Genomic DNA, 43,326 nt, shown 5'->3' on the forward strand with positions numbered 1-43,326 from the left:
TTTTTTCATTTAACTATTGACATTTATTAGCTGGACTTCATACATGCCTGTTTAAGACATTACCGTATTCCTTCCTTTCATTCTATGTCTATACTATAATGGTTTTGGGTGAGATATGGTAGTGTCATCCGTCACTGCATATACATGACAAATGTCATAAAATATATGGAAACACCTAAATACTCAACGAGGTATTTCACGAGTTTAGCATTTATGGTATATTGCTCGCACTTAGCGTGGTTTTTTCACGCTTAGTAAGACATACACCTAAATACTTAACGAGGTATTTCACGAGTTTAGTATTTATGGTAAAATAGATGTAGATTATTTTTTTCTGAAACTTTAAATCACCTAAAAGGGAGCCTGCGATGAAATACATGAAAGATTCCGTGCTAATCCTGTTTTACTGCTTTTTTACACTATTTCACACCCGCCCGGACTTTTACTATGTCCTGGCTTTATTAGCAGCCCTGATCATATGCTGCATGGACTGTTTTATGGATTTAAATTTATACATCATCCCCATTTCCCTTGTATTTCTTTTGATAACATGGTTCTGCCCTGCCTTTCTCTATTTTTTCCCGGCCGTGGCCTATGTTCTTTTCCGCCGCAGGTGCTATATACCTCTTATCGCAGGGGCGGTGTTTTATGTATGGACTTTCCTCATTCATACAACGGATTATTTCCTATTCCTTCTCGGTGCATTCGGCATCCTCCTTGCTTTTCTGTTGGAGCGGCAGACTACAGGTTACAATCAGCTGGAAGACTTATACAAACATACTCGTGATGACAGCCGTGAATTAAACCTGCTCCTGACGGAGAAAAACCATACACTGCTGGAAAAACAGGATTATGAGATTTACACGGCAACCTTGAAGGAGCGCAACCGGATTGCCCGGGAAATCCACGACAATGTCGGTCATCTGCTCTCCCGCTCCATTCTGATGGTCGGTGCCATGAAGGCAGTGAATACGTCCCCGGGACTGGCAGAGGCTCTAAATACACTGGATTCTACTTTGAATTCTGCAATGGACAGTATCCGCAGCAGTGTGCATGACCTCCATGATGAGGCCATAAACTTAGAAGAGGCCACGCAAAGTCTCATAAATGATTTTACGTTTTGTCCCGTCAGCTTTGAATTTGATATGGGCAGAGATATTCCAAGAGAGATTAAGTTTAGTTTTATCAGCATAACAAAAGAAGCCCTCTCCAATGTCATGAAGCACAGCAGTGCCACGCAGGTCCATGTAACCATGCGGGAGCATCCGGCCCTCTACCAGCTCTGTATAGAAGATAACGGGACAGCCGGACCCATTTCGGATGAGGGGATCGGCCTGATCAATATGAAAGAACGGATTCATACCCTGAAAGGCAATATACAGATTAGAAATGACAAAGGGTTTAAAATATTTATTACTATACCAAAGGAGATTTCATAATGAATATATTAATAATAGATGATGACTGCCTTGTTGCAGGCGCCTTAAAGACGATTCTGGAAGCAGAAAAGGATTTTCACGTCCCTGCATGCGGGCATGACGGGACAGACGCCGTGTCCCTGTACCGGGAGCACAGGCCGGATGTCCTGCTTATGGATATCCGTATGAAAGAAATGAGCGGGCTGGATGCCTCGGCAGAGATACTGAAAGAATTCCCGGATGCGCGTATTCTACTGCTTACCACCTTTTCTGATGACGAATATATTATCAAGTCATTAAAACTGGGAGCAAAGGGCTACCTTCTGAAACAGGATTATCAGAATATCGTCCCTGCAATCCGCGCTGTTTTCTCAGGCCAGACGGTATTCGGCAATGAAATTGTCTCCAAAATCCCATCCCTGCTCCAGCAGACGCCATCCTTTCACTACGAAGATTTTGACATCCATGACAGGGAACTGGAGATCATTGAGCTGATCGCAGAAGGACTGAGTAACAAAGAAATCGCTTCCCGCCTGTATTTAAGTGAAGGAACAGTCAGAAACTATTTGAGTTCCATACTTGATAAACTGGAACTGCGTGACAGAACCCAGGTTGCCGTATTCTATTACCAGCACAAAGCATAACCCGTCAACACCGCTCAAACGAAAAGGAGAGAATCTATTATGGCTGTACATACATCCGATATCACCCTCGTCCCTAATGACCAGCTCAAGCCTCTGGATACGATAGACGGCTTTCAGGTCCGCCCCGGCTTCTTCCACTCCTTCGGGGCCACTATCATTCCCGGCGGAGTCAGTTTCACTATCCAGTCCCACGGCGCTTCTTCCTGCGAACTGCTCCTCTTCCACCGCATGGCAGAGGAACCTTTTGCGGCCCTCAGGTTTCCTGATAACTACAGGATCGGATTCGTTTATTCTATGATCGTGTTTGGTCTGGATATCGAAGAATTTGAGTACGCCTTCCGTCTGGACGGCCCATATAACGAAAAAAAAGGACTGCGTTTTGACAAGACAAAGATTCTTCTTGACCCTTATGCAAGGGCCGTCACAGGGCAGAGCCGCTGGGGTGTCACGAACTGCTGTGAGCATGGCTACCGTGCCCGCGTCGTGAGAAATAATTTTGACTGGGGGCTGGAAAAACAGCCTCAGATTCCGATGGAGGACCTCGTCATCTATGAAGCCCATGTGCGTGGTTTTACACGGGATTCCTCCTCCGATGTCTGCTGTCCGGGAACCTTTCAGGGACTACGCGATAAGATTCCGTATCTGAAGGATCTGGGGATCAATGCGGTCGAACTGATGCCCGTCTTCGAATTCGATGAAATGAGAGATGCCCGTCTGATCGACAACAACCAGCTTCTGGACTACTGGGGGTATAACTCCGTCTGTTTCTTTGCCCCCAATACCAGTTATGCCTCTTCTATTGAGTACAATCAGGAAGGCCGTGAGTTAAAGCAGCTGATCAAGGCCCTCCATGACAACGGCATTGACGTCATACTGGACGTTGTATTCAATCACACTGCCGAGGGAAATGAATACGGCCCCAGTTTTTGCTTCAAAGGATTTGACAATAATATTTACTATATGCTCACCCCCGACGGATATTATTACAATTTCAGTGGCTGCGGCAACACACTGAACTGCAACCACCCGGTTGTCCAGCAGCTCATTCTGGACTGCCTGCGCTACTGGGTTACCGATTACCGCGTGGACGGGTTTCGTTTTGACCTCGCCTCCATACTCGGAAGAAACGAGGACGGTTCCCCGATGAACCAGCCGCCGCTTTTAAGAAGTCTGGCGTTTGACCCGATCCTCGGCACGGTAAAACTGATTGCGGAAGCATGGGATGCGGGGGGCCTCTATCAGGTCGGTTCTTTCCCCTCCTGGCGCCGCTGGGCAGAATGGAACGGAAAATACCGGGACGACATGAGAAGGTTCTTAAAAGGTGACGCCGGCCTTGCCGAAACCGCAGCCCAGCGTATCTTAGGTTCCCCTGACCTGTATGATCCGGCATCAAGGGGGTTAAGCGCCTCCGTCAATTTCCTGACATGTCACGACGGTTTTACTCTCAATGATTTGTATTCTTATAATGAAAAACATAATGAAGCCAATGGCTGGAACAACACGGACGGCTCCAATGACAACAACAGCTGGAACTGTGGTGTAGAAGGAGAAACTGACAACCCCGAGGTCCTGAAACTAAGAAAGCGTATGATGATGAACGCCTGTGCCGTCCTCATGACAAGCCGTGGAACCCCCATGTTCCTCTCTGGCGATGAATTCGGGGATACACGCTTCGGCAATAACAATCCTTACTGCCAGGACAACGAAATCTCCTGGCTGGACTGGACCCTGTTAGAAACAAACCGGGACCTCTTTGATTTCTTCCGGTACATGATTGCCTTCCGTCAAAAACACACCGTGATCCGCAAAGACCTTAAGCCGGCCCCGGGCGGGTTCCCATGCACCAGCATTCACGGCCTGACCCCGTGGCTCCCCGACTACACACCAGAGTCACGGACCATCTGCATCATGTATGCCGGATATGATCCGGAAAAACAAACAGAAGACATCGTTTACCTTGCCGTCAATCCTTACTGGAGGACACTCGAACTCACACTCCCCAGCCTCCCGGCCGGAAAATCCTGGCACATCGCAGTAAACACCGGCGACCCTGCCCACTTAACCTTTCCGGACAAAAACATGCCCGAAATAAAAAACACCGTACTGCTCGGCGGCCGCTCCGTCATCATCTTTACGGTACAGTAAAAAGAATCCTTTTAACGGGCGAATAGAAGTTCTTATTGAAAAAGAGATGCTCAGAAGGGATGAAAATTGATTCTCCAAAATCAATTTTCAAGCCGGCCTAAGGCGGAAAAATATCTAGTTTTCCGCTGCATGCCTGCTGTGTCCTTCTGAGCATCTCTTTTTCTATTAGAACTTCTTCGTTGAGTGGACTGGATTCACTTCCTACTCATCGAATGCTTCTTTCATTTTATCCATAAACCCTTTTTTCTTCCCTTTTCCGGATTTCCCGCTGCTCTCGCCTGTGTCAAGATTCAGTGAATTTCCTGACAGCCTGTCGAATTCACGCAGCGCCTCTTTTGCTTCCGGGCTTAACTTCTCCGGTGTCTGGATGACCAGTGTTACATAATGGTCTCCACGTACCTGGGCGTTTCTCAGGGAAGGCACACCTTTTCCTTTCAGGCGCACTTTTGTATCTGTTTTTGTTCCTGCCTTTACGGTATAGATCACATCTCCGTCCACAGTCGGGATCTTTACATCCCCGCCCAGTGCCGCCTGTGCAAAGCTGATCGGCACGGTTGAGAAGATATGCATATCCTGTCTCTGGAAGATCGGGTGTCTCGATACGTTTACTTCCACGAGCAGGTCGCCCCTCGGGCCGCCGTTTGTTCCCGGCTCGCCTTTTTCACGGATTCTGACACTCTGTCCGTTGTCGATGCCTGCCGGAATGGAAACCTGGATTCTTTTCTTGCTGGATGTATATCCGGTACCTGAACAGGAAGAACATTTCTCTTTAATCACTTTTCCTGAACCACCGCAGTTCGGACAAGTCTGAACATTCTGTACAGTTCCGAAGAAGGACTGTGATGTATAAACTACCTGTCCCTTACCTCCGCACTTCGGACAGGTCTCCGGGGATGTGCCCGGCTTTGCGCCTGTTCCGTTACATGCTGTACATGGGTCTTTTAAAATGACCTCTAATTCTTTTTCACATCCGAAAACTGCTTCCTCAAATGTGATTCTTATACTTTTGCGTATATTCGCACCCTTCATCGGGCCATTATTTCCACGGCCGCCTCTTCTTCCGCCTCCGCCGAATAAATCCCCGAAGATATCTCCAAATATATCGCTGAAATCAGCACCGCTGAAGTCAAAACCACCGAAGCCTCCAGCTCCGCCGGCCCCGCCTTCAAATGCTGCGTGTCCAAACTGGTCATACTGGCGGCGTTTTTCAGGGTCGCTGAGCACTGCATACGCTTCAGATGCCTCTTTGAACTTCTTCTCGGCTTCGGCATCTCCCGGATTCATGTCCGGATGGTACTTTTTTGCTAAAACACGGTATGCTTTTTTGATGGCTGCATCATCAGCATCCCTGCCTATGCCAAGCACCTCGTAATAATCTCTTTTTGACTCTGCCATAACACTCTACCCTTTCATCTGTGTGATTATGATTTTGTACAAAGAAATTCTACGAAGCCGCTTCTTGCAGCTTCGTAGAACCCTTTTTCAAGAATAAACCTGTCTGTTACAGGCCTATTCCAGCGGACATTTAGACTTCTTTGTAATCTCCGTCTACTACGTCATCTCCTGTGAAACCTTCCGGTGCCGGACCTGCTTCCGGTGCCGGTCCCGGCTGTGGGCCTGCTCCTGCCGCACCAGCCTGCTCATACATCTTTGTGAACAGCTTCTGGGCGCTTTCCATCAGTTTCTCTTTCGCTGCCTTAATCTCTGCAACCTGAGCCTCTGTAGCATCTTCCGGACTGGATTTTGCAAGGATATCTTTCAATGCCTGGCAGTCTGCCTCCACTGCAGCTTTATCTGTTGCATCCAGCTTGTCACCAACCTCTTTGATTGCCTTCTCTGTCTGGAATACCATAGCATCTGCTTCGTTTCTTGTATCAATTGCTTCTTTACGCTTCTTATCCTGAGCTTCGAATTCAGCCGCTTCTTTTACAGCCTTGTCGATATCGCTGTCAGACATGTTGGAACCTGCTGTAATCGTGATGTGCTGCTCTTTGCCTGTTCCAAGGTCTTTTGCAGAAACATTAACAATACCGTTTGCATCAATATCGAATGTAACTTCGATCTGCGGGATTCCGCGTGGAGCCGGAGGAATTCCATCCAGTCTGAACTGGCCGAGTGATTTGTTGTCCCTTGCAAACTGTCTCTCACCCTGTACAACATTGATGTCTACAGCTGTCTGGTTGTCTGCTGCTGTAGAGAAGATCTGGCTCTTCTTTGTCGGGATGGTTGTATTTCTCTCAATCAGTCTTGTCGCAACTCCGCCCATTGTCTCAATAGACAGTGACAGTGGGGTAACGTCCAGAAGAAGGATATCGCCTGCGCCGGCATCTCCTGCTAACTTACCGCCCTGAACGGAAGCACCGAGTGCAACACATTCGTCCGGGTTAAGGGATTTACTTGGTTCTTTTCCTGTCAGGCGTTTTACTTCTTCCTGAACTGCCGGAATACGTGTGGATCCACCTACCAACAATACCTGGCCGAGTTCTGATGCTGCGATTCCTGCATCAGAAAGCGCACGTCTTACAGGTTCTGCTGTCTTCTCAACAAGATCATGAGTTAACTCATCAAATTTTGCTCTTGTCAGGTTCATATCGAAATGCTTCGGTCCCTCAGCTGTTGCTGTAATGAACGGAAGGTTGATGTTTGTTGTTGTTGCAGATGAAAGCTCTTTCTTTGCTTTCTCAGCTGCTTCTTTCAGTCTCTGGAGAGCCATCTTGTCACCTGACAGGTCAACACCCTCTTTTGCCTTGAAATCTGCAAGCATGTAGTCTGTAATCTTCTGGTCAAAGTCATCTCCACCGAGTCTGTTGTTTCCGGCTGTGGATAATACTTCGATGACTCCGTCACCGATCTCGATAATAGATACGTCGAATGTACCGCCTCCGAGGTCATATACCATGATCTTCTGCTCTTTTTCGTTGTCCAGACCATATGCCAGAGCTGCTGCTGTAGGCTCGTTGATGATTCGTTTTACATCCAGACCTGCAATCTTACCTGCATCTTTTGTAGCCTGACGCTGTGCATCGTTGAAATATGCAGGAACAGTGATTACTGCCTCTGTTACTTTCTCTCCCAGATATCCTTCTGCATCTGCTTTTAATTTCTGAAGGATCATAGCGGAAATCTCCTGCGGAGAATACTTCTTGTCATCAATCGTTACTTTATAATCTGTACCCATCTCTCTTTTAATAGAAGAGATTGTCTTGTCTGCATTTGTAACTGCCTGACGTTTTGCAGGCTCACCTACCAGACGTTCTCCCGTCTTTGTAAATGCCACTACTGACGGTGTTGTCCTTGCTCCTTCTGTATTAGCGATAACGGTTGGCTGTCCACCTTCCATAACAGCTACACAGCTGTTTGTTGTACCTAAGTCAATACCAATTATTTTGCCCATAATCAAATCCTCCTGAATTATTCTTTAAATTAATTTGCAACTTTTACCATACTATGTCTCACTACACTTTCACGGTATGTGTAGCCCTTCTGGAATTCTTCGGCCACCGTGTTCTCTCCGAATTCTTCATCCTCAACATGCATCACAGCGTTGTGGTAATCCGGGTTGAACTCATTTCCGACCGCCTCGATCGGCTTTACACCAATCTCTTCCAGTGTAGTCATCAGCTGTTTATAAATCTTCTCCATTCCTTCCGCAAAAGGATTGGCCTTGTCTTCCTCTGGCACAGCTGCCAGGCCGCGTTCAAAATTATCAACGACCGGAAGAATCTTTTCTATGATATCTTTCGCACCTATCTCATACATCTGGGATTTCTCCTTTTCTGTACGTTTGCGGAAGTTATCAAACTCAGCCATCTGACGAGTGAGCCGGTCAGTCAGCTCTTCAATCTTCTCGTCTTTTTTATCTTTCTTATTCTTTCTGCCAAACAGTTTCTTTTCTTTGCCGGATTTTTCTTTATCATCATCCGCTGCTTCTTCCTCAGCCGCAGGTTCTTCTGCGTCCTCTGATGCATCTGCTTCGTCATCCTCTGAAGCGTCTTCCATTTCTTCGGCCTCTTCTGTCTGTTCTTCGGCCTCAGACTGTTCGTCCGTCCGGGCTGCCTGTTCCTCAGCCTCTTTCGCGGCCTTTGCTTTCGCCTCTTCCACCGCTTCTTTTATCATATCTTCTTTGCTCATATTTTCTTCCACCAGCTATTCACCTTCCTATTCTTTTGGATCTTTGTAATAAATTGCATCCAACTCGTTCTGCAGAGTCTTCAGCGTCTTCATGACATGTTCATAATCCATACGTTTTGGACCGATGATACCGATCGTACCCTTCATGCCCTCGCCCAATTCGTAGGTCGCTGTCACAACACTGCAGTCCTTCATGGTCTTCACCGGTGCTTCATCTCCGATGTATACCTGAATTCCATGACTGTCTTCACTGGCAAGGGTCTCTGTAACAAGTTCCGCCAGCTGCTGCTTTTCTTCAAATGCACTGATAATCTCCTGTGCACTCTCTTTATCACTCAGTTCCGGATACTTAAAAATGTTGGTAGCCCCGCTCGTGTAGATCTCCATATCTTCGTCCACATGTATGACTTCCGCTACCGCATCCAGAACATCGCTGATGACCTGGCTGTGAATACCTGCCTGCTCTTTCAGCTTTGCGATCAGCCCCAGGTTGATCTCTTCTATAGACATTCCATTCAATGTCGTGTTCAGCAGCATATTCAGCTTAAACAAATGTTCATTACTTAAGGTTTCACCGACTTCGATGATCTTATTCTTGATGACATTCCCGTTCATCACGATCACAGCTACAATCTGTTCCTCATCCACCTGTGAAAGCTGGATGAACTTCAGCTTATTCCGGCTGTTAACCGGTGCGGATACCATCGTTGCATAGTTCGTATTCGCCGCCAGAACCTTCGCCGCCTGCTTCAGAACTTTATCTACCTTATCCGTCTTCTCCAGCATCACATTGCGAAGTTCCAGAATCTCCTGCTCCTTCTCTTCCATCAGCATATCCACATAAAAGCGGTATCCTTTATCGGAAGGAATACGTCCTGCGGACGTGTGGGGCTGGAAAATATATCCCAGATCCTCCAGGTCTGCCATCTCGTTACGAATCGTAGCTGAACTTAAATTCAAGTCCGTGTATTTGGAAAGAGTTCTTGAACCAACCGGCTCTCCTGTCTCCAGATAGTTCTGAATGATCGCTTTTAAAATAACCATCTTTCTCTCACTCAGTTCTGTGATTCCTGCCATAGGCCCTCCTTTCCGCCGCAGAGTACTGTTTTCTCTGCTTATTAGCACTCTTTAGTTTTGAGTGCTAACACCTTACGTATATTAAGATAGCACCCTGATTTCTTTTTGTCAACACTCTTTATATATTTTTCATACTTTTTATATTTTATATAAAATGATAGGCATTTCTGTAGAGTTTCGCTTGCGAAACTCGCGCCTGCGGCGCTCGCTCTGCGACATCCACCTTATACGCCGCAGGGCGCATCCCCCGGAGGGCTTTTTATTTCATAGGACGTACGTCCTATGAAATAAAAAGAGCATCCGGCCGGCACTTCTGCCGGCAGAACACTCTCTAATCTGTGACTGGATCAAGAAATTCCACAAAGACAGTGTTGCTAACGTCAATCCCCCGTTCTGTCAGCCTTACTGCATCGGCTGTAACTTCCAGTAATCCCTCGCTTTTCAGTTTTTCCAGTTCTTTTCCATATATGTCGAATATACTTTTTCCGAACGTTTCCAGAAACCCCTGTACGGAAATACCTTCCGTCTTACGCAGGCCGAGAAACATATGTTCTTCAATCTCATCTGAAAGAGATAACTCCTCTATATCTTCTCTTATCTCTTCTTTTTTCTGTACCTTATATATATATGTTTCCAGATCCGCTGTATTGTGATACCTCTGATGCCCGATCAGGGAGGAAGCCCCCAGACCGATTCCGAGATACTGCTTTCTTTCCCAGTACCCCAGATTATGGCGGCATACAAAACCTTCTTTTGCATAATTAGAGATTTCATATCTCTTGTATCCATATCCGGCTAACAGATCTGCTGTCATTTCATATATCTTTCTTTCTGTATCCTCATCCGGGAGGCCCGGCATATCCGCGGATGCACAATCCCGGGCCGTCCCGGAACCGTCTTTACGGCATTCGCCGTAATAATCATAGAAAGGGGTGCCCTCTTCTATGATCAGGCTGTAAGCGGATATATGCTCCGGCCCCAGCCCGGCGATGCTGGTCAGTGTATGGCTCCAGCTTCCCACTGTCTGTCCCGGAACCGACGAGATCAGGTCGATATTAATATTCTCGAATCCCTGAGCCCTTGCGGTCCTGTATGTCTCCAGAAATTCCTCATATGTGTGGATTCTTCCCAGCAGTTTCAACTCCGCATCATTTACGGACTGGAGTCCGATACTGAGACGGTTAATCCCCACAGACTTCCAGGCCGCAAGCTTTTCTTCCGTTACAGTTCCCGGATTCGCCTCGATTGTAATCTCTGCGTCCTGCTCAATCTGAAACGTCTGCTGCAGGGCATGAAAGAGGTCCGCGATCTGGTTTTCCTCCAGTAAGGAAGGGGTCCCCCCGCCGATGAAGATCGTCGTTACCCGGTAATCATCATGATATTTTTTTCGATATCCGCCGATTTCCTTTACCAGTGCATCCATGTACCTTATGCGCTGCGCTTCATCCGACGGTGCGGAAAGGAAATCGCAGTATGCACATTTCTGTACGCAGAACGGAATATGAAGATAAAGCTCCAGTTCTTTTTTCATCATTATTTATCGTCCAGCTTCAGTACGCTCATGAAGGCTTTCTGCGGAATCTCCACGTTGCCCACCTGACGCATACGTTTCTTTCCTTCCTTCTGCTTTTCCAGAAGCTTTTTCTTACGCGAAATATCACCGCCGTAGCACTTCGCGAGTACATCCTTACGCATCGCTTTCACCGTTTCGCGTGCAATGATCTTACTGCCGACAGCTGCCTGAATCGGAATCTCAAACAGCTGGCGCGGGATCTCCTCTTTCAGTTTCTCACACATCTTCCTTCCCCGCTCATATGCGGTACCGCTGTGTACGATGAAGGAAAGTGCATCCACTTCTTCTTTATTAATAAGGATATCCAGCTTCACAAGTTCTGACTGTACATATCCAAGCATCTCATAATCAAAGGATGCATATCCCCGTGACCTTGATTTCAGTGCATCGAAGAAATCGTAAATGATCTCGTTGAGCGGCAGATGGTAATTCAGTACGGCACGGTTCTCCTCGATATATTCCATACCCTGATACTCCCCGCGGCGCTCCTGGCACAGGTCCATGATAGCCCCGATAAATTCGGATGTCACCATGATCTCCGCCTTCACGATCGGCTCCTCCATAAACTCGATCTCTGCCGGGTCCGGAAGATTCGTCGGGTTTGTCAGTTCAATGATATCCCCGTTTGTCTTGTGCACCTTATAGATAACACTCGGCGCCGTCGTGACAAGGTCCAGATTGTACTCCCGCTCCAAACGCTCCTGAATGATCTCGAGGTGGAGCAGTCCTAAGAATCCGCAGCGGAAACCGAATCCGAGTGCTACAGATGTCTCTGCTTCGAACTGAAGCGCTGCATCATTGAGCTGGAGTTTTTCCAGAGCATCACGCAGGTCCGGATATTTTGCCCCATCAGCAGGGTACATGCCGCAGTATACCATCGGATTTACCTTCTTATATCCGGGCAGAGGTTCCGCACACGGGCGCTGTGCGTTTGTCACTGTATCACCCACACGGGTATCTTTTACGTTTTTCAGACTGGCCGTAATATAGCCAACCATTCCGGCACTCAGCTCCTCGCATGGGATAAACTGGCCGGCGCCGAAATATCCGACTTCCACGACATCCGCCGTAGCTCCTGTCGCCATCATGAGAAGCGGTGTGCCCTTCTTAACGCTCCCCTCTTTGATTCTGCAGAAGACAATGACACCTTTATAGGAATCATACAGCGAATCAAAAATCAGCGCCTGCAGAGGTGCAGAAGGGTCCCCTCCCGGGGCGGGAATCTTTTCTACAATCTGTTCCAGTACGTCATCCACATTCAATCCCGTTTTTGCAGAAATTAAGGGGGCATCATCGGCCTCAATGCCGATCACATCCTCGATCTCTTCCTTTACCCTGTCCGCATCCGCGCTCGGCAGGTCGATTTTATTGATAACCGGCATCACGTCCAGATCATGGTCGAGCGCAAGATATACATTCGCTAATGTCTGCGCCTCCACTCCCTGTGCCGCGTCCACAACAAGGATCGCACCGTCACATGCGGCAAGGCTTCGGGACACCTCATAGTTAAAATCCACATGCCCGGGGGTGTCAATCAGGTTGAAGATATACTCCTCCCCGTCCTTTGCCTTATACACGGTCCTTACGGCCTGTGCCTTGATTGTAATTCCGCGTTCTCTCTCCAGATCCATATTATCCAGCACCTGTGACTGCATCTCCCTGCTCGTCAAAAGCCCGGTCTTCTCGATGATCCTGTCTGCGAGAGTTGATTTTCCGTGGTCTATATGGGCAATAATACAAAAATTCCGTATTTTACTTTGATCTATTCCTGACACTTTTACATTTCCTCCAATCCTATTACTTAGATACGGATGAATACTTCACAATGAATAATTCAACCGCCATGACATCCGTCAGTCTTCCTGTCTTCACCCGTTCCTCGATGTCCGCACTGTCCTCCATGATCGCCCTTAGTTCACTGGAGCCAAAGTGCTTCGCCTGATCCATGTACTTTCCGGCGGCAAACGGGTGCAGTCCTGCTTTGGAAGCGATTTCTTTCCTTCCGTACCCCTTTTTCAGAAGGTCCCTGACCTGATGGAGAATCCGGTACTGCCTTGTCATCAGATAAAGAATCCGCATCGGCGGCTCCTTCAGGGCCAGAAGTTCATAGTACAGCTCCAACGCATGTTCCTGCTTCTTCTCCGCAACTGCATTGACCATGTCAAAGATGTGGTTGGATATCTGTGTGACACATACTGCATCCACATCCTCCGCCGCAATACTGTCTTTCTCCAGTGTATAACAGAACAGTTTCTCCAGTTCCTTCTGTATGTTCTCCATATCCGTGCCGATCTTATTCAGAAGGTACGTGACTGTAGATTCGGATATCTGCTTGTTTTCCTTGCGTACCTGGCCGAGTATCCACTTTTTCAGCGTCACCTCATCCTGAAACGGCAGTTCCACAATATGCCCTTTCGCCTTCACAGCCTTAAAAAGCTTACTCCGCTTGTCCACTTCATTTTCGATAAAAATGAAATACGTTGTATCCGGCATTTCCTTGATATAATCCGCCAGGTCCGCCCCCGCATTCTTAAAGAAACCAGTGTTCTCGAATACAATCAAACGGCGCTCGGCAAAAAAGGGCAGAGTCTCCGCCAGATCAATGACCTCCCGGACATCTACGCCCTTCCCTTCATAATAAGCGTAATTCATCGTATCCCCGTCCGGAAGCATCGCCTTCGTAAACCGGTCTTTGTACTGCTTCTTCAGATAATTCTCTTCCCCGTAGAGAAGATATACCTGCTTAAATTGTCCCGTTTTTAAATCTTCATTCAAACTCTTCATAACGTATCTATTATATAGGAAAGTTCTCTATTTTGCAAAATATTTCACTACAGATAATGAAATTCATCTTGTCCTGCATAAAAAAGAATGATTTAGCAGTCTATACCTTTATATCCGTATCAACTCCCCCTCCCACGAAATCATTTTTTCATCCCTCATCCACACCATCTCATCCCGGATGGTGTCCGCAAAGGGGCGTACCCTGTACCCCAGCTCCTTTGCCGCTTTTTCATAGGAGAAGTTATTGTTTCTGGCGAGATTATACACGGCGAATGAAGTCATGCGCCCCAGTTTCCCGGTGATTTTTCCCATCAGGTCGCACAATTTTCCCATCATCCTGCCGATACCGATTGGCAGAATCAATTTCACATTTTTACACCCGCTGATGTCGGAAAGCAGGTCAAACATCTCCCGCATCGTCACGAGCTGGTTCCCCATGATATATCCTTCTCCCATGCGGCCATTTTCTGCGCAGGAAATACAGCCTCTTGCAAGGTCACGCACATCTACGGCATTAAAATATCCTTCAATACCCGCAGGCATTTTTCCATCCACATAGTCTTTAATAAAGGAACTCACCGGACCGTTTGCAAAATCATTCGGCCCGCAGATTCCGGTTGGAAATACAATGGACGCGTCCAACTGATATTGTCTGACAGCATCCAGAACAATCTGCGTCGCTTCTGCCTTTGTCTGTCCGTAAAATCCGATGATTCCTTCTGGTGAGAAATGGTCTGTCTCCCGGATGGTCTGGTTCCCCGGCAGTTCCGGGATTGCACTTGTCGAACTGATATAGACCAGCTTTTTTACCTGGTGTTTTCTGCACATCTCTATGACGTTCCTTGTCCCATTTACATTCACATCATATACTTTCTTACTGTATTCATCCACTACCGTCACGATACTGGCACAATGGATGACAATGACTTCCCTGTTTTCAGTCGTAAAAAATCTTTCCAATGATACATTATCCGTGATATCACCAAACATGACCTCCGCCTGATTCGGCACGTGTTTCACCGCAGGGTCGCCTTCCAGTACCAGTGCTCTTACCTCTTCACCTGCTTCGATCAGCTGTTTAGTAATATTGCTTCCTAATAATCCTGCTGCCCCGGTTACTAAATACATTCTGTTTTTCATTTCATTGTTCTCCTTTTATTTTGATTTTTTACTATTCTTAAGGAAACAGCATGACGGAAAAAGTCTTTCCCGCCTGCCGTTCTTTCAACGATGCCATCATAATAAGAGAATGTAAACTGAACGTAAACCGGAAGAAATATTTTCTGTTTACATTCAGTTTACCTTGCGCCATTAAAGTAGAACCCACAATACAACAAAACAGGAGGATTATCATGAAAAACATATGTGTTATCACTGGGGGAGGAAGCGGGATGGGTCTGGAAACCGCCCGGATTATGGCCTCTACCCACTATATTATTATCTGTGGAAGGACCGTGCAGAAATTAGAATCTGCTGTAAAAGTATTAAGAGAAGAAGGCATTGCCTGTGAAGCATTTCCCTGCGACGTGGCTGACCGTAACTCCGTGGAACGTCTGGCACAGCATGCAAAAGAAGCCGGACGGGTTCAGGCATTGATTCACGCTGCAGGCATGAGCCCGCATATGGGTGATGCGGAGGCGATCCTTAGCACCAATGCTGTCGGAACTATCCATATGAATACTGCATTTTATAAAATAATGGGGGAAGGCTCCTGTATTCTTGATGTCTCTTCTATGTCAGCATACTTAACGCCTTCTTTTATCATGCCCCGTAAGCTATACAAATACAGCATGGAGGACCCGTCAGTCTTCCTTCACAAAATGATGAGGCGTATCCGTATCTTTCCTGCGGCTGCAAGGGCTGGCGTTGCCTATGGTATCTCGAAACATTTTGTTATCTGGTATTCAAAACAATGTGCCTTAAAATATGGGGAAAAAGGAATCCGTGTCGTATGTGTTTCTCCCGGTAACTTTGAAACCCCGATGGGAAAACTGGAGCAGGTAGAGGCCGACAAGTTCACAAATCATGCCGCAATCAAGCGCTTTGGAAAACCGGAAGAGATTGCCTTTCTTTTCTCTTCCATCGTGGATGAAAGAAACAGTTACCTGACAGGACTGGACATTATCTGCGACGGCGGACTTGTTGCATCCGGTGTTAATGCATTTACGAGGTGATGACTCTGCGTATTCTTTCCATATAAAATAGCAGTTGCACCCTGTCTTCCGATTCGTTATAATACACGTTAAGACAATGCCAAACACAGGAGGTAAAGAATTTGAAAAGAAATAAAAGGCTGGATGATGCCAGTAAACTGCCTAATTATTTTGCAATTATCGCTATCGCCCCCGCCTTTCTGTCTGTTATGGCATACGAGCTGGTCGAATATTTTGTGAACTACAACAACCCTGACTATCGTCCCGTGGTTGGGCTTGGCATGATTATCCCTATGGCCCTCCTTATGGAACTGTATACTTTTTTCCTTTCACGCCATCTGAACCGCAAGGTTAATACTCTTGCAAATGCGATCAATCAGGTTGCAGGGGGAAATTATGATGTTACACTTGATGTAAAAAAAGCGGCGCCTATGCCGGATGTGGCTGAGAACTTCAACAAAATGACGGCCGAATTGAAAAGTGTCCATACACTGCGCAATGATTTTATCAATGATTTTTCGCATGAATTCAAGACCCCGATTACCTCGATCAATGGATTCGCCAATCTGCTTCTGGAGACAGAGGTTACAGAAGAGGAGCGCAGACAGTATCTGACCATCATCGCTGAAGAATCTTCACGTCTTTCAAAACTTGCCGAGGAAACGCTGATGATGTCCCGGCTGGACAGCCAGCAGAATATCATCGATCAGGAATGGTATGCCCTTGATGAGCAGATCCGGCAGAACTTAATCCTGCTTTCCAAAGACTGGGGCGCAAAATTAATAGAGATAGATACCGATTTAAACCCTGTCTCTTATCTGGGAAATCCCGCCCTCATGTCACATATCTGGCTGAACCTGATCAGCAATGCCATCAAATTCACACCCGGACACGGCAGGATTGCAGTCAACTTGAAGGAATCCGGCGGAAAGATATATGTCTCTGTCGCAGATAATGGGAAAGGCATGACAAAAGAGGAGACATCCCGTATTTTTAATAAATATTATCAGGCCGATGCTTCGCACGCCACAAAGGGGCTGGGTCTGGGACTCTCCATCGCGCACCGGATTGTGGAATTGTGCGGCGGGGAGATTCAGGTTGCCAGTACGCCGGGGGAAGGGAGTACATTTACTGTAATCCTCCCCACTAATGTGTCACGATAAACATGGATTTAACGGAAAGGAGCTTACTATGGCTACTGTTTTAACTGTTGAAGATGATAAAAATACACGGCTTCTCACTGCTGCCCGGCTTAAGCCCTATTATACCGTCCTCGCTGCCTGCGACGGGGAGGAGGCTCTGGACCTTTTTTATAAACAGCATGTGGATCTTATTGTGGCAGATATAATGATGCCTAACATGGACGGCTATGAGCTTGTACGGACACTGCGCAGTTATCACCAGGATGTCCCGGTAATCATGCTCACGGCCAAAGATGCCTTCGAAGACAAACGGCTGGGCTTTTCCACCGGCACGGACGATTATATGACAAAGCCTGTGAACCATGAAGAACTGCTCTGGCGTATCGAGGCGCTTCTTCGGCGTGCAAAGATTCATGCGGACAAGAGAATCCTAATCGGGGCCGTGACTGTGGATTCCTCGAATTACACAGTGTCGCGCTCTGACACTGCCGATTCCATAGAACTGCCAAAAAAGGAGTTTGACCTCCTGTTCAAACTCCTTTCTTATCCTGATGTGATATTTACGAAAAACCAGCTGCTGGAGGATATCTGGGGCTACGAGACTGACAGTGATGAAAATACAATCAAGACACATATCAGCCGCCTCCGGAATAAATTCGACAACTGGAAGGAATTTCAGATTGTTACGGTGCGGGGACTCGGATACAAGGTCACTTTGTCTGTTTCAGATAAGTCGTAATTTCCAGTCTGTCCCCATCTGTTACCAGTGTCACGGCACCCTGTTCCTGTGTCCCGTATATCCGGCCGCCTATCCCCTGAAGTTTCTTTATCGTTTCTTCATGGGGATGCCCGTAACGGTTATGCAGCCCGGACGATATCCATGCAATTTTGGGGGCTGTGAGGCTTAGAAATTCTTCTGAAGTAGAATTCTTTGAACCGTGGTGTGCCACCTTCAGTACAGTATACTGTTCCAGCGTGCCGCTTTGTTCGAGTAGTTTTTCCCCTTCGCCTTCCACATCTCCAGTAAACAGCATATGGAACGCACCATAGGAAACCTCCAGTATCATGGACGCGGCATTTCCCGGTTCCCCCTGATAATCCTTCAGCGGTCCCTTACAGACCAGCTTAAGCCCCGATTCCCCAAGTGTTTCTCCACTTTCCATGACAACGACACGGGTACCGTTCTGTTCTGCCTTCTGCGCCAGTTTCATGAGTGTCTCATCCTGCACGTCGGCGGGCGGCAGGACGAGGCAGCGGATGGAGATTCCCAAATTCTGATGTTCTAACATTTCCCCGATTCCATTCATGTGGTCTGCATCCCCGTGGGAGATAAAGACATAGTCCAAAGACTGCACCCCCTGCGATTTCAGGAACGGCTCTATCCGGTATTTCCCGACCGAGGATACATCACTGCTGCCCCCGTCTATAAAATAGCTCCTCCCGTCCGGCCCCTTCATGTACAGGCCATCCCCCTGTCCCACGTCAACCATCGTAACACGTAGTTCCCCCTTTCTGCCGTAGTTCATCGTACAATTCACATATAATACCAGACACAGACCAAATATAGTAATGCATCCAATCACGGCTTTGCTTCTGCCCTTTCGCTTTATCCCGTGCTTTCTGCCGCGGTTTCTTATAAGATACACAGCTATGCAAAACATCAGCAGAATGAGGTAATAGATGGCCATGCCGCCCTTTCCCGGCTTTCCCGTCACAATCCGGCTCATGGGCAGAGACAGACTTGTCCGGCATGCTTTTTCGTACAGCATGAGTATCCATTTACAGAGCGTAAGAATTCCCCCTCCTGCCTGTGGAAGAACAGTTAAAATGAGTGAGCCGGCTGCCCCTGCACCAAGCACAAGGGACATCAGCGGTATCACAAGGAGATTTAACAGAATGGAGTATAGGGGAAATTCAAAATAAAAATAGAGCATGACCGGAAGCAGTACTAAGTTAATAGACAGGCTTGCGCAGATACTTTTCGTAAGAGCATTCTGTTTTGTTTTTTGAAGAAAACAAGATTCAAGACATGGATTCACGGACGTGATCCCGAGTAATGCACCAAAGGATAGCAAAAACCCCGCATCCTTAAGGTAAAGGGGCTGCCATATAACGATTACCGCGGCTGCGAGTGCAAGGCTGGTAGGCGTATCGTAATCCCTCCCCGTAATGTCCGCCCCCATTCTGACGATAAACATGACCAACGCCCTGATACTGGAAACCCCGCATCCAATCATGAGTGTGTATGCCAATAGAAAACAAATTCCGATTCCGCCTGATACCGCGAAGTTAAGTCCGATTTTCCTTAGTATTTTATATAACCCGATTCCAAGGAATGACATATGAAGTCCCGATATGGCCATTATATGTACCCCACTCTCAGGAAAGCCGGAAAATCAAGGTCTTTACATGATACACAGTGTTTATTGTGTTCCCCATTTAACAAACTAATACCAAACACATTTTTCTCTTCAGACAGCCTCTCTATAAAATAAAAAGTAACAGCTTACTCTTTTTCTGTAAAAATCACAAAATTATAAAAAAATGAGGGCGAAAACATCTTACTGTCTTCGTCCTCGAATTATTAAAACATAAGAGAAAAAACTTCAGAAAACTCACATCCACGCTGATCTATTTCTTATTTACTTTTCCAATTCTACAGGTATAAAATTTACAATCCTTTAATAAACGCAACTTCTTTTTTCTTAAGAGCTTTCTTCAACTTTTCATTCTCTGCCTTTAAATCCTTATTCTCTTTCTGAGATTTTTCATACTCCATTTTTATTAACTCATTCTGCCGCTCCAAAGCATAATCCAGAATCACTTTCTTTTTCTGATGGAACACCTTGCCTTCCTGCTTCTGTCTTGCCTCATTCAAAAACTTGCTTACAGTCGGATTCTTATAGAAGAAAGCCCTTGACAATCCGGTTTTCCGAACTAGTTCACAAACCAAAAGTTGCTCTTCTTTATCCAGCATTTCTTTAATCGTGCGGATCGCGCGGTCAATTTTTTCCTTACTCGCCTTTTGATTAGACTCAACCATTTTTGAATACTTGCTCATATCCATCCCACTCCTTAATAATTTCACTCAAAATCTCATCCATCGTCTTTCTTAATTCTTCGGTTTCCTTTACCAGTAGCTTTCCGCTTGCCCGCCGATACCGATATACCGTATTCACTCCTCTATGCCCTAATAGATGTGCAATAGCAGCATCATCCAGATGCAGTTCCACAAGTTTCATGCCATAACAGTGCCGGAATAAATGTGTGGCAAAGCCCATTCGTTCTCCGTTGTCTTTGCAAATATCATTTTCGTGTATCAATGTATATACACGGTGTTTCAGCATAGAATATTGAAACGGCAGGGAAGGGTTCGACTCATTTACGAATACATATTCCGTTTCCCCGTACCTTTCGTATGTATACTCTATAGATTTCTGAATTAACTTAGCCACATCATCTGGAATCGGTTTTTCATAATAAGAGGTCTTTACCTGATACATTCGAACAATATAATGTCCATTTTCCTGATATAAGCAGTCTGTTCGCAAGGTAAGTGTATCAGAAATCCTTCCACCAAGCATCTGATGCAGGATCAGCGCACGTGCCACCTGTTCTTCCATATTAACAATATAATAGTTCAAACGCTTTATTTCCTCGTCAGAATAAATTTTAAATGCTACTTCCGGTGCTTTTGGCATGTCCTGCTTAATAAACAATTTCCCCAACTTGGGCTTGTCAATCACTTTTCCAACCTGCTGCAGCATGTTTTTTAAATTTGCCATTTCCGTTTTTAAGTTTCTTTCCTGGCCTCTTTCCAGATTGATGTAAGTCAAGTATTCTTCAATGTTTAATCGCCCTACTTCTCCTAAACTTTTAATCTCTGGATTTCTCTTGGCAAGAAACTCAGAAAACCGTCTTACCGCACGTATCTCTCCCTGTAACGAACCTACCGATAAATATTTAATCCGGATATAAGATGCCCGTTTTACCTCTTCCCTTATCGTCTCTTGTATGATTCCTGTAAATTTTATTGTCCTTATTACATCTATCGGATTCTGTCTGACCTCAAATCCAAAATTTTCCAGTTTCCACACATCTTTTTCCCATTCTGACCGTTTATCTTCCGGCTCTAAATAACGAAGCAGAAGACGTAGATACTTGATCGGTGCCGCATCCTCCTGTAAATTCTTACCCATACTTTTCATATGATGCTTTCGTGTGATTTGATAGCCATGATTTAATAGCCATGCCCTAAATTTCTTAACAAGGACTTCTTCTGGTATTGCCCTGAAGCTGTGCAGAAACGGATATTTATCTTTCATAAATCTAGCAAGTAGATTGTAAAGAATTATGTCTCCATTTACGGTAGACATACTCAACTCTTCTCCGCGGCTTCGTATGAATGTTTCCATTTCCTTTTTCTGCCCTTCCATTGTCAAAAGATCCAAATTATAAAAATGTTGTTCCATAACTCTAATATTTTTTTCAGAAATACATCCTTTTCTTTGATAGCAAGGAAGTTCTTTTATGTAAATCCTAGTTTCCATCTTTGTCACTTCTTTCTTTCCATTCACTTACCAAACTTTTCTGTTCTTTATAATATTGTTCACTTGACATATCCACATGTTTCTGAATACAGTCAATATACCGTCTTGTCATATTTTCATGTTTATGACCTAAAAATTCCCGGATTGCCTGTATGGACGCCCCGCGTTCATATAAAGCTGTGGCTACACTATGCCGATAATCGTGCGTTTGGAACACATGATCTCCGCATCTAATTCCCTGTTTTTTGCACCATGCCACCATTTCATGCCAATAGTGTGTTGACAAAAATGGTCCTCCTTTGGAATTTTGGAACACATAAGAGTCTATACCGATTTTCTTTCGTTCTATATAAACCATCATGCTACGATATAATATCATCGGGATTGGAATTACCTTTTCCATCTTCATTTTGTGCTGGTAAATCCTAAGCCAGGCAACCCCCTCCTTCAGATAATATCCTTCCCGTTTTATGGAACATACTTCATTGATTCGTAACCCCAAGCACCATAAATGCAGATACATAAGCCTCATGTCTTCTGGCAACTGGTTTAAATTCTGTAAGATCTCCGTCACCGTATTCTGTGGTACGGACCGATAATGATGTGGTACCGGTTCCCGCTTTATATAATATTCTGAATAAAACGGAACCTTGCTATAATATCCCCTCGCTGTCAGGAATCTAAAAAAGCAATGGATTTCAGCCACCTTATCGTTAAATGTTGCAATTTCAACACATTCCTTTTGCAACTCTCTCATATATAAATCAATCTCTGCTGCAGTTAATTTATCTACTGCAAGTTTTTCTTTATCAAGAAAACGCAGAAAAGCTTTTGTAATATACGTCCGTGCCCATATATTTTGAACAGCAGCTCCAGTTACACCCAACTGATATTTTACATACATCTTTAAATATTCTCGGTTATGTTTATCTAATATATCTAAAAATGAAATTCGTTTTACCGGTCTTGTCGGATCATAACGGGTTATATCAAACTGGAAACGCTCCAAATACCATACATTTGCATCCCAGTTAATATCTTTAGCCTGCAAAAAAAGGATTCTCTGTACTTTATCCACAATCTGAGGATATCGGTTATTTACAAGAGGAACTTCTTTTGCTTTACTAAAATACTCATCAATCTGATTTTGTTCTAGCTGTGTTAGATCCGAAATCCCTCTGTCTATGCAATACACATAAAAGAAATGCAAAGGGGCAAGATACCCCCGCCGTAATTTACGCTCAGAAAAGTTTTCTAATGCATAATTTAGAACTGTAAAAATCTGATATTTCAGTCTCTGTGATGTCTTAATTGAAAAATCCCATATAATTCCTTCTGCATCCTTGCAATAGTAAAATTCCTTTGCCAAATTATAATCTGGATGATAACCCAAGTAAATTCTCTTCTCTTGATACTTTAGCCGAATTTTAGTTTCCCTTATACTGTTATTTCTTTTTTTAATATCAAATAACTTTAGTTTATCTAAGCCGCTTAGATACCATGGACGGTTTCTTTTATTTATGGTTTTCTCCAGATATTGTTCATAACTCACCCTGACATCCCAGTCAATTTCTTCCAAACTATATATCTTCTTCTCCACCATAAATGCATACACTTTGTTCTTAAGAGTCTGTTCTACTGTGTCACATTCTTCCAGCTCTTCTTTTAGTTTTACAAATTCTTTTTGCTTATGAAACATTCTCCAATCCCGTAAAGATTTTTGGTATACACCTATCAACTTTCTGTCTTTAATTCCATGTTCCTGAAGCCATAGTGCATACGAATCAATCAAACTATCTTCAATTTCTGTTACATCGTACACATTTTTCAAATATAAATACTCTATCCCACGCTTTATAAATCTCTTTTCCCTTACCGGGCACTCCTCTATCTGTCTTTCTAAATATTCGGCATTCTTCTTTTCTTCATAAAAGCAATTAACCACTTCCATTGTCATATTTAACCAACTCCTATAACAATTTATCCGCCATATATAATGCTGCATTTTTGCGAAAAAGCTCTTCACTTGCTTCAACCAACTCTTCATTGCTAATGTTCAGATAATTAATAGTTGTCTGTAGATTCCTATGCCCCAGCGCCTGACTGATCAATTCCAAACTCCATCCATTCTTCCGACGCTCGTTTGCAAAATAGTGCCTGAGCATATGAGATGTAACTTTAATCTGTGTCTTCTTTTGTAAACGGCGAAGCATTGCATTGACTGCATCTTCTGTTAACGCTTGTCCGGCATGTTCTCCAGATAATGTAATAAACAAATATTCTGATTCTCGCAATAATTTTCTGTACTTAGCATAGTAAAAGAGCAGAATGTCAAAAGTATCTTTGCTAACCTTTGCCCACCTGTCTTCCTCATATTTTGCACGCACTTCATTTTCATTGTCTACTCTTGGCTCAACGCGTATCCGACACCCCTGGTAATCAATGTCCTCCACATAACGTACCCCTAAAAGCTCTCCAATGCGAAATCCGGTCTCAGCTAATAAAAGAAGTAACAACTGATCCCTGCAATTTGTACATGCATCCAAAAGAACGATAATATTTTTTCTCTCTATGGTTCTCCCTTTTGATGAAACTGCATTCAAATATCCATCAAATGACCGGCACAGCTTGGTCTTTCTAACGCCTATAGCATTTGTATACGAAATTGTCTTATCTGAAAGAACCAGCAATGAGCCAAACTGTTCATATTCCATTTCAAGAAATTGATAAAAACCAAACACATCATGTAAATATGCGTTGCAGGTCCCATTATCTGGAATTTTCCTTACTTCCCCGGAAATATGCTTTCCTCCTTTAACCCAATAGAGAAAGTTCTGAAAAAATTCCATTTGTGCACTATAAGTCATCTCATAAACATCCTCAAACTGTCTCCCCTGTTCTTTCAAATATCCCATAAAATAGGATAATGAAAACGCAATACGCTTTACTGTATTGGGGGAACGATTTGAAGTTGTCTTATGCTTCAAATATTTTGTTGGATATACACAGATACTGGCATCCTCTGTCCGGCGAATCAGAAAATAAACTTTTCCATCATATCTCACATTTCCAACCTCATAAGTCTTCAAATTTCGATCACCCCCTCTTTTACTATATCTACATTATACACACCTTTCCCTTTTTATGTCAATTATTATTGATATAGGTTATTATATATTGATTTTCTTTTATTTTAAATCTACACACTTAGCAAAAATAATTTCCCCTACTAATTATCTGATTGATTGTTCCATTCCCACATGATATAGTGAAAATGGAGGTTTTATTATGAACAGTCAATTTGATAAATCAGCATTTTCAATACTCCTCAAAAGAGCACTTGGAAATCGAACACAAAAAAGTTTTGCCGAAGATATTCAAATGAGCAAGGAGCACCTTTCCCGTTTAGTAACGCAAAAACGGGAGACTCCACCTACTATAGATACTTTAACCAAAATTGCCTTAAATTCACAAAACAGAGTATCTTTGCAAGAGTTACTTTCTGTTTGTGGCTATGATCCAAACACTATATCCGTTCCTGCTGCCATCAATCATATGATGGAGGCCGTTAAGCTTGCTTTATCACATATTCCATATGAATTTTCCGAGCATTTATGTGATAACACCAGCTTTTACCAAATGACTTCATGTTTTACAAACGGTCCCATTCACCGTTGGTATTTTCATTTTCTTTCAGACAATACTTTTGGAACTGTAGACCATGAACTTTCTACCAATCTTTTAAGTTTAATATCAAAAGAAATGAAGTCTAACGATAAAATCAGCTTTGTCACTTCGATTCCTTTGTTATTTCAGTACTACATGGAACACCGGCCTCATAATTTAAACTTAAACCTTTCGTTCATTCTAATTAACGAACATACATTAACTGTTTCAAAAGAAATAGTGCTTCAAACTGCTAGTTCAATACCTTATGAAGTTTTAAACAACTATACATTTCCATCAAACCCGGAATAATTCCGGGTTTTTTTATTGCATTAGCTCACAATTTTATAATGTTTATCCTCTTAAAATATAAAAAGTATGCATCTTCTACATTTCTGTAAATTTTCACACAAAAAACTCCTAGAATCACTTTACTCTAGGAGTTTTTATGTTGGTCTGGTTTTCCATCCAATCTGTCTGCGTTGCAGTTGTAAATATTATAGATAATTTGTAGTTATCTGTTGTGAATATATATATATTAATGTTGCATGAGTTAAAGGGAGAATTATGGAAAGAAAATATACATTACCTCAGAACTTAGTCCTTTTAATATCTGGTGTTCCTGGTGTTGGGAAAACCACTCTTTCTAATGAACTTCTTAAGATACATAAAGAAATCCGACTAGTCGAAGAAACGGATATAATACGAGAAATTTTAAGAGGATATAATGATTATTTGTTTCAAGAGCATGGTTTTTTGCAAAATAATATTTATTCGCATCATAAATTTCTGACTTATGATATGGCAAAAAACCAATGTAAAATCATGAAAAACTCTATTATAAATATTATTCAACGTCAACAAAGGAAAGGAATTCCATCTATTATAAATGGTGTACATATTATTCCTGAAGAATTATATGTACACCTAAAGACATCCAATATTGTATACATTAATTTATATGTAGATTCAGAAAAAATCCTATGGGCCCGTTTGAAAAAGCGAGATTCTCAAAAATATAAATTAGAATGTATACCTCTTTTATATCAAACTAACATTGATTTGAAGAATAGTATATTACGTTTAGGAGAAAAGATTTCTTGTTATAATATTAATGTAAGCTTAAATTCAATCTCAGAAACGCTTGCTGAAATAAATGAAATCTTTTATCATTTATATGGTAATTAAAATAAATCTACAGCACCATTCCAAACAGCACAATACTTTTCGATACATTCTTTTCCCCGTTCAGAAGTGGCACTGAAAACTTCAAATTTTGAATCTGTCATTATTTGAGGTTGACCATTTTCATCAAAATGTGGTTTAGAATAAATAATACAATTATCTAAACGAATTATAATTTCTTCTCGCCGATTAGAATATTTGCGAAAACATTTTTGGAGGATTCGATTATCACCAATCTGATATTTGGCTCTTTTTATTGTAGCATCTAATTCTTGTAAAAAGATATCTTGTTGTTTGTGTGCAAATTTTACTTCTTCCGCTTCAGGATTTAAAAACATACATCTAAAATCGATGCCAGCCATATTGTCTATTATAGATTTTTCTTCCAAATATTCAAACAATTCCTTGAAATTTCCACCAAATAATTTCATGTTTTTTCTTCCATAAATCCACAGGTATTTTCCAGTATATAAGAATGACTGCACAACTGCTTTCCATAAATCAAATGTTTCAAATCCAGTCATAAAATATGCTGTTTTATTTCTATAAATAGGACTTTTTACTTTGAAAGATTCATTATTTAACAATATATCAACAAAATCTTCACACTGTATATCCACCTGACGATATTTATCTTTTATATTTTCTACATTTTTAATAAAATTTGAAAGAACATTTCTCGTATATGATGAGTCACGTAATCCAAAACAATTTATAAATGATGCTTCAAAATCTGCACCATTTATATTAATTTCTCGAACAACATTCATTGGATTATCTATCCATGAATGCCAATTGGGATCATTATCAAATAAAAGTGGAATAACCGTTTTGTTTAATCCACAAGCAAACCCCGCTTCATAAAGTAGCCAGGGTGATTTTTTATTTTCTTTGGTAAAGCAAAGTAATAGCAAATCACAGTCTTCTATTTTTTTAATTATTTTCTCTTGAACTTTTTCGCCTGCTGAAATATTTTCCTCTGACATAAACACATTTGAATGAGGATCAAGGCTTTCTATAAGATATTTTATTTCTAATGCAAATTCTCTACTCTTAGCTTTAGACCAACTCACAAAAATATTTGGCATATTATATTTTCTTCCTCCATTTTATTGTCCTAAATTCAACAGATAACTACAAATTATCATGCTAATTATAACAAATTTCTCCAAATTTTTCCATACCACATCCAAATTTTCTTGTACCTTTATATTTCCTGAATCATATACTAAAGGACCGTACAATTTCGTATATTTCGGAGCCTTGTAAAGTAATATTTTCGGTATATTTCTATCACAACAAGACCGCCTATAAAGCCGATCAAAAAAATAATATTAAGTTCCTTTTTTCTATGCCACTTTTATTTTCATAGCATTACGCGGATGATATTGTTGAAGAATCTCCGCCTGTTTTCTAGCTGCTACATGTATATATATCTGTGTCGTTTTAATTGAACTGTGACCTAGAATTCGCTGTATACAGCTAACATCTACTCCTTCTTCAATTAAATATGTGGCGAAAGAGTGCCGGAACATGTGAGGCGTAATGTTCCTACGGATTCCTGCAGCTTTGGTATATTTTTTCAACATAAGTCTGATAGACTGCTCTGTAAATCTCCCACCCCGATTATTCACAAAGAAAAATCCACAAGCTTCTATTTCTTTTTTATTTTCTAAATAGTATTCTCTCATCCATTCCAATACTTCTTGATTTCCAATTTGAACATAACGTTCTTTATTCCCCTTCCCCTTAAAACAAATCAAACCTGATTGTAAATCAACACACTCCACTCTAATATTAGAGATTTCATATACTCTTGCCCCAGTTGCAAAGAACATCTCTACTATCATAATATCACGCTGCCAAGTTCCAACCATTTTGCCCTTAGAATCAGGTTTATGGTTATACATATAATTTAGAAGACTTTCAATCTCTTCCCGTGGAATAATCCTAGGTAATACTACTGCTTCTTTAAATTTTACTTTTATTTTTCTAAATGGATTTTCTTCAATTAATTCCTCTTCTTCCAGATAATTATAAAATGCTTTTACACTTGCCAGTTTACGTTTCACTGTCTTTTGCTTGAAATCTATATGTAGCTTCGTAATATACTTCTCGATCTCCGCCTTTCCGGGCTCTTCTCCCTCTACCCATTCAAAATACTGTCTCAGATCAATCCGATATGCTTTTAATGTTTTATCGTCAAGCTCCTTTCGATATTTGCAAAACACTAAATATTGCTCTTGTAACTTTCGTATCTCCATAGCAGGCTCCTCCAAAATCTTTTTTGAAAAAGTGTAGCATATACACAATAGAAAATTCCATCTTCTCTCTACAAATCTTTACTGACAATAAGATATTATCTTATTAAAATCCGAGATGAACATCATGATAGACTTTGATATTACACCGATCAAAGAATTTTATAATCGGATACCAATTATATGGATGATGTATCATTGCTGAATCCAAAAAAAGCGATCTGGCTATGCCAGACCGCTCATTTCATATTATTACATATTATTCTCAGACCATGCTTCCAGTTGTATTCCGATGTTTCCAGTATATCCCCAGTCATCAGTTCCTATATATCTTCGATCTTCTCCATTATTAATGAGCGATACTTTAGATATTACTGTTCCCCAAAAATTCACTAGAATATGAGAACTTATTTCACATGGGATCCCCATACACTCATCATCATGCCGCACTTCATAACAGTAAAAGCCTTCTGGAACACTTTCTCTTTGAATTCTTTCCGAAGAAAAAAGTGCCAAAGTATCAAAAATTTCTATTTCCTCAAAAGTTTCTTTCCTTGCATCATATCTATCCATATTTACCTCTTCTTTCTACTACGAAATATCTACCTGTCAGAATAAAACACAAAAGGTATCTCTATTTAAGACCTTTTAATATAGGCATGTATTCAAATACTGCTTCACCACATTTAATCCAGACTGGTTTTCAGACGGTATTTTACTTTCCTCTTCCAACCATTCAAGAAACTCTCTTCTTTTTTCTTCACATTCCCGCACAACACCCCTAAGTCTTCGGATTTCCTGCTGGCAAGAAATTATTCTTTCTTCATCTGTCATATCAAACTTCTCCTATTCTCTTTTTTCGTAATATAAATAATAACACTAATTCATTTTGCAAATCCAATTCTCTTCAGTAGCTATTTCGTTTGCTTTCAGTTGATGTTCCACCTTTGGTCCAGCAAGTAAGAGCATTCTGAACAATTCCGGAAGATGCTCTTTTCCCAACTTTTCCTCAAACTGCTGTATCCACTGCTCCTGAATTTTATTTGAAATACTTATCTTCCGGCAGTCAAATCCATAACCTTCTGGTGCTGTCATCTGCAATTCATCTGCCACTTTTTCATAAAAGATTGTCAAACTCATCGTTTCAATGAAAGCATCTACTGTTTCCTGTGTTATTTCTTTTACCGTTTTCATTTATAATCTCCTCCTCAGATTAACAAGGTCCTCCTGCTGCACCATGAAAAGCTCCTGCCGGGTATTTCCATTTGCCTTTTACATAAACAGACTCGACTGGAAACTCTCCCGTAAGCAGACTTTGAATCGCTTCTTTATCACCATGATATACACATGAGTCCGCACTACCGATATAAGTTTCCAAATCGCAATGGTTATCCAGCGTAAATCCAAGAATTTTTTCGTCCTGGCATAAAAGAGCATATTCTTTCGGATACAGTTCCCTGATTCCTGCAAATAATCGGGGAGTAGAAAAAATACACATTGCACAACTACAGCGGTTCCAACCTGCCCGGTAACAAGGATGTGGGTTTACTTTATGCCGCTTCAGCACTTCCCAAATATCTCTTTCACTGTAATCAATAACCGGACGCCATTGGTGTACAGTACGGTGGTGTTTGGAAACTGCATTGGTACGGTGAATTTCTATTTCATTATATTTGCTTCTCCCAACGGATTCACCACGTCTTTCTCCCGATACAATTAATAATTTTATATCCTTTCGTGTCTTTGTTAAATTAGCAGTCACACTATCCTGAACAGATGCCTTTAAACTTCCGCTACACCAACGTCCCTGATGTGTGCTCCCTTTTGCTGGAAATTTTTGTCTTTTACCACCCGTATTCTCTAGTTTCTGCATACTGTTCATGTTTCGCAAAACGGTATCTGCTACCATGATCTTTAGATAAGCAGAACACCAGCGCCGACTCAAATCTCCACTTTTCATTGGAAATTTCATTCGATAACCGAATTCCGCCAGTTTATTTTCCATTTCTGATATTGCTGCCGCTTTTAACTTTTGACATTCCATATACTTTTTTGACGGAGGACATTGATAAATTTCCCCTGTCTCTGGATCTACCCATTCAATTAATTCTGATGTCCCAATACGATACAGTTCTCCAAAAAATCCGTTTTTCCTCCAGGATACCCGAAGTGGAATCTGTTCTGCTTCTGCAAATGAGCGTATATAATTTGCAGTACATCTCCAATCCATAGTTCGTGAAGGGTGTCCACCGTCTATATCATGATGCCAAAACTCGATTTTGGATTTTGGTACGCCTAACTCCAATAGCTTGTAATAACAGGCAATGCTGTCCTTACCACCAGATATTAAAACTATAACCAAATCATACATTTCCAAAGGCAGTAATTCTTCAAGATAGATCTTTTTCATATACTCTGTGTCTTTCCTTCCAGAAACCCTTGGACGGATTCTTTTACCCATTCCATAGATCGGAATATCCGATTTTCCATATATAACCGGAGTCTCTTTGGTACAATCAGCATCCCGAATGAAATCCGGCTGGAACAGAGTAAGCTGACCGTTTGACTGCTGAAAATATCCTTCCGTTTTCTTCAATACTATCCACCTCATTTTAAAATCCTATTTCAAACATTCTTTTTCTACCAAAAGTGCTGTTTTCCTTTGCCCTGAAAAATATGATTTTCCATTGTAGATCCAAGTACTCCCACGTGGTGCAGTCATTGAACCGGTAATCTTTCTCCAGCCTGTAGGCATTGCTGTATATAGTTCTACATCTGTTCTTATTGCAAATTCTATAATCCTGTCAAATTCTCCCATCCTTTCCTCCCTTACGTTTCCACCTTTGCTACTTTGCGTAAAAAGGAAAGAATTTTATCTTTCCTTTTTACGTCTCATCATATTTCCGTAGCTTTATGTATGCTGACAGTTTTTCTTATATCCTTTTAGGTACAGGTTATAATCATTCTCCCTTGTTATAAACCTAATCCAGTAGTCTGCTGTGCGGCCATTCATAAAAAAATTATACTCATTTTCACCCACATGCGAAGATGGATGTCCCTTACAAAATTTTCTTAATATTTCCAGATTATAAAACTGTGTCACCAGACAGCGATAAATGTCCTGTGATTCCCGGTTAAATGCTTTCGTCCAAAGCTCACCTCTACAAGGAAAATAGTTACCATGCCATCCGTCTTCATTCCAGTATGCACGAATATGTCCTATTTGGGCGTCCGGATGTTTCCCTGACTGTAAAGAATCCGGTGCTTCTGAGCAATGCTCAAACACATCACGAAAATTGCAGGTTTCCATCAGCTCAAACAACATACTTTCCTTTTTACTCATATAACCCCTTCTTTCTATGCGGCATTTTCCTCCGTCATTTGTGTATCACATTCCGGACAACTATATAAAATTCCATGTTCTGTAATCTGCTCGCAAAGTTCTTTATCACCGATCATGTGCCATAACAGATTGTCCAAAACGCCTTTCAAAATTACATTTTCACCATTCTTACCAGATATGCTTCCGTATCGTAACGTTAACTCCTGAAACAGCATTTCGTAAGAAAGCTTTCCGGTCTTAGAATTTTTGACAGCACTATGGATTACCTGCTGCATATTTTTCCTTTCTTTCCATAGTTTCTGAAGCTGCTCTTTTCCTGTCATATCTATTTTATTATTCATGGTCCTCCTTTTCCAATTACGCTGCATGTTCAAAGGTATCCGGCATTTCCATAAGATCTGCTTCCAATACATCTGCCAGATATTTTCCCTGAAACAACCCGCCATTGATTTTTACTTTCTTTTTGCGCATCTCAGCATAAGATTCTATGCGAAGCTGCCTGCTCTTGTCTGCCAGTTTTTTATCACTTGCCGTAATCCTTTTCTGTATTTCTCTCTGCCACTCTTTTAAGAATTCAGATGCCTCTTCAATGTCTTTATTCTGTCTGTCATATTCTGTCCGTTTCTGTCGTATTACTCCGCCCGGCTCTACTTCTAATGTATAATACGGTTTGTCCGGCTGTTCTGTCTTACGCAGAAACAAAATATAAGTTTCCTGCTCATTGATGCGTTCCAGATACTCTGTTTTCTTATCTATGCAATGGTGAAGTGCCTGTCCTTCCTTTAAAATGTCTTCAATACAATGTGGAGCTAAAACAGTAAATATTTCATTGCCGTATTCATATTTTTTGTCTAAACCTGAGAGGATTTCATTGATGTTCGGATATTTGTCAGCAAGTTCTCCCGCTGTTACAGACAGGCGATTTTCTTCAATATATTGAATAATTTCTTTATGGCGCTGATATAATTTGGATGTCCGATACACAATCTCATCATCCGTATCCATCTTAATCCTCTTTGCCATTGAAAGATAATCCTGCCATGTGATAAGCACCTGAGAAATACTGTCTTTTCGCCGTCCTTTCTGACGAGTCAAATAATTTCTTATTTGAACAAAACTCATTTTCGGTTGAATAAACTTTAAATCTTTAGGTTTTATGTTGTTATTCATAAACCAAAAGATTAAATCGTCATCTAAATAATGTGCGGATGTATTTTCCTCCTGAAGCCACACAAGATATTCTAATCCCCCATCCCGTTCTCTTAAGCGTTTTAAAGCGTTTCTGCTGATCCCAAGTCGAGTATGTAACGCACCGTGTTGTTGTGTACAGGATATTTTTTCCGGGTAATTCATGACTTCCTGTGACAACTTATATAAGTTTGCTTTAACTAGGTGTTCCAGTACAGGTGCCCTTCTTAATGATATAAAATAGTCCCGTGGTCTAAAGACGCTTTTCTGTTTTAAAATCTCAGGAAGACCAGACATTTTCAATTCCTTTTTTGCAAGATCAGGAATGGTCGTGGGATATACTGCTCCAGAACAGTTAGAAATATATCTATAATAATAGTACCAATATCCCCCTCTATTTGCTTCTCCCTGTATCCAACGGGCGCCTCTTTTTTTATAATCATCAAAGTAAAAAGCAGTTTCGTTAAAATCCTTGTCATACAAATACCGATTTTCTTCCGAGCTGAGAACTACCGGATTCCGGTAACTGTCTTTTCCCACAGCCATGCGGACGGAAAACTCCCTTATTATAAAGCCAGGATGACAACGCTGGATTAAATACGCCGTTTCCTGTTTTGTCCATATCCGACCAAATTTTCCGATTGACTTATATGTTATAGTCTGACCGCAATTTGGACATACACCTTCTTCGTTGTATTTTGGTTTCTCTACAGCCACTTTTTTACCACAGCAAGTACAATACCCTTCTGTTGAGCCGCTCCTTTTATAGTAGTAAAATATAAAGTGTTCAGAAATTGCTCTGCGCAGAACCCATTTGTTCCAGTCTTTCGGAATACTGCGAACAGGTTTTAATATCTGATCCCATTCATCTGTTTTGCGCTTGTACTGCCTGTCTAAACGTTTTGTCCGTAGAGATGATTGGTATTGGCATATTGAATAAAAATCACCCTCTCCTATCTTCAGATATTTCTTGATCTTCTCTGCATCTTTTTCGGAAATATAATGTTTAAAGTTATAACAAGAAAGACCTGCGTCAAGATTTTCCAGCATTGCAGTTCTCCATTTACCGGTTTCTGTTTCCAGTGATAAGTATTCTCCTTTTTTCCTATCAAAATAGACAATATACATCGGATATTTGGAACCCGAACGCACAAATTCCGTTTTAAAGACAGAAAGTATCAAATAGCCTTTTTCAATTTTAGCCTTTATATAACTATTGTATTTATATTCTTTTCTCCTGCCCCATGCATTATCAATTACAGGTATATCTTTTTCTGCCTGTTCTCTCAACTGTTTTGTCAATTTAGGCGGCGTTAATGTAAGTAAGACACTTTTTTTCATGCACAAACCTCCTCCTGATCATTTGTAATTCCTTTTACAGTATAATCAATTTTCGGATAACATCTGCTTCCATCAATTTTTAAAAATGCCACTTCCTCTATTGCAGAACAATTTTCTTCCTCTTTCAAAAGTACAAGGATATCGCCCAAATTCCCTGATGCAATTGGATTTTTCCCACGCACAACTACAAAACCGTTATACGCCTTTCCACATTCTTTTTTCACATGTCCATTCCAGTTCCGTTCGGGATGTTCTACCATATAAATTAGTCCTTCAAACAGCAGCTGCTCTATCGTAAGCCGTTTAACCAGCTGCATCTCGGTACAGGAAATTTTACTGTCAATTTCATCTTCATCAATATCACCTGCTGCATCCACTTCGTAATAAACTGAGTTTTTCCAGTCAGAATAATAATCAAGACAATCCATTGGGTTTTCTGCACAGTGAAATCCATTTTTCCTGCAATTAGCCTGATCCGTTTTGTTTATCCCGTCTTCATTAAATTTGTAACCGAGACAGGTTAAATCCTTTTTAAAGCCTTTATACGCCTTCATCCGTTTCCTCCTCTCCCAACTCCTAACTGTCCGAATTCGTCATATCAAACAATGACAGCTGAATGTTCTCCGGCTGTTTCTTTTTCGGTGGTACTGTATTCTTAGTTGGTACTGCTGAAATCGGTTTTTCTGAGGATGAGGATTGTGTTTTACGCTGTATACTCTTTTTTTGTTTGCTTACCCTTTTCTTCTGCTCTTTCGCTCTTTCCTCAGCCTCTTTTTTTGCATCATCCAGTGCATAGTAATCTTCTGCCCATTGATACACCTGAAGTTCTGAAATCCCCAGCGCCACATTCTGATTCCGTCCTGTCGCCGGCTGCTTGCCGCTGGTTTTCTTTTCATGTTCTTTTTTAGCAATTTCATAGGCTTGTTCCATAATATAATTCATACATTTCTGAATTGTTTTATGTTTCTGAAGTACCTGCATACCAAAGACTGGGTTATCTTCTGCCTTTCTGATTAAATACTTGGAAACAATATCTGTAAACATCTGATCCTTGATAAGCCACATTTCAGCTCTTAATTTCTCAACCGCAGAGTCGTATTCCCTTTCCTCAAATGGAATTTCCGCAAGCTGGGCACGTTTTCCGGCTATAAAGTCCTGAACATACTCTTCCGGAACAAGCCATTCTGACGCCAGCAGCTTTAATTCTGAAAAATTCTCAGATAATCTCAAATGAACCGCCATTGCATTCAATTCTTCTGTACTGTGAATCATCGTTTCAAACAATTCTAAAACCTCCTTCATAGAAACGGAGAGCCCGAAGACTCTCCATACATTTATCAGGCTGCCTTATCATTTTGCATAGCCTCTTCCATTTCTTTTTCTACTTCTTTTGCAATTCTTCTCCGTTCTTTGTCATCATGTTCCAAAAGCCCCATGAGTTCAATCAAAACACGAACACACCATTTATTGGATTTCCATTTTTCTGCAAGAACACGAGTCTCTTCCACTACGGCTTCCCAGTCTTTTTCCTCCATTTCACGTTCACGATACTGTTTATAGATTCCGTAGCACTCTTTCATTACCTGTGGCACCGGAATAGCTGCTGCCTCATCCAAATTGGCAAGAAGTCCCATCAGCATCCGGTGATTCTCATATTTCTTACAAATTTCCTGAATTCCAATCTGTGATGTTCCACGATAAAGAGACATGAAATCATTAAAAATTGCCGCTATCATTTTTTGATCTGTCATTCCCTTCCTCCTTTCTAAGCCAGCTCAAGGTCATAAATATTTAACTGCCCCTGTATCTGCCAATCCTCGTCCGTCTTTACTGCCTGTTTTTTTGGTATCTCTGTTGTTCTGAGCGGAATAGAACGGACTTTTTTTACACTCTCTTGAATTTGATCCCGTAACATGCCGGGTACTCCGAGTTCCCTCATTACAACCAAATTATCTTCTGAAACCGCATTGAGCAGACTATGTACTTTACCGTATATCTCCATAACCCCTGTCTGCTCTCTCTGTTTTTTACTCATACAGAAAAGTTTTGCCATCAGATAGCGGTAATCAGAAGAACCCTGATATTCTTCTAATGCTTTCAAAGCCTGTGTCCTGATTGTATCAGCCTGTGCCATGTATTCCTCCGGCATTATTTCCGGAATCTCGCATACCAATTTACTTCCGAGAAGATTCAACTTACTTTTTAACTGCAGGATTTCCTTTCGGTATCTATTCAGAATGATCCCATCCGTACACATGCTCTCAGCATCTCCATAGGTGTAAACCTTTTCCCATTCATACAAAAGCATTTTTAGTTTCTGCTCATACGCTCCCAGAGAACTCTTGTCCATATCATCTTCCGAATGATACAGATGAATCCTATCCCTGTTTTTCATTATCCTTTCCTTTCACTTTCTCAATCCGTCTTCGTACTGTAGATGGATAACAGTTAAAAGCATTTGAAATTTCCTCTAATGTATATCCCGCCTTTCTGAGCTGATACATCATTTCTCCAACCTCGTCACTGTCCATGTCTTCCCTATATTCTGTTTTTATTTTCTTTCTGAGGATCTTCTGGCAGAGTGGGTGGTTCGGTCCATACTTATACATCAGTACCGACTCATACACGTCCAAACCGCAGAATATTGCTATCAGCAGACAATAATATCCGCTGTTTTCATCCCACTTCCCCATGTCTGCACCTCCCTTACATATAACTCAGCCGGTAACTTCCCCGGTGATTTGTAAGGAACTCATTCCGGTGTTCATAGAGAGTGGCGCGGATACGTTCCTTATAATGCTTATTATTCACAGCCTTTGGATGGTCTTTTAGTTCTTCATACAGTTGGGATAATGTTACGATACCTCCCAAATGTTCCATGACCGCACACACAAGATGAAACCATGTGAGGGCTTTTGAGTCCTGTTTCTGAAGATAAAAAAAGCCACTTTTTCGAAAAGAGTACGGTATCTGAAATACATTCTCTTTTTGAAACAGCAGCAAATGTTCTGTGACGATTGGGATTAAAGGATGCCGGCTATGATAGCTCCGGCTGCTGGATGAACAACTGAACTGTGCTTTTACAATCCATGATTTCATCGTACCGATTGTCATTACGTCGTTTGCAATAGAATGGAACTCCCCATTTTGACGTATATCACCGACTAATAATGCCAGTACGCCTCCTGAACGCAGACTGAAAAATAACTTCTTAATTACATGATTGAGTTTTTCAATAAAATCTGCATAGTTATCGCAACGGCTTAGATCATCAGCATGAGGTTTTCCCCACATATTACCGGAATACCGGATAATGGAATGATATGGTGGATGAAGAAATACAAGATCCGCACTATCTTCCACATCATCTTTCAGGGCGTTCCATCCGCCAAGCCCACATGGCAGTTCGGGATTTAAGTCATACTGCACACATTGAATCCCTAAATCTGCCGCAACGTCACCGCTGGTTCCGGAACCACACATTGGATCTAAGAGAAGGAAGTCCTCCTTTCTCCGATGTGTTTGACATTCCCTGACATACTGGGTAATCTGACGGATAACTTCCGGCGAACAATTTCCCTGCCAGTTGCTACTTCCACCGCTGCCTCTTTCCGGATATGCAATAAATGAGGTAAGATCACGTCCTATGCAATGTGTCAAATCCCATACCCCTAATGTCTGCACAATCTTTTTCCATTCCGTTCCAAATTCATTCTCTAATAAGCGTTCTGCTCTTTTTAATTCCTTTTCATACACTTCATCCCACTTTCCTTTCCACCAACACTTCTAAAAGATATTGTTCCGGCACCGTTCGCAATACGACACCGGAAAATTCATTTCCAATCTTTTTCAGTTGTCTTTTGCTTCCTTTCTTTATCTGGTTCAAAAGACCGAAAGCTTTTCCCTCGCATTCTGCAATGTACAGATGTTTCTCCTGATCTAAACGGAAATCAATTTTAGAACCGTTTACAATATCGTATTGGCCTGCCATTAAAACTGTCATTTTCATTTTTTTGCTCACACTACAACTCCTATCGTTCAAACATTGGATAACTGGTAAGTATCCGAAATCCCCAATCAGCTTGTGGATCTTTTACCAGAACCAAACATGCTTTTCTTAAATTTTCATTCAAACGATCCTCTCCTTTCCGAAAACCATAACCTATCGTTTGAGGGAAACGCCCGATCAATGAGATATAGTCATTGCTGCTGTTTTTCAGCCAAAACACAATATCTGAATCATAAAATTTACGCATCAGACCACTTGCAACTGCCGCCGCAACATTTACATCCCAGTATGAAGTAGCATAACGGATATCCTCTTTCGTCAGTCGGTTCTTCAGTACCATGAGCTGAATGTCGGTATGTTTGCGGAGTGTATGACCGCCAAACAATCCTACTTTGTCAAGATTTTCCCGTATTGTCTGTAATGTACTTTCAATCAGTTCATCCGGGATACCAGTAAATAAATCCACCATACGTCCTCCTTTCACTTACGGATATACAGATACCGATACCCCAGCGGATATCAGTACATAAAATAAGAAGGGAATTTCTGCCCTTCTTCTGTAAAAATCCAAAATATAACTGTTATCCGCTTTTCTAATGTCTCATTTTTTTATTCGGATTAGCATATCCTCCTTCCTTCATATTTCATGAAAATTCCCAAAACGCAAAAAAAGACATAAAAACCCATTTCTGAATTTTTATGTCTTTCTTAACCTTATCAGGCTGTGCCTTAAATTTAACTTCCGGTATTTCACCGGAACAAACTTACTTACTGCATTTTGATATTCCCATGCACAAATTTCTAATCCACCTATAATGTAGCACAATATATGTCATTAGTCAATCATGCATTATCTATATATTGTATTTTTATGAAGTGTTTGCGATAAAGTCCTTATAAATATAATAATATTAAACAGTTTTATTACGCAAAGAAACGCTGAATGAATCCCCGATATTCTTTTGATTTGATTATTTTTTTAATTTCAACTAAATTCTAGTATACTCTTTTTCTGCCTAGAGTTCATCTTCATATAACTATTATAACCCTTTTTAGCCTATTCCTAGCCTTCTTTCCAACTTGTATATCCATCTGTTTTATGAGATCGTTAAATGCAAGTTGAGTGCTAGTCTCTATAAACTCTTCTATATTTCCATATTCATTAAAAATCCCCACATAGAATGGTACATTTCTGATTATGGTATCTTCCCGATAATCGATGTCAAATTGTATTTCGTCAGAATTCTCTACCAGCAATCTATACCCCATTCTCACTTCTCTTTCTATTTTGACAATACTCACATCTGCCAATAAATGTAAAAAGTATACCAAAGTGTGTGACTTAAAAGCTTCTATAAACTTTTGTTAGCGACTAACTAAATCAACCATTACGGGATCATTTATTTCAACCACAAAATAAATCATTAAAATCAACCAATACCCTAATAATTATATCTACGTTTTTATTTATGATGTAGTTCCAATGTTCGTTCTTTCAATCTCCCTAAGTGAAGATTGATACGCTCTATAGATTTTCCACGAAACCTTTAAGTTAATCAGCTTTTCAATCTATCATATTCTCATTCACGTATCCGATTAATTATTGAATTCTTAAAAATAATGGAATTCTGATATTTTGTCATTGCCAACCGTATTATCAAAAGAAATCCCAGATAAAAAATCAAAAAATATACAGGAAATTTATAGTGAATATAAAATATACCTGACAATTCAGCAATTTTATTACATAGTATAATCCCAACCGGAATCCCCAAAATACAACTACCAATAAACCCACTAAAAAGATACAAAGAACATTCCACGCTCTGCATTTTCTTTAATTGTTTTGGAGTCATACCTATTGCTTCTAGCATTGCATACTCTTTTTTTCTTTCTACGATATTCGATACACATAAATTAAAGGTATTGAGAAATGAAAAAATCGAAATAATAAAAACAAAAGCCATTATCGCCATTGTAAAATTATAAAAATAATCTGAATATTGTTGAATCGTATCTTTCTTGGAAGATAAGCTTATTCTATTATCAGTTGCTACTATATCATACAATTTTTGTTCTATATCACTCTTGCCAGTACATATATACCAATTAACATCTGGGTTCATATCTGTTATTTGTTCAAGATACCCTTCATTAGTATATATAGCATTTGTAGAATTTGGATCATTAATTATACCACTTACTTTCAAATGAGTTTCTTGTATTCTATTTCCTGTATCAATTTTAGCTAAAATAGAATCTCCAACTTGAAGACTCAATTGAGAATCGATATAAGCATCTGAGGCCAAATTAATTACAATAGGCATTGTATCAGTCTCTGCTTTCTTTTGAGGCATTGTCCCTTCAATCAATTGATTAGCAAACTCTTTTTCGTTAATAATGCTTTCTATACCTTCGATATCTGTTACTTCTTCTGTGTTCTCATTTACAATTTCACAATCTAAAATTTTTAATCGATAGATTTCCTTTACTTCACTCATATTCTGAATTTTTTGAAAGAGTTCATTTGTCAAGGGGCTATTCTTCATCAGTTCATTATAACTATAATTATCTTCTTCGCTTAATAAATCCGAATTCAATGATAAAATATAGTCACTGTTTTCATGAAAAGTATAGCTAGCCAACTCTTCTACATCTATTGACTGCATCACACTAAATATGCTAAACATTAATACGCCACTTAATGTTAAAGACAAAATGGATCTAATAAACTGTTTTGGCACAGATGTCGCATATTTAATTGCAAGTTTAAATGGAGAAAGAAATTCTCTCTTTTTATCTTTGCGTAACATTCTTAAGTTTTCCGTGCAACGAACTGCTTCTATTGGAGAAACTACAGATAATACACGAACAGGTTTTTCATAAGCTCCTGTAACTAGCACAATAATAAATCCTACGGAAATAAAAATTGTAATGCATGATATCCCATAAAATTTCCCTGGCAGAATTATTCCAATGATAATGGATAGAATAACAGCTGGCGGTAAACACCTCTTTAATAAAGTATGTTTTTCATAAGTAATTATATTTTTCAGTTGTTCCTTTGTTGCTCCTATCATTTTCAATCTAGCATAATCATTTATTTTCTCTACAGCTGATATATATACTATACTTCTGATTGAAACTCCTGTTGCAATGCTAATGACAAGCACAATCGTAAACATAACAACAAGCACCTGACTTGTAGTCCCAGAAATACTATGCATATCGAAATAAGTATTACACAAAAATATCATTGTGAAACTCAATAAACAGGTGGCCGCAAAAATTATCACACTAACCAGCCTATTTTTCAAAGAATTTTGAACCATATTATTTTTCGAAATAAGCTTTATGGTGCTTTTTTCAAGACTCTTCACAATACTACTCTCCCTTCTGTTGCTAAAACACTCTATTTTAGCAGTCATCTCTAATTGCCGCATCTATACTCAAATAATTATCTTATATACATTTCCTATCACGCTATGATTTTTCCATCAATAATCTTTACTATTCTGTCAGCCTGTTTCGCCATTTCTAAATCATGTGTTATCATAATAATTGTCTGATCATATTTTTTACTAGTTTCCCTTAATAATTGAAGTACTTTTTTACTAGTTTCTGAATCTAAATTTCCAGTTGGTTCGTCAGCTAAAATTACCGACGGTTTAGTTATCAATGCTCTTGCGATAGCAACTCTTTGCTGCTGACCGCCAGATAAGCTATTCGGCATTCTGTCTTTTTTATCTTCTAATTCTAAATACGTTAATACTTCATCCAAAAACTGCTGATCAACCTGCCTCCCATCCAGATGAAGAGGTAGGACAATATTGTTATAAACATTGAGTATCGGAACTAAATTATAATTCTGAAATATAAATCCAATGTGTCTACGTCTAAAGATTGTTAAGTCATCATTATTTCCTCTCAAATTTTGTTTCTCAATTATAATGTTTCCTGAAGAAGGAGTATCTAATCCTCCTATCATATGTAGTAATGTTGATTTTCCACTTCCCGATGGTCCTACCACAGCAATAAATTCGCCCTTTTCAACAGTAAGAGATACTCCATCTAGTGCTTTAATAATATTAGGTTTGTTACCATAATATTTTTTTAAATCTTTCACTTGCAAAACAGCCATAATTTTTCTCCTTTTTCCGCCAATGAAACATATTCTTTTTAGTAAAATTTTTAAAATACCACATTTGTATAATTAATCATTCCAAATTATATTCTTTCCAAAATATTCCTCAGTAAGCCTTTTTATCATAAAAGGGAGTATCTTTCAATTATCTCCCTTTTACGATAAACTTCTATTTATTCCCTAATGAGAATGATTTCTAAATATAATATCATTTATACATCAACTAATACTAACAGAATCATCCCGTCCCTATATATAAATAAGTCACCGCCTGCCCTATTTAATTAATATAGGACAGTACCGCATTATGAGATATTAAACAGTCTTTTTTACAGTCAAATTTTTTGTCTGTACTTCCGCATTTTTTGTAACCTTCAATTTTTTCATCAAAACACTTTACTCTTTCACTTTTTACAGTTACCTTATTAATTTCTTTCATTTTTATTCTCCTTTTCTTATGTATTTTAAAGACTCTAATTAATATAGGACAGTACCGCATTATGAGATATTAAACAGTCTTTTTTACAGTCAAATTTTTTGTCTGTACTTCCACATTTTTTATAACCCTCGAT

At 40.8% G+C, this 43,326-nt stretch carries 43 protein-coding genes; 8 read left to right on the top strand and 35 right to left on the bottom strand.

All coding sequences use genetic code 11. From position 1 onward, the window contains the following. The first annotated feature begins 368 nt into the window (after nucleotides 1–368). Genes DWX43_RS24765 through glgX form a run of 3 tightly spaced genes read left to right on the top strand, consistent with a single transcriptional unit; the run spans nucleotide 369 to nucleotide 4,207 of the window. Nucleotides 369–1,439 carry a histidine kinase gene (locus DWX43_RS24765; RefSeq protein WP_118622577.1) on the top strand — a complete coding sequence of 357 codons (1,071 nt, stop codon included), beginning with the start codon at nucleotides 369–371 and terminating at the stop codon, nucleotides 1,437–1,439. Beyond that, a complete protein-coding gene (locus DWX43_RS24770) occupies nucleotides 1,439–2,062 on the top strand; it encodes a response regulator transcription factor (RefSeq protein ID WP_118622579.1) in 624 nt (207 codons plus the stop codon). The genes DWX43_RS24765 and DWX43_RS24770 overlap by 1 nt, the downstream gene beginning before the upstream one ends. A gap of 39 nt (nucleotides 2,063–2,101) precedes the next feature. Further along, a complete protein-coding gene (gene glgX, locus DWX43_RS24775; protein WP_118622581.1) occupies nucleotides 2,102–4,207 on the top strand; it encodes a glycogen debranching protein GlgX in 2,106 nt (701 codons plus the stop codon). A 201-nt stretch (nucleotides 4,208–4,408) separates the two neighbouring features. On the opposite strand, the gene dnaJ is transcribed toward glgX, so the two are convergent. The 8 genes from dnaJ to DWX43_RS24815 all read right to left on the bottom strand — a co-directional run bounded on the left by dnaJ (nucleotide 4,409) and on the right by DWX43_RS24815 (nucleotide 14,912). Further along, nucleotides 4,409–5,602: a molecular chaperone DnaJ gene (gene dnaJ / locus DWX43_RS24780; protein ID WP_109733110.1), complete on the bottom strand. Its 1,194-nt coding sequence runs from the start codon at nucleotides 5,600–5,602 to the stop codon at nucleotides 4,409–4,411. A 130-nt stretch (nucleotides 5,603–5,732) separates the two neighbouring features. Beyond that, nucleotides 5,733–7,601 carry a molecular chaperone DnaK gene (gene dnaK, locus DWX43_RS24785; protein ID WP_109733109.1) on the bottom strand — a complete coding sequence of 623 codons (1,869 nt, stop codon included), beginning with the start codon at nucleotides 7,599–7,601 and terminating at the stop codon, nucleotides 5,733–5,735. A 29-nt stretch (nucleotides 7,602–7,630) separates the two neighbouring features. Then, complete coding sequence (grpE, locus tag DWX43_RS24790; protein ID WP_109733212.1) at nucleotides 7,631–8,338, bottom strand: nucleotide exchange factor GrpE; 708 nt, start codon at nucleotides 8,336–8,338, stop codon at nucleotides 7,631–7,633. A 27-nt stretch (nucleotides 8,339–8,365) separates the two neighbouring features. Next, nucleotides 8,366–9,415: a heat-inducible transcriptional repressor HrcA gene (hrcA, locus tag DWX43_RS24795; protein WP_109733108.1), complete on the bottom strand. Its 1,050-nt coding sequence runs from the start codon at nucleotides 9,413–9,415 to the stop codon at nucleotides 8,366–8,368. Between the two features lie 331 nt (nucleotides 9,416–9,746). Then, the gene (hemW, locus tag DWX43_RS24800) at nucleotides 9,747–10,949 is read right to left on the bottom strand and encodes a radical SAM family heme chaperone HemW (protein WP_330582320.1); all 1,203 of its coding nucleotides are present in this window, start codon (nucleotides 10,947–10,949) and stop codon (nucleotides 9,747–9,749) included. Next, nucleotides 10,949–12,763: a translation elongation factor 4 gene (gene lepA / locus DWX43_RS24805; RefSeq protein ID WP_118622583.1), complete on the bottom strand. Its 1,815-nt coding sequence runs from the start codon at nucleotides 12,761–12,763 to the stop codon at nucleotides 10,949–10,951. Before lepA ends, hemW begins: the two co-directional genes overlap by 1 nt. 22 nt (nucleotides 12,764–12,785) lie before the next feature. Next, on the bottom strand, nucleotides 12,786–13,772 hold the full coding sequence (holA, locus tag DWX43_RS24810) for a DNA polymerase III subunit delta (RefSeq protein ID WP_109733106.1): 987 nt from the start codon (nucleotides 13,770–13,772) through the stop codon (nucleotides 12,786–12,788). Between the two features lie 108 nt (nucleotides 13,773–13,880). After that, complete coding sequence (locus tag DWX43_RS24815) at nucleotides 13,881–14,912, bottom strand: NAD-dependent epimerase/dehydratase family protein (protein ID WP_118622585.1); 1,032 nt, start codon at nucleotides 14,910–14,912, stop codon at nucleotides 13,881–13,883. Between the two features lie 212 nt (nucleotides 14,913–15,124). On the opposite strand from DWX43_RS24815, the gene DWX43_RS24820 reads away from it, so the two are divergent. From DWX43_RS24820 to DWX43_RS24830, 3 genes are all read left to right on the top strand, one after another. Next, nucleotides 15,125–15,946 (top strand): SDR family oxidoreductase, encoded by an 822-nt coding sequence (locus DWX43_RS24820; RefSeq protein ID WP_118622587.1) that lies wholly within the window; start codon nucleotides 15,125–15,127, stop codon nucleotides 15,944–15,946. A 101-nt stretch (nucleotides 15,947–16,047) separates the two neighbouring features. Beyond that, nucleotides 16,048–17,088, top strand: a complete 1,041-nt coding sequence (locus tag DWX43_RS24825; protein WP_118622589.1) for a HAMP domain-containing sensor histidine kinase — start codon at nucleotides 16,048–16,050, stop codon at nucleotides 17,086–17,088. A 28-nt stretch (nucleotides 17,089–17,116) separates the two neighbouring features. Further along, entirely contained in the window at nucleotides 17,117–17,806 is a 690-nt protein-coding gene (locus tag DWX43_RS24830; RefSeq protein WP_118622591.1) for a response regulator transcription factor, read from the top strand. Here the strand turns inward: DWX43_RS24830 and DWX43_RS24835 are convergent. The 5 genes from DWX43_RS24835 to DWX43_RS24855 all read right to left on the bottom strand — a co-directional run bounded on the left by DWX43_RS24835 (nucleotide 17,778) and on the right by DWX43_RS24855 (nucleotide 24,706). Beyond that, on the bottom strand, nucleotides 17,778–19,430 hold the full coding sequence (locus DWX43_RS24835; RefSeq protein ID WP_118622593.1) for a DNA internalization-related competence protein ComEC/Rec2: 1,653 nt from the start codon (nucleotides 19,428–19,430) through the stop codon (nucleotides 17,778–17,780). The genes DWX43_RS24830 and DWX43_RS24835 overlap by 29 nt on opposite strands. Before the next feature lie 308 nt (nucleotides 19,431–19,738). Then, a complete protein-coding gene (locus DWX43_RS24840) occupies nucleotides 19,739–20,128 on the bottom strand; it encodes a DUF6262 family protein (protein ID WP_118622595.1) in 390 nt (129 codons plus the stop codon). Beyond that, nucleotides 20,103–21,617 carry a site-specific integrase gene (locus DWX43_RS24845; protein ID WP_118622597.1) on the bottom strand — a complete coding sequence of 505 codons (1,515 nt, stop codon included), beginning with the start codon at nucleotides 21,615–21,617 and terminating at the stop codon, nucleotides 20,103–20,105. Before DWX43_RS24845 ends, DWX43_RS24840 begins: the two co-directional genes overlap by 26 nt. Continuing rightward, entirely contained in the window at nucleotides 21,607–23,574 is a 1,968-nt protein-coding gene (locus tag DWX43_RS24850; protein ID WP_182440818.1) for a tyrosine-type recombinase/integrase, read from the bottom strand. The genes DWX43_RS24845 and DWX43_RS24850 overlap by 11 nt, the downstream gene beginning before the upstream one ends. A gap of 13 nt (nucleotides 23,575–23,587) precedes the next feature. After that, nucleotides 23,588–24,706 (bottom strand): tyrosine-type recombinase/integrase, encoded by a 1,119-nt coding sequence (locus DWX43_RS24855; RefSeq protein ID WP_117500958.1) that lies wholly within the window; start codon nucleotides 24,704–24,706, stop codon nucleotides 23,588–23,590. A gap of 199 nt (nucleotides 24,707–24,905) precedes the next feature. On the opposite strand from DWX43_RS24855, the gene DWX43_RS24860 reads away from it, so the two are divergent. Then, nucleotides 24,906–25,595: a helix-turn-helix transcriptional regulator gene (locus DWX43_RS24860; RefSeq protein ID WP_118622601.1), complete on the top strand. Its 690-nt coding sequence runs from the start codon at nucleotides 24,906–24,908 to the stop codon at nucleotides 25,593–25,595. A gap of 255 nt (nucleotides 25,596–25,850) precedes the next feature. After that, a complete protein-coding gene (locus DWX43_RS24865) occupies nucleotides 25,851–26,471 on the top strand; it encodes an AAA family ATPase (RefSeq protein WP_118622603.1) in 621 nt (206 codons plus the stop codon). On the opposite strand, the gene DWX43_RS24870 is transcribed toward DWX43_RS24865, so the two are convergent. From DWX43_RS24870 to DWX43_RS27135, 22 genes are all read right to left on the bottom strand, one after another. Continuing rightward, the gene (locus DWX43_RS24870; protein WP_118622605.1) at nucleotides 26,468–27,556 is read right to left on the bottom strand and encodes a toll/interleukin-1 receptor domain-containing protein; all 1,089 of its coding nucleotides are present in this window, start codon (nucleotides 27,554–27,556) and stop codon (nucleotides 26,468–26,470) included. The two genes, DWX43_RS24865 and DWX43_RS24870, sit on opposite strands and share 4 nt — an antisense overlap. 261 nt (nucleotides 27,557–27,817) lie before the next feature. Further along, nucleotides 27,818–28,732 (bottom strand): tyrosine-type recombinase/integrase, encoded by a 915-nt coding sequence (locus DWX43_RS24875; RefSeq protein WP_118622607.1) that lies wholly within the window; start codon nucleotides 28,730–28,732, stop codon nucleotides 27,818–27,820. A 249-nt stretch (nucleotides 28,733–28,981) separates the two neighbouring features. Then, a complete protein-coding gene (locus DWX43_RS24880; RefSeq protein WP_118622609.1) occupies nucleotides 28,982–29,302 on the bottom strand; it encodes an LPD28 domain-containing protein in 321 nt (106 codons plus the stop codon). Between the two features lie 75 nt (nucleotides 29,303–29,377). Next, nucleotides 29,378–29,563, bottom strand: a complete 186-nt coding sequence (locus DWX43_RS24885) for a hypothetical protein (RefSeq protein WP_118622611.1) — start codon at nucleotides 29,561–29,563, stop codon at nucleotides 29,378–29,380. A 45-nt stretch (nucleotides 29,564–29,608) separates the two neighbouring features. Then, on the bottom strand, nucleotides 29,609–29,923 hold the full coding sequence (locus tag DWX43_RS24890) for a hypothetical protein (RefSeq protein ID WP_073962193.1): 315 nt from the start codon (nucleotides 29,921–29,923) through the stop codon (nucleotides 29,609–29,611). A gap of 19 nt (nucleotides 29,924–29,942) precedes the next feature. Next, entirely contained in the window at nucleotides 29,943–31,325 is a 1,383-nt protein-coding gene (locus tag DWX43_RS24895; RefSeq protein WP_243099464.1) for a phosphoadenosine phosphosulfate reductase family protein, read from the bottom strand. Between the two features lie 24 nt (nucleotides 31,326–31,349). Beyond that, nucleotides 31,350–31,547: a hypothetical protein gene (locus DWX43_RS24900; RefSeq protein WP_073962192.1), complete on the bottom strand. Its 198-nt coding sequence runs from the start codon at nucleotides 31,545–31,547 to the stop codon at nucleotides 31,350–31,352. Nucleotides 31,548–31,640: 93 nt separating this feature from the next. Continuing rightward, nucleotides 31,641–32,072, bottom strand: coding sequence for a hypothetical protein (locus tag DWX43_RS24905; RefSeq protein ID WP_118622615.1), 432 nt, complete (start codon nucleotides 32,070–32,072; stop codon nucleotides 31,641–31,643). A 14-nt stretch (nucleotides 32,073–32,086) separates the two neighbouring features. After that, entirely contained in the window at nucleotides 32,087–32,413 is a 327-nt protein-coding gene (locus DWX43_RS24910) for a hypothetical protein (RefSeq protein WP_118622617.1), read from the bottom strand. 16 nt (nucleotides 32,414–32,429) lie between these two features. Beyond that, on the bottom strand, nucleotides 32,430–34,601 hold the full coding sequence (locus DWX43_RS24915) for a PcfJ domain-containing protein (protein WP_118622619.1): 2,172 nt from the start codon (nucleotides 34,599–34,601) through the stop codon (nucleotides 32,430–32,432). Then, nucleotides 34,598–35,155 (bottom strand): hypothetical protein, encoded by a 558-nt coding sequence (locus DWX43_RS24920; RefSeq protein WP_117500947.1) that lies wholly within the window; start codon nucleotides 35,153–35,155, stop codon nucleotides 34,598–34,600. The genes DWX43_RS24915 and DWX43_RS24920 overlap by 4 nt, the downstream gene beginning before the upstream one ends. A 22-nt stretch (nucleotides 35,156–35,177) precedes the next feature. Further along, nucleotides 35,178–35,885, bottom strand: coding sequence for a Cas9 inhibitor AcrIIA9 family protein (locus DWX43_RS24925; protein ID WP_118622621.1), 708 nt, complete (start codon nucleotides 35,883–35,885; stop codon nucleotides 35,178–35,180). Nucleotides 35,886–35,938: 53 nt separating this feature from the next. Further along, nucleotides 35,939–36,352: a hypothetical protein gene (locus DWX43_RS24930; protein WP_117500945.1), complete on the bottom strand. Its 414-nt coding sequence runs from the start codon at nucleotides 36,350–36,352 to the stop codon at nucleotides 35,939–35,941. 14 nt (nucleotides 36,353–36,366) lie between these two features. Continuing rightward, a complete protein-coding gene (locus DWX43_RS24935; protein ID WP_117500944.1) occupies nucleotides 36,367–36,996 on the bottom strand; it encodes a hypothetical protein in 630 nt (209 codons plus the stop codon). After that, nucleotides 36,980–37,294, bottom strand: a complete 315-nt coding sequence (locus DWX43_RS24940) for a hypothetical protein (protein ID WP_117500943.1) — start codon at nucleotides 37,292–37,294, stop codon at nucleotides 36,980–36,982. The genes DWX43_RS24935 and DWX43_RS24940 overlap by 17 nt, the downstream gene beginning before the upstream one ends. Before the next feature lie 13 nt (nucleotides 37,295–37,307). Continuing rightward, a complete protein-coding gene (locus tag DWX43_RS24945; protein WP_117500942.1) occupies nucleotides 37,308–38,357 on the bottom strand; it encodes a DNA methyltransferase in 1,050 nt (349 codons plus the stop codon). A gap of 1 nt (nucleotide 38,358) precedes the next feature. Then, nucleotides 38,359–38,622 carry a hypothetical protein gene (locus tag DWX43_RS24950; protein ID WP_117500941.1) on the bottom strand — a complete coding sequence of 88 codons (264 nt, stop codon included), beginning with the start codon at nucleotides 38,620–38,622 and terminating at the stop codon, nucleotides 38,359–38,361. Nucleotides 38,623–38,632: 10 nt separating this feature from the next. Next, nucleotides 38,633–39,079, bottom strand: a complete 447-nt coding sequence (locus DWX43_RS24955) for an RNase A-like domain-containing protein (RefSeq protein ID WP_117500940.1) — start codon at nucleotides 39,077–39,079, stop codon at nucleotides 38,633–38,635. A 560-nt stretch (nucleotides 39,080–39,639) separates the two neighbouring features. After that, on the bottom strand, nucleotides 39,640–39,879 hold the full coding sequence (locus tag DWX43_RS24960; RefSeq protein WP_117500939.1) for a hypothetical protein: 240 nt from the start codon (nucleotides 39,877–39,879) through the stop codon (nucleotides 39,640–39,642). 311 nt (nucleotides 39,880–40,190) lie between these two features. After that, complete coding sequence (locus DWX43_RS24965) at nucleotides 40,191–41,990, bottom strand: FtsX-like permease family protein (protein ID WP_158547689.1); 1,800 nt, start codon at nucleotides 41,988–41,990, stop codon at nucleotides 40,191–40,193. Nucleotides 41,991–42,088: 98 nt separating this feature from the next. Continuing rightward, nucleotides 42,089–42,751 carry an ABC transporter ATP-binding protein gene (locus tag DWX43_RS24970; RefSeq protein ID WP_117500937.1) on the bottom strand — a complete coding sequence of 221 codons (663 nt, stop codon included), beginning with the start codon at nucleotides 42,749–42,751 and terminating at the stop codon, nucleotides 42,089–42,091. A gap of 283 nt (nucleotides 42,752–43,034) precedes the next feature. After that, complete coding sequence (locus tag DWX43_RS27135; protein ID WP_165854657.1) at nucleotides 43,035–43,193, bottom strand: hypothetical protein; 159 nt, start codon at nucleotides 43,191–43,193, stop codon at nucleotides 43,035–43,037. Between the last annotated feature and the right edge of the window lie 133 nt (nucleotides 43,194–43,326).

It is taken from the genome of Clostridium sp. AF19-22AC, from assembly GCF_003479085.1.
GTDB classification, from domain to species: Bacteria; Bacillota; Clostridia; order Lachnospirales; family Lachnospiraceae; genus Faecalicatena_A; species Faecalicatena_A orotica.

Coding starts and splice junctions, on each gene's coding strand:
- DWX43_RS24765 (WP_118622577.1), top strand. CDS start 369: ATGAAATACATGAAAGATTCCGTGCTAATCCTGTTTTACTGCTTTTTT.
- DWX43_RS24770 (WP_118622579.1), top strand. CDS start 1,439: ATGAATATATTAATAATAGATGATGACTGCCTTGTTGCAGGCGCCTTA.
- glgX (WP_118622581.1), top strand. CDS start 2,102: ATGGCTGTACATACATCCGATATCACCCTCGTCCCTAATGACCAGCTC.
- dnaJ (WP_109733110.1), bottom strand. CDS start 5,602: ATGGCAGAGTCAAAAAGAGATTATTACGAGGTGCTTGGCATAGGCAGG.
- dnaK (WP_109733109.1), bottom strand. CDS start 7,601: ATGGGCAAAATAATTGGTATTGACTTAGGTACAACAAACAGCTGTGTA.
- grpE (WP_109733212.1), bottom strand. CDS start 8,338: ATGAGCAAAGAAGATATGATAAAAGAAGCGGTGGAAGAGGCGAAAGCA.
- hrcA (WP_109733108.1), bottom strand. CDS start 9,415: ATGGCAGGAATCACAGAACTGAGTGAGAGAAAGATGGTTATTTTAAAA.
- hemW (WP_330582320.1), bottom strand. CDS start 10,949: ATGATGAAAAAAGAACTGGAGCTTTATCTTCATATTCCGTTCTGCGTA.
- holA (WP_109733106.1), bottom strand. CDS start 13,772: ATGAAGAGTTTGAATGAAGATTTAAAAACGGGACAATTTAAGCAGGTA.
- DWX43_RS24815 (WP_118622585.1), bottom strand. CDS start 14,912: ATGAAAAACAGAATGTATTTAGTAACCGGGGCAGCAGGATTATTAGGA.
- DWX43_RS24820 (WP_118622587.1), top strand. CDS start 15,125: ATGAAAAACATATGTGTTATCACTGGGGGAGGAAGCGGGATGGGTCTG.
- DWX43_RS24830 (WP_118622591.1), top strand. CDS start 17,117: ATGGCTACTGTTTTAACTGTTGAAGATGATAAAAATACACGGCTTCTC.
- DWX43_RS24835 (WP_118622593.1), bottom strand. CDS start 19,430: ATGGCCATATCGGGACTTCATATGTCATTCCTTGGAATCGGGTTATAT.
- DWX43_RS24840 (WP_118622595.1), bottom strand. CDS start 20,128: ATGAGCAAGTATTCAAAAATGGTTGAGTCTAATCAAAAGGCGAGTAAG.
- DWX43_RS24845 (WP_118622597.1), bottom strand. CDS start 21,617: ATGGAAACTAGGATTTACATAAAAGAACTTCCTTGCTATCAAAGAAAA.
- DWX43_RS24850 (WP_182440818.1), bottom strand. CDS start 23,574: ATGACAATGGAAGTGGTTAATTGCTTTTATGAAGAAAAGAAGAATGCC.
- DWX43_RS24860 (WP_118622601.1), top strand. CDS start 24,906: ATGAACAGTCAATTTGATAAATCAGCATTTTCAATACTCCTCAAAAGA.
- DWX43_RS24865 (WP_118622603.1), top strand. CDS start 25,851: ATGGAAAGAAAATATACATTACCTCAGAACTTAGTCCTTTTAATATCT.
- DWX43_RS24870 (WP_118622605.1), bottom strand. CDS start 27,556: ATGCCAAATATTTTTGTGAGTTGGTCTAAAGCTAAGAGTAGAGAATTT.
- DWX43_RS24875 (WP_118622607.1), bottom strand. CDS start 28,732: ATGGAGATACGAAAGTTACAAGAGCAATATTTAGTGTTTTGCAAATAT.
- DWX43_RS24880 (WP_118622609.1), bottom strand. CDS start 29,302: ATGGATAGATATGATGCAAGGAAAGAAACTTTTGAGGAAATAGAAATT.
- DWX43_RS24885 (WP_118622611.1), bottom strand. CDS start 29,563: ATGACAGATGAAGAAAGAATAATTTCTTGCCAGCAGGAAATCCGAAGA.
- DWX43_RS24890 (WP_073962193.1), bottom strand. CDS start 29,923: ATGAAAACGGTAAAAGAAATAACACAGGAAACAGTAGATGCTTTCATT.
- DWX43_RS24900 (WP_073962192.1), bottom strand. CDS start 31,547: ATGGGAGAATTTGACAGGATTATAGAATTTGCAATAAGAACAGATGTA.
- DWX43_RS24905 (WP_118622615.1), bottom strand. CDS start 32,072: ATGAGTAAAAAGGAAAGTATGTTGTTTGAGCTGATGGAAACCTGCAAT.
- DWX43_RS24910 (WP_118622617.1), bottom strand. CDS start 32,413: ATGAATAATAAAATAGATATGACAGGAAAAGAGCAGCTTCAGAAACTA.
- DWX43_RS24915 (WP_118622619.1), bottom strand. CDS start 34,601: ATGAAAAAAAGTGTCTTACTTACATTAACGCCGCCTAAATTGACAAAA.
- DWX43_RS24920 (WP_117500947.1), bottom strand. CDS start 35,155: ATGAAGGCGTATAAAGGCTTTAAAAAGGATTTAACCTGTCTCGGTTAC.
- DWX43_RS24930 (WP_117500945.1), bottom strand. CDS start 36,352: ATGACAGATCAAAAAATGATAGCGGCAATTTTTAATGATTTCATGTCT.
- DWX43_RS24935 (WP_117500944.1), bottom strand. CDS start 36,996: ATGAAAAACAGGGATAGGATTCATCTGTATCATTCGGAAGATGATATG.
- DWX43_RS24940 (WP_117500943.1), bottom strand. CDS start 37,294: ATGGGGAAGTGGGATGAAAACAGCGGATATTATTGTCTGCTGATAGCA.
- DWX43_RS24955 (WP_117500940.1), bottom strand. CDS start 39,079: ATGGTGGATTTATTTACTGGTATCCCGGATGAACTGATTGAAAGTACA.
- DWX43_RS24960 (WP_117500939.1), bottom strand. CDS start 39,879: ATGGGGTATAGATTGCTGGTAGAGAATTCTGACGAAATACAATTTGAC.
- DWX43_RS24970 (WP_117500937.1), bottom strand. CDS start 42,751: ATGGCTGTTTTGCAAGTGAAAGATTTAAAAAAATATTATGGTAACAAA.
- DWX43_RS27135 (WP_165854657.1), bottom strand. CDS start 43,193: ATGAAAGAAATTAATAAGGTAACTGTAAAAAGTGAAAGAGTAAAGTGT.